This window comes from Desertimonas flava (assembly GCF_003426815.1).
GTDB classification, from domain to species: Bacteria; Actinomycetota; Acidimicrobiia; order Acidimicrobiales; family Ilumatobacteraceae; genus Desertimonas; species Desertimonas flava.
Genome location: NZ_QKYK01000006.1, coordinates 170149 through 225809 on the forward strand (window position 1 = coordinate 170149; position 55661 = coordinate 225809).

Annotated in this window: 56 protein-coding genes (2 of these 56 only partly in view); 17 read left to right on the forward strand and 39 right to left on the reverse strand. The window is 70.0% G+C overall.

Annotated elements, in window-relative coordinates; translation table 11 throughout:
- The 4 genes from DN771_RS09860 to DN771_RS09875 all read right to left on the reverse strand — a co-directional run.
- Positions 1-142 carry the start of an ABC transporter ATP-binding protein gene (locus DN771_RS09860; RefSeq protein ID WP_205528511.1) on the reverse strand. Its footprint begins 611 nt before the window's first position, so 142 of the gene's 753 nt are visible here — the first part of the coding sequence; it begins with the start codon at positions 140-142; the stop codon falls past the left edge of the window.
- Positions 112-1155, reverse strand: a complete 1044-nt coding sequence (locus tag DN771_RS09865) for a branched-chain amino acid ABC transporter permease (RefSeq protein ID WP_116997187.1) — start codon at positions 1153-1155, stop codon at positions 112-114. Before DN771_RS09865 ends, DN771_RS09860 begins: the two co-directional genes overlap by 31 nt.
- A complete protein-coding gene (locus tag DN771_RS09870; protein ID WP_116997188.1) occupies positions 1148-2014 on the reverse strand; it encodes a branched-chain amino acid ABC transporter permease in 867 nt (288 codons plus the stop codon). Before DN771_RS09870 ends, DN771_RS09865 begins: the two co-directional genes overlap by 8 nt.
- A 77-nt stretch (positions 2015-2091) precedes the next feature.
- On the reverse strand, positions 2092-3264 hold the full coding sequence (locus DN771_RS09875; protein WP_162941760.1) for an ABC transporter substrate-binding protein: 1173 nt from the start codon (positions 3262-3264) through the stop codon (positions 2092-2094).
- A 219-nt stretch (positions 3265-3483) separates the two neighbouring features.
- Here DN771_RS09875 and DN771_RS09880 point away from each other — a divergent pair, with 219 nt between their 5' ends.
- Positions 3484-4110 carry a metallophosphoesterase family protein gene (locus DN771_RS09880; RefSeq protein ID WP_116997190.1) on the forward strand — a complete coding sequence of 209 codons (627 nt, stop codon included), beginning with the start codon at positions 3484-3486 and terminating at the stop codon, positions 4108-4110.
- Here DN771_RS09880 and DN771_RS09885 read toward each other — a convergent pair.
- Entirely contained in the window at positions 4088-6193 is a 2106-nt protein-coding gene (locus DN771_RS09885) for a molybdopterin-containing oxidoreductase family protein (protein ID WP_162941761.1), read from the reverse strand. The two genes, DN771_RS09880 and DN771_RS09885, sit on opposite strands and share 23 nt — an antisense overlap.
- Before the next feature lie 113 nt (positions 6194-6306).
- Here DN771_RS09885 and DN771_RS09890 point away from each other — a divergent pair, with 113 nt between their 5' ends.
- Entirely contained in the window at positions 6307-7287 is a 981-nt protein-coding gene (locus tag DN771_RS09890; protein WP_116997192.1) for an ABC transporter substrate-binding protein, read from the forward strand.
- On the opposite strand, the gene DN771_RS09895 is transcribed toward DN771_RS09890, so the two are convergent.
- Positions 7288-8085 (reverse strand): hypothetical protein, encoded by a 798-nt coding sequence (locus DN771_RS09895; protein WP_116997193.1) that lies wholly within the window; start codon positions 8083-8085, stop codon positions 7288-7290.
- 88 nt (positions 8086-8173) lie between these two features.
- On the opposite strand from DN771_RS09895, the gene DN771_RS09900 reads away from it, so the two are divergent.
- The 5 genes from DN771_RS09900 to DN771_RS09920 are packed head-to-tail and all read left to right on the forward strand — an operon-like array spanning position 8174 to position 11548.
- Positions 8174-9076 carry an LLM class flavin-dependent oxidoreductase gene (locus DN771_RS09900; protein ID WP_116997194.1) on the forward strand — a complete coding sequence of 301 codons (903 nt, stop codon included), beginning with the start codon at positions 8174-8176 and terminating at the stop codon, positions 9074-9076.
- Positions 9069-9554: a nuclear transport factor 2 family protein gene (locus DN771_RS09905; protein ID WP_116997195.1), complete on the forward strand. Its 486-nt coding sequence runs from the start codon at positions 9069-9071 to the stop codon at positions 9552-9554. The genes DN771_RS09900 and DN771_RS09905 overlap by 8 nt, the downstream gene beginning before the upstream one ends.
- 55 nt (positions 9555-9609) lie before the next feature.
- Entirely contained in the window at positions 9610-10548 is a 939-nt protein-coding gene (locus DN771_RS09910) for an alpha/beta fold hydrolase (protein ID WP_227462304.1), read from the forward strand.
- Between the two features lie 52 nt (positions 10549-10600).
- Positions 10601-10906, forward strand: coding sequence for a putative quinol monooxygenase (locus DN771_RS09915; RefSeq protein WP_116997196.1), 306 nt, complete (start codon positions 10601-10603; stop codon positions 10904-10906).
- Between the two features lie 18 nt (positions 10907-10924).
- Positions 10925-11548, forward strand: coding sequence for a transcriptional regulator (locus DN771_RS09920; protein ID WP_116997197.1), 624 nt, complete (start codon positions 10925-10927; stop codon positions 11546-11548).
- Between the two features lie 579 nt (positions 11549-12127).
- Here DN771_RS09920 and DN771_RS09925 read toward each other — a convergent pair.
- From DN771_RS09925 to DN771_RS09940, 4 genes are read right to left on the reverse strand one after another with little or no spacing between them, the layout of a single operon-like run.
- Positions 12128-12967 carry an SDR family NAD(P)-dependent oxidoreductase gene (locus tag DN771_RS09925; RefSeq protein WP_116997198.1) on the reverse strand — a complete coding sequence of 280 codons (840 nt, stop codon included), beginning with the start codon at positions 12965-12967 and terminating at the stop codon, positions 12128-12130.
- Positions 12964-14268, reverse strand: a complete 1305-nt coding sequence (locus tag DN771_RS09930) for a cytochrome P450 (RefSeq protein WP_162941762.1) — start codon at positions 14266-14268, stop codon at positions 12964-12966. Before DN771_RS09930 ends, DN771_RS09925 begins: the two co-directional genes overlap by 4 nt.
- 46 nt (positions 14269-14314) lie before the next feature.
- Positions 14315-15280 (reverse strand): TIGR03621 family F420-dependent LLM class oxidoreductase, encoded by a 966-nt coding sequence (locus DN771_RS09935; protein ID WP_116997200.1) that lies wholly within the window; start codon positions 15278-15280, stop codon positions 14315-14317.
- Positions 15277-17019, reverse strand: coding sequence for a PEP-utilizing enzyme (locus tag DN771_RS09940; protein ID WP_116997201.1), 1743 nt, complete (start codon positions 17017-17019; stop codon positions 15277-15279). Before DN771_RS09940 ends, DN771_RS09935 begins: the two co-directional genes overlap by 4 nt.
- 144 nt (positions 17020-17163) lie before the next feature.
- Here DN771_RS09940 and DN771_RS09945 point away from each other — a divergent pair, with 144 nt between their 5' ends.
- Positions 17164-18366: an aromatic ring-hydroxylating oxygenase subunit alpha gene (locus tag DN771_RS09945; RefSeq protein ID WP_116997202.1), complete on the forward strand. Its 1203-nt coding sequence runs from the start codon at positions 17164-17166 to the stop codon at positions 18364-18366.
- 332 nt (positions 18367-18698) lie between these two features.
- Here DN771_RS09945 and DN771_RS09950 read toward each other — a convergent pair whose 3' ends face one another.
- From DN771_RS09950 to DN771_RS29440, 12 genes are all read right to left on the reverse strand, one after another.
- Positions 18699-19505, reverse strand: coding sequence for an ABC transporter ATP-binding protein (locus DN771_RS09950; RefSeq protein WP_116997275.1), 807 nt, complete (start codon positions 19503-19505; stop codon positions 18699-18701).
- A complete protein-coding gene (locus DN771_RS09955; RefSeq protein ID WP_116997203.1) occupies positions 19498-20337 on the reverse strand; it encodes an ABC transporter ATP-binding protein in 840 nt (279 codons plus the stop codon). The genes DN771_RS09950 and DN771_RS09955 overlap by 8 nt, the downstream gene beginning before the upstream one ends.
- 1 nt (position 20338) lies before the next feature.
- Entirely contained in the window at positions 20339-22654 is a 2316-nt protein-coding gene (locus DN771_RS09960) for an ABC transporter permease (protein ID WP_116997204.1), read from the reverse strand.
- A 110-nt stretch (positions 22655-22764) separates the two neighbouring features.
- A complete protein-coding gene (locus DN771_RS09965) occupies positions 22765-24246 on the reverse strand; it encodes an ABC transporter substrate-binding protein (RefSeq protein ID WP_116997205.1) in 1482 nt (493 codons plus the stop codon).
- Between the two features lie 137 nt (positions 24247-24383).
- On the reverse strand, positions 24384-25850 hold the full coding sequence (locus DN771_RS09970; RefSeq protein ID WP_116997206.1) for an ABC transporter substrate-binding protein: 1467 nt from the start codon (positions 25848-25850) through the stop codon (positions 24384-24386).
- 198 nt (positions 25851-26048) lie between these two features.
- Entirely contained in the window at positions 26049-27587 is a 1539-nt protein-coding gene (locus DN771_RS09975) for an AMP-binding protein (protein WP_227462305.1), read from the reverse strand.
- A 7-nt stretch (positions 27588-27594) separates the two neighbouring features.
- Positions 27595-28065 carry a nuclear transport factor 2 family protein gene (locus tag DN771_RS09980; protein ID WP_162941763.1) on the reverse strand — a complete coding sequence of 157 codons (471 nt, stop codon included), beginning with the start codon at positions 28063-28065 and terminating at the stop codon, positions 27595-27597.
- A gap of 5 nt (positions 28066-28070) precedes the next feature.
- Positions 28071-28499, reverse strand: coding sequence for a nuclear transport factor 2 family protein (locus DN771_RS09985; RefSeq protein WP_116997208.1), 429 nt, complete (start codon positions 28497-28499; stop codon positions 28071-28073).
- Positions 28492-29505 carry a phosphotransferase family protein gene (locus DN771_RS09990; RefSeq protein WP_162941764.1) on the reverse strand — a complete coding sequence of 338 codons (1014 nt, stop codon included), beginning with the start codon at positions 29503-29505 and terminating at the stop codon, positions 28492-28494. Before DN771_RS09990 ends, DN771_RS09985 begins: the two co-directional genes overlap by 8 nt.
- Positions 29498-29881, reverse strand: a complete 384-nt coding sequence (locus DN771_RS29430; protein ID WP_162941765.1) for a hypothetical protein — start codon at positions 29879-29881, stop codon at positions 29498-29500. The genes DN771_RS09990 and DN771_RS29430 overlap by 8 nt, the downstream gene beginning before the upstream one ends.
- A complete protein-coding gene (locus tag DN771_RS29435) occupies positions 29878-30888 on the reverse strand; it encodes an NAD-dependent epimerase/dehydratase family protein (protein ID WP_162941766.1) in 1011 nt (336 codons plus the stop codon). Before DN771_RS29435 ends, DN771_RS29430 begins: the two co-directional genes overlap by 4 nt.
- A complete protein-coding gene (locus DN771_RS29440) occupies positions 30885-32051 on the reverse strand; it encodes an Rv3169 family protein (RefSeq protein WP_162941767.1) in 1167 nt (388 codons plus the stop codon). The genes DN771_RS29435 and DN771_RS29440 overlap by 4 nt, the downstream gene beginning before the upstream one ends.
- A gap of 33 nt (positions 32052-32084) precedes the next feature.
- Here DN771_RS29440 and DN771_RS10000 point away from each other — a divergent pair, with 33 nt between their 5' ends.
- Together DN771_RS10000 and DN771_RS10005 are read left to right on the forward strand one after the other, a co-directional pair.
- Positions 32085-32873, forward strand: coding sequence for an SDR family NAD(P)-dependent oxidoreductase (locus DN771_RS10000; RefSeq protein ID WP_205528512.1), 789 nt, complete (start codon positions 32085-32087; stop codon positions 32871-32873).
- 4 nt (positions 32874-32877) lie between these two features.
- A complete protein-coding gene (locus DN771_RS10005; protein WP_116997211.1) occupies positions 32878-34131 on the forward strand; it encodes an aromatic ring-hydroxylating oxygenase subunit alpha in 1254 nt (417 codons plus the stop codon).
- Positions 34132-34202: 71 nt separating this feature from the next.
- Here DN771_RS10005 and DN771_RS10010 read toward each other — a convergent pair whose 3' ends face one another.
- Positions 34203-34652 (reverse strand): nuclear transport factor 2 family protein, encoded by a 450-nt coding sequence (locus tag DN771_RS10010; protein WP_116997212.1) that lies wholly within the window; start codon positions 34650-34652, stop codon positions 34203-34205.
- Positions 34653-34735: 83 nt separating this feature from the next.
- Here DN771_RS10010 and DN771_RS10015 point away from each other — a divergent pair, with 83 nt between their 5' ends.
- Positions 34736-35203 (forward strand): VOC family protein, encoded by a 468-nt coding sequence (locus DN771_RS10015; RefSeq protein ID WP_205528513.1) that lies wholly within the window; start codon positions 34736-34738, stop codon positions 35201-35203.
- 563 nt (positions 35204-35766) lie between these two features.
- Here DN771_RS10015 and DN771_RS10020 read toward each other — a convergent pair.
- The 7 genes from DN771_RS10020 to DN771_RS10050 all read right to left on the reverse strand — a co-directional run bounded on the left by DN771_RS10020 (position 35767) and on the right by DN771_RS10050 (position 41718).
- The gene (locus DN771_RS10020; protein ID WP_116997213.1) at positions 35767-37125 is read right to left on the reverse strand and encodes a carotenoid oxygenase family protein; all 1359 of its coding nucleotides are present in this window, start codon (positions 37123-37125) and stop codon (positions 35767-35769) included.
- Positions 37122-37697, reverse strand: a complete 576-nt coding sequence (locus tag DN771_RS10025; RefSeq protein ID WP_116997214.1) for a VOC family protein — start codon at positions 37695-37697, stop codon at positions 37122-37124. Before DN771_RS10025 ends, DN771_RS10020 begins: the two co-directional genes overlap by 4 nt.
- Positions 37694-38551, reverse strand: coding sequence for an LLM class F420-dependent oxidoreductase (locus DN771_RS10030; RefSeq protein WP_116997215.1), 858 nt, complete (start codon positions 38549-38551; stop codon positions 37694-37696). Before DN771_RS10030 ends, DN771_RS10025 begins: the two co-directional genes overlap by 4 nt.
- A 40-nt stretch (positions 38552-38591) precedes the next feature.
- Positions 38592-39062: a VOC family protein gene (locus DN771_RS10035; RefSeq protein ID WP_116997216.1), complete on the reverse strand. Its 471-nt coding sequence runs from the start codon at positions 39060-39062 to the stop codon at positions 38592-38594.
- Positions 39063-39132: 70 nt separating this feature from the next.
- Positions 39133-40281, reverse strand: a complete 1149-nt coding sequence (locus DN771_RS10040; RefSeq protein WP_116997217.1) for a thiolase family protein — start codon at positions 40279-40281, stop codon at positions 39133-39135.
- A 105-nt stretch (positions 40282-40386) separates the two neighbouring features.
- Positions 40387-40842, reverse strand: a complete 456-nt coding sequence (locus tag DN771_RS10045) for a Zn-ribbon domain-containing OB-fold protein (protein ID WP_116997218.1) — start codon at positions 40840-40842, stop codon at positions 40387-40389.
- Between the two features lie 21 nt (positions 40843-40863).
- A complete protein-coding gene (locus DN771_RS10050) occupies positions 40864-41718 on the reverse strand; it encodes a sugar phosphate isomerase/epimerase family protein (protein ID WP_116997219.1) in 855 nt (284 codons plus the stop codon).
- Positions 41719-41744: 26 nt separating this feature from the next.
- Here DN771_RS10050 and DN771_RS10055 point away from each other — a divergent pair, with 26 nt between their 5' ends.
- Entirely contained in the window at positions 41745-42572 is an 828-nt protein-coding gene (locus DN771_RS10055; protein WP_116997220.1) for a glucose 1-dehydrogenase, read from the forward strand.
- A 23-nt stretch (positions 42573-42595) separates the two neighbouring features.
- Here DN771_RS10055 and DN771_RS10060 read toward each other — a convergent pair whose 3' ends face one another.
- The 5 genes from DN771_RS10060 to DN771_RS10080 all read right to left on the reverse strand — a co-directional run bounded on the left by DN771_RS10060 (position 42596) and on the right by DN771_RS10080 (position 48473).
- Complete coding sequence (locus tag DN771_RS10060) at positions 42596-44239, reverse strand: AMP-binding protein (RefSeq protein ID WP_162941768.1); 1644 nt, start codon at positions 44237-44239, stop codon at positions 42596-42598.
- Between the two features lie 86 nt (positions 44240-44325).
- Complete coding sequence (locus DN771_RS10065; protein ID WP_116997222.1) at positions 44326-45972, reverse strand: FAD-dependent oxidoreductase; 1647 nt, start codon at positions 45970-45972, stop codon at positions 44326-44328.
- A gap of 17 nt (positions 45973-45989) precedes the next feature.
- On the reverse strand, positions 45990-47033 hold the full coding sequence (locus DN771_RS10070; RefSeq protein ID WP_116997223.1) for a zinc-dependent alcohol dehydrogenase: 1044 nt from the start codon (positions 47031-47033) through the stop codon (positions 45990-45992).
- 10 nt (positions 47034-47043) lie between these two features.
- The gene (locus tag DN771_RS10075; RefSeq protein ID WP_162941769.1) at positions 47044-47388 is read right to left on the reverse strand and encodes a putative quinol monooxygenase; all 345 of its coding nucleotides are present in this window, start codon (positions 47386-47388) and stop codon (positions 47044-47046) included.
- Positions 47385-48473: an aromatic ring-hydroxylating oxygenase subunit alpha gene (locus tag DN771_RS10080; protein WP_162941770.1), complete on the reverse strand. Its 1089-nt coding sequence runs from the start codon at positions 48471-48473 to the stop codon at positions 47385-47387. The genes DN771_RS10075 and DN771_RS10080 overlap by 4 nt, the downstream gene beginning before the upstream one ends.
- A 186-nt stretch (positions 48474-48659) precedes the next feature.
- Here DN771_RS10080 and DN771_RS10085 point away from each other — a divergent pair, with 186 nt between their 5' ends.
- Positions 48660-49229 (forward strand): TetR/AcrR family transcriptional regulator, encoded by a 570-nt coding sequence (locus tag DN771_RS10085; protein ID WP_116997225.1) that lies wholly within the window; start codon positions 48660-48662, stop codon positions 49227-49229.
- A 16-nt stretch (positions 49230-49245) separates the two neighbouring features.
- Here the strand turns inward: DN771_RS10085 and DN771_RS10090 are convergent, their stop codons facing one another.
- Positions 49246-49740 (reverse strand): pyridoxamine 5'-phosphate oxidase family protein, encoded by a 495-nt coding sequence (locus tag DN771_RS10090; protein WP_205528514.1) that lies wholly within the window; start codon positions 49738-49740, stop codon positions 49246-49248.
- A 125-nt stretch (positions 49741-49865) separates the two neighbouring features.
- Between DN771_RS10090 and DN771_RS10095 the strand changes: the two genes are divergently transcribed.
- The 4 genes from DN771_RS10095 to DN771_RS10110 are packed head-to-tail and all read left to right on the forward strand — an operon-like array spanning position 49866 to position 53201.
- Entirely contained in the window at positions 49866-51263 is a 1398-nt protein-coding gene (locus DN771_RS10095; RefSeq protein ID WP_116997279.1) for an aromatic ring-hydroxylating oxygenase subunit alpha, read from the forward strand.
- The gene (locus DN771_RS10100) at positions 51260-51484 is read left to right on the forward strand and encodes a hypothetical protein (RefSeq protein ID WP_116997226.1); all 225 of its coding nucleotides are present in this window, start codon (positions 51260-51262) and stop codon (positions 51482-51484) included. The genes DN771_RS10095 and DN771_RS10100 overlap by 4 nt, the downstream gene beginning before the upstream one ends.
- A 5-nt stretch (positions 51485-51489) precedes the next feature.
- Positions 51490-52296, forward strand: coding sequence for a ThuA domain-containing protein (locus tag DN771_RS10105; RefSeq protein WP_116997227.1), 807 nt, complete (start codon positions 51490-51492; stop codon positions 52294-52296).
- Entirely contained in the window at positions 52293-53201 is a 909-nt protein-coding gene (locus tag DN771_RS10110; RefSeq protein ID WP_116997228.1) for a TIGR03619 family F420-dependent LLM class oxidoreductase, read from the forward strand. Before DN771_RS10105 ends, DN771_RS10110 begins: the two co-directional genes overlap by 4 nt.
- Positions 53202-53329: 128 nt before the next feature.
- Here DN771_RS10110 and DN771_RS10115 read toward each other — a convergent pair whose 3' ends face one another.
- The 3 genes in view from DN771_RS10115 to DN771_RS10125 are tightly spaced (at most 20 nt apart) and all read right to left on the reverse strand, a layout consistent with a single transcriptional unit that may run on beyond the window.
- Positions 53330-53845 carry a pyridoxamine 5'-phosphate oxidase family protein gene (locus tag DN771_RS10115; RefSeq protein ID WP_116997229.1) on the reverse strand — a complete coding sequence of 172 codons (516 nt, stop codon included), beginning with the start codon at positions 53843-53845 and terminating at the stop codon, positions 53330-53332.
- The gene (locus tag DN771_RS10120; RefSeq protein ID WP_116997280.1) at positions 53842-54609 is read right to left on the reverse strand and encodes an SDR family NAD(P)-dependent oxidoreductase; all 768 of its coding nucleotides are present in this window, start codon (positions 54607-54609) and stop codon (positions 53842-53844) included. Before DN771_RS10120 ends, DN771_RS10115 begins: the two co-directional genes overlap by 4 nt.
- Before the next feature lie 20 nt (positions 54610-54629).
- Positions 54630-55661 carry the 3' portion of a class I adenylate-forming enzyme family protein gene (locus DN771_RS10125; protein WP_116997230.1) on the reverse strand. 561 nt of this gene lie beyond the right edge of the window, so 1032 of the gene's 1593 nt are visible here — the last part of the coding sequence; its start codon lies off the right edge, out of view — the gene reads right to left on this strand; its stop codon occupies positions 54630-54632.

Sequence of the window (55661 nt, forward strand, 5' to 3'; positions counted from 1 at the left end):
AACCGTTGGGACCGATCAGCGCCAGACGCTCGCCTTCGCTCACGTCGAGGTCGACGTCCTGGAGCGCCCGCACCTGTCCGAAGGACTTGGACAGGCCACGCACCGTGAGCATCACGAGCCCCGCCTGGTGAGCTTGCGCCATCCCGCTTCGATGCCGCCGAGGATGCCGGTCGGCAGGACGATGACCATCACGCACAGCGCCGCGCCGTAGGCGATGAGCACCCTGTTGGGGTCGAGCTTGATGATCTCGGGCAGGTAGTACGCCACGGCGGCGCCGACGACCGGGCCGAGAATCGACTGACGACCGCCGATCACGACGATGAGGATGAGCGTGATCGCCTGGTTGACGCCGAACCCGTGGATGTCGATGTGGGACAGGTAGAAGGCGTAGAACACGCCGGCGATACCTGCGAGGGAGGCTCCGATGGCGAGGCTGAAGATCTTCAGCCACGTGGTCTCGATGCCGATCGAGCGCGCCAGCTCCTCGTTCTCGCGGATGGACACGAACAGCTTGCCGAGGTCCGACCCGCGCAACCAGACGACGCCGAGCGCCATCACGGCCACCACGCCGAGACAGAGGTAGAAGACGCTCGTGCGGCTCGCGAACTCGACGCCGAAGATGTCGATCTGCTTGGGGATCGACATGCCGCTCCCACCGCGGCCCGCCGTCACACTCCAGTTGTTGGCGACCACGGTGACCGCCTCGGCGATGACGAACGTGACGATGACGAAGTAGTGGCCCTTCGTGCGCAGGATCGGCATGGCCATCAGGGCGCCGGCGGCGAACGAGAACACGATCGCCAGACCCAGGCAGCCGAGGAACGGCCAGTCCCAGTACTTGACGAAGATGCCGGTGGTGAAGGCACCGACACCCCAGGCGGTGACGATGGCGACGGTCATCTGGCCGGCGAACGCATAGGGGACGAACAGTCCGTACGCGGCCATCGTCCAGATGAGGCAGATCACCGCGAGGTGGACGTGACGGTTCGACAGCCCCACATGGGGCAGCAGCGTGAGCACCGCCATCGTCACGAGCACGGGGACATAGGCGCGCATGCGACCGACGCGTTTCGCAGACGCCGGAGACGGCGTCGCGGTTTCGGCTCCACGTGCCGGGGCGGTGAGCCTCGTGCCCGACACGGTCGTGTCAGACATGTGCGCCCTCCGAGCCCTTGAACAGACCGGACGGCCGGACGAGCATGATGAGGATCACCAGCACGTAGCCGAAGAAGTCGGTCCACCGCGACGAGATGTAGGCACCGCCGAACGTCTCGGCGAGACCGACGGCAAGGGCGGCGAGGGCGGCTCCCTCGACGCTGCCGAGACCGCCGATGAGTGAGACGACGAACGCCTTGACGACGAATCCGGCACCGAGCGTGACGGTCGCGCCGAACAGGCTCAGCAGGAGGGCTCCGGCGGCGCCGGCCAGGGCCCCGCCGACGAGGAACACCCCCATGATCAAGACCTTGGTGTTGACACCCATCAGCGCCGTCGTCTGCGGGTCCTCGGCGTAGGCCCGCGTCGCCCGACCGACCCTGGTACGGCGCAGCACCAGCATCAGGGCCACCGTCAGCATGGCCGCGACGGCGACCACGACGAGGCGTTGGTAGCTGATCTGCACCCCGCCGACCTCGAGCACGCCGTCGATGGGCACGTCGATGCGATGGAGCGAGTCGCCGTAGCGCTCGACCATCAGGCCCTCGATGACGAAGATCAGGCCGAGCGACAGGATGAAGCCGTTGATCGGATTGGCCGCGGTGAACCGGAAGCCGCCGCGCTCCATGGCCAGGCTCGCCCCACCACCCACCGATGCGGCGATGAGCACGGCGAGGAAGAACGGGATGCCGGAGCTGACGGCCGACCAGGCGGCGAAGGCGCCGACGGTCACGAGCTGGCCGTGGGCGAAGTTGATCAGGTTGGTCAGTCCGTAGACGAGCGTGACCCCGATCGCGATCAGCGCGTACACGCTGCCGTTGACGAGGCCGTTCGCCAGCTGCTGCAAGAAGGTCTGCATGGTCGGGTCTCTCGATCTCCGGAGACGCCGGGGTCGTGGCCGGGCGGGCGCTGCCCGGCCACGATCCCTGGCGACGGTCAGCTCTCGGGCTTGTCGAGCGTCTCGCAGGTCGGGACGCCGGCCTCGACCTTGCAGTAGTCGGCGGTGATCTGGGCGATGTTGAACTCGTTGTAGGAGATCGGTCCCATCGTCGGGCCGTCGAACTCGATCGCGTTGATCGCCGCGGCGATCGCCTCGGTGTCGTCGACCGACCCGGCGTCCTGGAGCGCCTGGACGAGCAGGAAGACGTAGTCGTAGAAGTACAGGGCGCCGCCTTCGTCGACGGAGATCTCCTCACCGAGGACGTTCACCACGTCGTCGAGGTAGGCGAGCTGGCCGTCACGGGGAGCGACGAGCGTGCCGTCCTCCAGCGCCTCCATGATGCCCGGCATGCTCACCACGACCCACGGCTGTTCGATCGGCTCACCGATCGCCGTGCTCGTCGCCGGTCGCAGCGAGCCACCCCATGACATGAACGCGGGGGCCGCGCCGAGCTCGATGGCCTGCTTGGCGATGTTGGCATTGGCCGTCGACGTGCAGCACACGAACACCACCTCGGGCTCGGCATCCTTGACCGTCGTGAGGATCGAGGCGAAGTCCGTCTCGTCGGCCGGGTAGACCTCCTCGGCGACGAGCTCGAGACCGAGCTCCTCGGCGGCCGTGGCGAAGTTCGGGCCCATGAAGGTCCCGATGCCACCGTCGTCGTAGATGGCCGCGACCCGCGTGGCGTCCGGGTAGCCGCGCTCCAGGGCAGCGGCCATGTAGGCGGCGATCGTCGCCTGGTCACCACTGGTGTTGAACAGCGTGGGAGCTCCCCCGTCGAGCAGCATCGGCACGAGGGCGGTCGAACCGGAGAACATGATGGCGCCGCGCGGCACCGCGTACTCGGCCACGGCGGGGGCGGTGACGCTGGTGACGGGTCCGAGGATGATGTTCACGCCCTCGTCCTCGAGCAGCTGGGTGGCCGATGCCGTGGCGACAGCGGGGTCGCTGCGGTCGTCGAGCATGACCAGCTCGAGCTCGTACGTGGTGTCGCCGACGGTGAAGCCGCCCGCCGCGTTGATCTGCTGGACGGCGAGCTCGACGGCGTGGACGCCCCCTTCGGAGAAGGGAGCCACGGTGCCCGAGAGCGAGAAGATCGCGCCGATCTTCAGCGTCTCGGCCTCCGCCGATGCGTGGCCGATGCCGGCCGTCGCGGCCGCCAGCGACACGGCTGCCACCGCCGCGGCACCGAGCAACCGATGGCCCACCCGACGGCGACGAGGCCGCGTCGAACCAGAAGCGCGAGTCATGAGAGTCCCCCTGTGAGGTCGTTGAACCGTGAATGTCGCCCGGGAGAGCGGTTCCCCCGAACATCGTCAAGGCGAGTATTCTAGGGTCGTTAGACATTGTCAAGAAGAAACCTAGGGTCGTGAGAAAAAGGGGGCACCATGAGGTTCGGACTGCTGTCGGATGCCCACGGGAACCACGCCGCCCTACGCCACGCGGCGAGCTGGCTCAGCGATCGGGTGGACGACCTGATCTTCGCCGGCGACGCCTTCTCCGACCACCGGTTCTCCAACGAGACCGTCACGACACTGCGCGAACTCGGCGCCACGTACGTGCTCGGCAATCACGAGCGTTCCCTGCTCTCGCCCGCCGGAGCCCGGGCGCGGGCCGCCGAGCACGTCGAACCCGACCTGCTGGCGTGGGTCGCCGAACGTCCGAGTCGTGCCGAGGTCCTTGGCGACCGGGTGCGCATCCTGGTGGTCCATGCCAGTCCGTGGCCGCCGCTCGACCAGTACCTCAGCCCGTCAGCTGCCTCGCTCGGTCCGGCGGCCGATCTCGACGCCGACGTGCTCGTGGTCGGCCACGCTCATCAGCCCTTCGCCACGCAGATGGGCACGACTCTCGTCGTCAACCCGGGCTCCGTCGGGCGGGCGGACGCGCCCGGCCTCGGCGATCTCCTCACGTTCGCCGTGCTCGACACCACGGGCTCCGGGGACGGCCGTCCGGCGGTGACCCATTACGCGTTCGTCGGACCCGACGGCGAGATCAGTCGACTGGACGAACGCTGACCGCCACGCCGGTCATGTGCTGCTGATTCGACAGCGCTTCGAAGCTGTCGGGACCGTGCGGCATCAAGACGTTGACGTTCACCCCTGGCTTCTCCCGCGCGAGCCGCAGCCCGGGCTGCACGCCCCAGCCGTGCTCCATCGACACGACGCCGGGTCGAACCGCGTCATCGAGCTCGACCGTGACCTCGAGCTCACCCCATGCCGATGCGACCACCGCCCGAGTCCTCTCGGCGAGCCCCCGCTCGGCGGCATCGACGGGGTGCATGGCGAGCCGGTTCTCGGTCCGGTCGCCCCGCTTCATGCCCGGCACGTTGGCGTACCAGGAGTTGTGCATCCGGGAGTCCCGCCGGCTGATCAACCGCAGCTGATCAGGCGGTTCGGCGACCATCGCGGCGAAGATCTCAGCACAACGGCCGAGCGCCGGGCCGAACGCCTCGGGGCAGCAGTCCACCTTGCCGTCGGGGGTCTGGATGCGCTCGGACAGGAACCGGCCGTACTCGAGCCGCTTGCCGAGCGGGAGACCACGGGGGCTGGCCAGGAGCTCCTGGCGGGTGATGCCACCGCCGCTCAGCATGTGGTCGAGCCGCGCCCACTTCGCCTCCTCCGGATCGTCCTCGTCCAAGAGCGACTTCACACCGAGCTCCTGCGCCAGGCGGGCGTAGATCCACCACTCCTCGCGGCGCTCGTGCTGCGGCTCGGCCACCGGAGGGGTGAACTGCACCCACGGGTGGAGCTGCATCGTGTTGCCGGACACGCCGAGGTCGCCGCGTTCGAACTGATCGGTGGCCGGCAGCAGCCAGTCGGCGTACTCGGACGTGGCGTTGGGGTAGATGTCGACGACGACCAGCAGCTCGAGCGCCTCGAACGCCTTGCGCAGCACCTCCTCGCCGGGCAGCGACAGCAGCGGGTTGCCGCTCGTGACGAACAGGGCGCGGACCGGCTCGTCGGCGTCGAGGATGTAGTGCGGAAGCAGCCCGCCAGGGATCTCCCCCGCTCGCATCCGTCCGAAGTCACCGTCGACGAACCCGGCCGCGTAGTCGCTTCGGCCCTTGGCGCCCATGTCGTAGTAGCCGGGGGCGAAGACGTTGCCGCCGGGGCGGTCGAGGTTGCCGGTGACGAACGCGAGCATGTGGACGAGCCAGTACGCCAGCGTGCCCTGGCGTCCCTGGTTGACCCCGGTGGACATGTGCACCGCGGCCGACGGCGCCGCGGCGAAGTCCCGAGCGAGGGCGGCGATGTCGGGCGCCGCCACCCCACAGATCTCGGCGACGCGCTCGGGCGGGTAGTCGGCGATGCACTCGCGGAGCTCGGCGACGTGCTTGCCATGGGACTGCGCGACGCGGTCGAACCCGACGCTGCGGTCGATCTCGTGGAGCATGGCGGCCAGCAGGTACACGTCGGTGTCGGGCCGGATCTGGATCGTCGGACCAGTGCGCTCGTCGGAGGACTCGGTGATGCGCGGGTTCACGAACACGACCCGGCCGCCACGGGCGGCGACCTCCATCAGCCGCTTGTACGGCGCCGGCAGCGACACGAAGCTGGCCTTCGAGGCCCGCCAGTTCGATCCGATCAGCAACAGGAAGTCGGTGTGGTCGACATCGGGGATGGGCTGCAGGTAGCTCGACCCGAACACCGCGTTGCTGCCGGCGTACTTGTTGACGCAGTCCTGCGTGCCGGCGTTGAAGTAGCGCCGCACGCCGAGGCGTCGCAGGGCGTCGGGCACCCCGGTCCCGAGGAGGCTGTTGAAGCCCGATGGGTTCCCGGCATACGTGGCGACTGCGTCGGGGCCGAAGCGATCGACGATCTCACGGACCTTGGCCGCGACGGCCGAGATCGACTCGTCCCACGTCCGTCGGACGAGCTCGCCGTTCACCCGCTGGTAGGGGTGGTCGAGGCGGTCGGGATCGTTGTGGATCTCCGCGCCCGCCAGCCCCTTCGGGCAGGCAAAGCCCTGCGTCACCGGGTGATCACGATCGGGTTCGAGCTTCACCAGCCGGCCCTCCTCGACGGTCGCGATCAGACCGCACGCCGGCTCACACACCCGGCAGAACGTCTCGCGTCGAACGGTGGCTGTCTCCGACATGTTTCCGTCTCCCCTTCCGGCGAACGGCACGTACCCTAGCATCACTAGATAACTGTCGAGTCCGGCGTGACGTAGTTGGACGAGCCATCGACTGGTCGTTAGGGTTGCCGAACATGCGATTCGGACGACTCACACTCATCGCTGCCCTGCTCGGCGCCGCAGCGTGGACGACTCCCGTTGCCGCCTCGGCGCCGCCCACCGACGGCACGGCGGCCGACGCGACGGCAGCGGACTCGTTCACGCCCGTGACGATCGAGCATCGGTACGGCTCCACCGAGATCAGCGAACGCCCGGAGCGCATCGTCTCGCTCGACGGCCAGTGGACCGACACCCTCGTCGCCCTCGGCGCGCTGCCCGTCGGATACCTCGCCGACACCTACTACGACGGCGACGTCTACCCGTGGCTCGGCGACTCGCTCGCCGACAGCGCCCGTCTCGAGTTCACCGATTCGATCTCCTACGAGCAGGTCGCCGCGCTCGAGCCGGATCTCATCGTCATCTCGTGGCGAGCCGAGGATGAGGGGATGTACGACAGCCTGGCTGCGATCGCGCCGACGATCACGTCGCTCTCCGACGCTGTCGTCGACCCGTGGCAGGACATCACCGCCGCCGCCGGTCAGATCCTCGGCGAGGAGGAGCACGCGGCCCAGCTCATCGACGAGGTCGAGCAGCAGATCGCCGGTGTCGCCACCGAGCTCCCCGGCCTCGCCGGCAAGACCTTCGCCTTCGCCAACTACCTGCCGGGCGATCAGATCTATGTCCTCACCGATCCGGCCGACGGGGCGATCGCCTTTTTCCTGGCGCTCGGGCTCGAGCTCCCCGAGAGTCTGGTGGGCGGCGAGGCGCCGGCCGGCGGCCGCTACGAGATCAGCTTCGAGCAGATCAGCCTGCTCGACTCCGACGTGCTGATCATGCTCACCAACGGCGCCGACACCTCCGACATCACGGGGTTCGACCAGCTGCCCGCTGTGCAGGACGACGCCTACATCCTGCTCGACTACGCCGGGGCGACGGCGCTGAACGTGCCCAGCGCACTGTCGCTGTCGTACGGCATCGACGCCGTCATGCCCGCCCTGGAGGCCGCTGCGTCGTGATCAGGCGGCGGCGTCGTCACGCATGACGCCGCCGCTCGTCACATCGACGTTGAGCAGGAGGGCGAAACGGCCGCCGAGCGATTCGAGCCACCACGAGTCGCCGTAGCGCACGGCATCGAACACCAGCGTGACCTCATCACCTGCGGCCGTGGTGCGGACGGCGACGGCGAGCGACTCGTCGGCGCCGAGCACGGCGTTGCGCTCGTCACGCTGTTTGACATCGGGCCCCGTGTAGAGCTCGGCGGCATCGGCGTCGATGTCCTCGAGGGCCACGAACTCGAAGTCGGCCAGTCCGGCCAGCGAGCCGGACGACATCGCGGCCGAGAGCGACTCCGTGAACTCGGCGGCGTCGTCCACCATCTGGCCTTGCGTGCGGTCGAGCTCGGGGTTGAGCAGGGCGAAGTACTGGTTGAGGATCTGGTTGACGACGGTGGCCCGGCGCTGCTCGACGTTGAACGCCGTGTTCAGCGGATCCCCCGACGGCAGCGGGATGCCGATCCCGTACGACTGGTAGAACCGCTGCCACTCGATGGCGGCCTCGAAGTCGTAGTGCTCGACGAACGTCTCGACGGCGAACGCGGCCGTGGCGCCGGCGAGGTCACCTGCGGCCAAGGCCGACAGGTACTCCGTGACGGCGTCCTCCGCCGACGCGGATCCGGGGCCTTCAGCCGTGGGGCCGGCGACGGCGGCGGCGGGCGGCACGTCGGTCGACGCCGAGACGGAGGCGACACCGAGGCCCGTGGCCAATCCGGTAGCGACGAGGACGGAGAGTGTGGCGATGGCGCGGGATCGTGGCATGGGAACGTTCGTAGCACTCGAGTCCCGGAGTTTCCACCGTGAAACGTTCGATCCTCTGCCATATTGACCGATCGGTTACTTTGCCCGTATGCCCGTCCACGGCGTCGAGCTGATCGCCAATCTTCCCGCCACCGCCGATCCCGCCGGCTTCGCCCGCATGGCCGAGGACGCCGGGTTCGACGGCGTGGCGTGCTCCGACCACTACTGGATGAGCGCCGCGTACCCGCATCTGTGGGTGGCGCTGGCCACGATGGCTGCGACGACGAGCCGGGTGAGCGTGCTGCCGTCGTTCGCCAACAACCTGCTCCGGTCGCCGTTCGAGTTCGTCCAGGCGAGCGTCACGCTCCACGGTGCTGCGGGCGGCCGCTACGAGGCCGGGCTCGGCGCCGGCTGGACCGAGCAGGAGCTCGTGGCGACGGGCCAGCGCTACCCCAGCGGACCCGACCGGGCCCGGCGGTACCGCGAAGCGCTCCTGATCGTCCGGGAGCTCCTCACGACCGGGGCCTGCTCCTTCCGCGGCGACCACTACACGTTCGACACTCCTGAGCTCCCGCCGCTCCGGCACCCCGAGATCCCCCTGGTGGCGTCTGTCGGCGGACCGTGGACGATCCGTCACATCACACCGATCGTCGACCGCGTCGAGCTCAAGTTCGGCCGCACGACGCGTGGCGGGCAGCTCGACATGGCGGCTCTGGCGAGCGTCACCATCGATGAGCTCGCGGCCATGGTCGCCGCGGTCCGCGAGGTGCGACCTGACATCGACATCGGGCTGTTCCTCATGATCGCTGCGGGCGACGGCCCGCAGGTCGACGCCGTCGCCGGGCGCTTCGGCTCGAACCTGGTGGGGCGCTTCGCCGGCGAGCCACGCAAGGTGATCGACAACGTCGTCGCCCTGTCCGAGATCGGCATCGGGCGTGTGCAGCTCACGGAGCTGGCGCCGGGATCACTGGCCAACGTGGCCGCAATCCTGCAGGACATCGGCCATGACTGATCGAACGGTCCACCCCGACCGGCTCGACGTGGCCGAGACCGTGTACCGCTACGCCGTCGGCATCGACACCCGTGACTGGATCCTCTACCGCTCGATCTTCGCCGCCGACGTGGAGATCGACTTCGAGTCGTACAACGGAGTCGCCGCGGCCACGATGCCGGCCGACGCCTGGGTCCAGAATCTCGTGCCCGTGTTCACAGGGCTGTCCGCCACGCAGCACGCGATGTCGAACCCGATCACGACAGTCGCCGCGGACGCCGCCACGTGCCGGATGTACATCCAAGCCCACCACGTGCTCGATGCCGACGACCCCGACTCGTGGTTCACGCTCGGCGGCTACTACGACGACCGCCTGGTGCGCGATCCCGGCGCTCCCGCGGGATGGGTGCTCACCGCTGTCCGCCTGACCGTGTTGTGGCGCCGGGGCGACCCCGGGATCATGCCGATCGCTCGACAGCGCGGTCTCGACGCACGCTGAGCGCGCCGTCGCTCCGACCGGTCGGCCTGACATCGACGTCGTCTACGGTCGCAGCGTGTCTCCCCGGCAGATCGTCCGCCCCGACGACGACGAGCTGATCGCGCCCGACGCACCGAACTGGTTCAAGCGGGCGGTGTCGACGCCGTCGAGCGACCACTTCGTCACGTCCGGCGGCGTGGCGATCCACTACCTGGCGTGGGGCGAGCCGGGGCGACGGGGCCTCGTCTTCGTCCACGGCGGTGCGGCCCATGCCCACTGGTGGGCCCACATCGCCTCGCGGTTCGCGTCCACTCACCGCGTGGTCGCCGTCGACCTGTCCGGCCACGGTGACAGCGACTTCCGCGAGGACGGCTACACACTCGAGCGATTCGCGGCCGAGGTGATGGCGGCGGCCTCGGACGCCGGCATCGACGGTCCGCCGGTCGTCATCGGGCACTCCTTCGGTGGGTTCGTCACCACCGTCACCGCCGCCCTACACGCCGACGATGTCGCCGGCGCGATCGTGTGCGATTCACCGATCACTGAACCCGATCCGGAGGTCGGCTCACACCGCTCGCGCCGAGCGTTCGGCAAGGTCCGGGTCTACTCGACCCGGGAGGAGGCGCTCGCCCGATTCCATCCCGAGCCCCGGCAGAAGAACGAGCTCACGTACGTCCTCCGTTACATCGGTCCGTGGTCGTTGCGGCAGGTGGCGGGCGGTTGGAGCTGGAAGTTCGACCACCGGATCTTCGAGGGCTTCGAGAACGGCACGCGTGCACTCGCCCTGCCGTACCTCAGCGAGGTCCGCTGCCGGTACGCCCTACTGCGCTCCGAGCACGGTCTGGTCACACCCGACATCGGCCAGGCGATGTACGAGAAGCTCGGTCGGGTCGCCCCGGTGATCGAGATTCCGCAGGCCGGCCACCACGCGATGCTCGACGAACCGCTGGTGCTGCTCACGGCGATCCGGACGTTGCTCGCCGACTGGGATCACTCGACGCCGCAGGTGCGGTGACCTGGTTCTCCGTGTCGCCCGTCACACATACTGACTGATAGGTTTGGCGTCCATGGCTGATGTTGCTGTGATCGCTCGAGTACCCGCCGCCCCCGGCCAGCGGGCGGAGCTGGCCAAGGCGCTGCAGATGGCGCTCGACAACGTCGAGCAGGAGGCGGGGACCCGCTACTACCTGCTCCACGAAGCTCGCGACGACGAGGACACCTTGTGGATGTACGAGATGTACGAGACGCAGGCCGACCTCGAGTCGCACATGGGGTCGTCGTGGTTCGCCGAGCTCGGCCCGGCGATCGCGCCGTTCCTCGGCGGGCGGCCCGAGCTGACGTTCCTCAAGCCGCTCGGCGGCAAGGGCGCATAGCGACGGACGGTCCGGCCGATGACGTTCGTCTCCGACCCGTCGTTCCACACGCTGCACGTCACCCGGATCCGGGGCCGGGCGCCGATCGATTCGGTGCGCGCCGCCACCGGGCGCCACGATGCGCTGCAGTTGCTCCAACAGCTCGCGGCGGTGGGCCACGTCGAGTACCACACCGGTCGAGCCGCCGGCTGGGGCGCGACCCCGCACGGGCGCGAGGCCCACGCGGCCCTGCTCGCCGCCGAGCGCGCCGCGGCCGCCGCGGACGCCCATGTGCGCCAGGCATACGACGCCTTCGTCGCCGTCAACCACGAGCTGATCGCCGCGTGCAGTGCGCACCAGATGCGTGACGACGGCACGCTGAACGACCATCGTGACAAGGCGTACGAGGCGAAGGTCCTCGACCGCCTCGACGCGGTGCACGAGCAGGCGCGGCCGATCTGCGCCGCGCTGTCGTCGGCGATGGGGCGGTTCGGCAACTACGGCACGCGGCTCGGGCGGGCGCTCGACGGCGTTCGCGCCGGAGCGCACGAGTGGTTCACCAGCCTCGTCATCGACAGCTATCACACCGTGTGGTTCGAGCTCCACGAGGATCTCCTGCAGACCCTCGGCCTCGACCGCGCCACCGAGACCGCCGACCACTGACGCGCCGCCCGCCTGACGGGATGTGCCAGGCACATCCCGTCAGATCGAGACGCGGCGACACTCCTGTGCTGCTCTCGTCGCGATTTCGGGCGCTCGTGTCGCGTTCGTGGGTTCTGAACGGTGGAAGTGCGTACGGGGTGGGCCTCCGGGAGCGCGCTGGGTCGGCACTTCGACCGGGGCCGTCGCGCCTCGCCGCAGGTCGGTCCACTTCGCCGGTGACGGCTGCTGCTCCGACGGCGAGGTGATCGACGTCAGTGGCCGGGTGGACGCTGGACGACGTCGAGAATCTGGGGCTCGATCGTGCCATTCGGTGATCCAGGGCTGGATCGATACGAAAACCGTCACGATCCAGCCCCCGAAACATCCCCGACGAGCCGCGCCGACCTCGAGACCCCGCAGGCGGTGACGCAGAGTGCGGCAACCGCAACCGGCGACCCAAACCGCCCCGTCTCACCGACAAGCTGCCGGCGCCCGACGACCGACGTCGGCACTCCAGCCTCAGGAGCAGACAATCGTGCCGCAGCACAGCGATTCCTGTACTGCTGAGGTTGCAGAAACGCAACGAGAGACGGCTGAGAATCAGGATTGGGGAACGCGAGCCTTGTACGGCGGAGGGAGGAGGCCGCGTTCGTCGCGGACGTCGAACTCGACGCCGAGGTCCTCGATCCACTGGATCGAGCCGGACCTCGCCATCAGGTCGGGGGCAGTGACGAGGGCGCCGATGGCGCGACCGACGCCGAGCGGCGTCTGGGCGTCGTCGAGGTTGGAGCCCCGCTCGTCGGCCCACGCCCTGATGAACTCGGTGGCCACGCTGCCGGGGTAGACGGTGCAGCAGGCGATGCCCTTCGGCTCGAGCTCGATCGCCATGTCGGCACCGAGCCGGTCGAGGCCGGCCTTGCCCGCTCCGTAGGACGCGCTGAAGTGGTACGACTGCCCGCCCGGCGAGGACACGTTGACGATCGCCCCTCCCGGACCGGCGGCGAACAGCAACGGCGCGGCGTGCCACGACGCCACGTAGTGGGCGCGCAAACCGATCCCCACCTGGTCGTCCCAGATCGACACGGGATGGTCCCAGAAGCCGCCACCCCAAGCAGGGGGGTCGGGGATCTTGTAGACGTTGTTCACCAGCACGTCGAGGCGCCCGTGGTCGGCGGCGACGCGTGTGAAGAGGGCGGCGATCTGCTCGTCGTCGCCGTGGTCGGTGGCAACCGGGATGCCGGCGCCGCCGGCCTCGGTGACCAGCCGTGCCGACGTGTCGATCGTCAGCTCGCCGTCGCCGGTCGAGCGCCCGGTGACGTACACGGTGGCGCCGAGCTCGCCGAGGGCGATCGCCGTGCCGCGGCCGATGCCGCGGCTCGATCCGGTGACCACGGCGACCTTGCCGGCCAGCGGCCGGGTGGTCTCGTCTGACGTCGTCATTGCACTGCCTCCTGGGCGGGGGTGAACTCCAGATCCAGCGACGTGAGGCCGCGGAGCATGAAGCTGGGGAAGTACTCGAAGCGGTTCGACGCCGGCAGCGTGATCGTGTCGAGGCGGCGCGAGAGCTCCTCGAGCGCGACCTTGCCTTCGAGCCGGGACAGGGCGGCGCCGAGACAGAAGTGCACGCCCTTGCCGAACGCCAGATGTTCCTTGAGGTTGGCCCGGTCGGGATCGAACGCGTCGGGATCGTCGTAGAGCGACTCGTCCCGGTTGGCCGAGCAGTATGCCACGACGAGCCGCGACCCGGCAGGAATGTCGACGCCTCCGAGCGTGACGTCGCGGGTGACGATGCGGAACATCCCCTGGGTCGGGGTGGACAGCCGCAGCGTCTCCTCGACGACCGCCTCCACCCGGGACGGGTCAGCCTTGACGCGGCGCCATTCCTCGGGGTGCTCGGCGAGCAGACGGATCATCTCCGTCAGCATCTTCGTCGTCGTCTCGTTGCCGGCGACGAGCAGCTGCTGGAGGATGCTCAGCATCTCGGGCATGTCGAGCCCGCGTTCGTCGGTGACGCCGTCAGCGCTCCCCGCCCCGCCGTCGTCGGCGGCGACGCGGGCGTTGAGCAGATTGGTGAGCAGGTCGTCCTGGGGCTCGCGGCGTCGTTGTTCCAACTGGTCGGCGAAGTAGCGCTGGAAGTCGTTGACCCCCCGCTCGGCCTCGATGCGCCCGTCGATGTCGAGGGCCGTGCCGATCCCGGCGATCGAGTCGTCGGACCACTTCTTGAAGTCGGCGAGCCGCTCGTCGGGCACGTTCAGCGCGGTCGCGATCACGCGCACGGGGAGGGGGACGGCGAAGTCCGTCACGAACTCGATGCGCCCGCGCCCGATCCACGAATCGATGAGCATGCATGTGATCGACCTGATCGCCGGCTCGAGCGCGGCGATCGCCTTCGGCGTGAAGGCCTTGGTGACCAGTCGCCGGTAACGGGTGTGGTCGGGCGGGTCGGCGGTGAGCATCGTCGGCACCCGCGGGTAGCCCTCGGCCATCACCCCGGCCATCCGCAGCCGCTCGTCCTCGGGCAGGGGCATCGACGTCTGGCCGAACTGGTTGGAGTACGTCACCGGGTCGCGGACCACCTCGAGCACGAGGTCGTGCCGGGTCACCATGAACATGCCGAGCCCCAGCACCTCGTGCACGGGCGCCTTGGCCCGCATCGCCGCGTAGTGCGGGAAGGGACACTGCAGTGTGGCCGGATCGAAGGGGTTGAACGAGCGCAGGTCGACGGTCGCGCCGGTGGTCATCGTGATCTCCAAGGGTGCGGAACGGACGTGGGTGGCCTCGTCATCGTCATCGGCCGGCGAGACGCTCGACCACGGGGGCGAACGACGCGGCGACCGCCGAGCCGACGGTGACGTAGTTGATGCCGAACTCGGCGCGGCGCTGCTCGAGCTGCTCGCAGATCGCGTCCACCGACCCGATCAGGGCGTGGGGATGGCGTCCGAGCTCGTCCGCCTCGAGGCCCAGCATCGGCGCCATGTTGGCGAGGGTCGCCGCCCGGTCGTCGGTGACGACGGTGAAGTAGCCACCGATCTCGATCTCCAGGTCGTCGAAACGCTCGCCGGCGCCGGCCCGTATCCAGTCGATCTTGCGCTTCGTCTCGGCCGCCGTGCTCGACCCGACACCCGCCGGGCCTATCTTGCCCGACGAGTTGTCGAAGTTGAGGCTGACGATGTCGGCCTCAGCACCGGCGAGCCCGAGCACGCGACGCGCTCCCCCACCGATCATCAGGGGCGGCCGGCCGGCCGGGGGCTTCGGGACCCCCTCGAAGCCGACGGCATGGACGTATTCGCCGGTCACGTCGACGATGCCCTCGTCGAAGCAGGCCCGCAGGACGGCGATCGTCTCGACGAGACGATCGATGCGCACGCCGGGCGGGTCGAACGGCACGCCCATCGCCTCGTACTCGCCACCGAGCCATCCGGCGCCGATGCCGATCTCGAGCCGTCCGCCTGCGAAGAAGTCGATCGTCGCCAGCTCCTTGGCGAGGATCACCGGGTTCCGATAGTCGGCGCAGAGCACACGGCATCCCACGCGGATGGTCTCGGTCGCCTCGGCGGCGACCGTCATCGCCGGGATGGCGGCGACCACTTGGACCGGGTGGTTGGTGGCGGCGAGCGCCGGCCCCGGCCCGATCACGTGATCGGCGAGGTGGAAGGCCGAGTAGCCGAGGGCCTCCGCTCGCTGCGCCTGTTCACGCCAGTCGGCGGCCGACATCGCGGTGTAGCTCTGCACACCGAAACGGAACGGCTTCATTTCGGAACCTCCAAGATGGTGACGGTGCCGTGGTCGGCGTCGACCGACACGAGGGCACCGTCGGGAATGCGCTCGGTGGCACCGGTGGCCGAGACCACGCAAGGCAGGCCGAGCTCGCGGCTGACGATGATGGCGTGACTGATCTGGCCACCGACGTCGACGACGACGGCGCCGACGGCCATGAACAGCGGCGTCCACGCCGGATCGGTGAGCGGGGCGACGAGCACGTCGCCGGGCCCGAGATCACCGGGCGCCGAGGGATCGGTGATCACGCGGGCACGGCCCGTGAACGTGCCGGGTGAACCCGAGACACCGTGGAGCACGTCGCCCACGGCGGCCGGCACGGCATCGGACTCGCCTCGGCGGGCCCACGACGTCAGCGGCGGCACGACGCCGTCGCGGATGAAGAAGGGTGGCACGAGGTCCCACAGCTCGCGCCACGCCCGGTAGCGGTCGGCGACGGTGTCCGTGAATGACGCCGGGTCGGCGACGAACTGCTCGACCTCGGTGTCGAGGAGCATGAACACGTGCTTGGGGTCGAGCAGGTGACCGGCCTCGAAGTGCCGGCGCCCGAGTTCGCGGAACACCATGCGCCCTTCGTGCACGACGCGGATGATGTTCGTCTTGGTCCGCTCCCGCGCCGCCAGCTGGTGCGCCGCCACGAGGGCGGCTTCGAACTGGCCGGCCAGCTCCTCGCCCAGCGGGGAGACCTTGGCCCGCACCTCGGCGGCGGTCGCCTCACGCTCGGCGGCCAGACGCGCGTGGCGAGCCCGTGGCGACTCGCCGTCGTCCTGGAAGCGGATCCGGTCGAGGGCGGCGAGGACGATCTCCGGCCGGGTCTCCCAGGTCTCCGAGCTGATCTCCCACTCGTTCGGACCCCGTGACCCGTACTCGCCGATGAACTGACCGAAGTGCTCGAGGAAGTCGCCGGCCGCCGCATCGTCGGACCCCGCGAGGCGCTCGAGGAGGCCGTCGACGCCCTCGTCGAAGGCGGCGGTCAGCACGGGCGACTCCCGCACCCTGCGGGAGAGGTCCCAGAGGACGTAACCCGGCTCGGCCGAGTCGACGTCACCGATGCCGGCGACGAGCTTCATCGGGATGGTCGGGTCGCCGATGGCGGCACCGACGGCGGCGAGGATTCCCGGCCCGATCGCCGAGCTGCTCGAGGTGACGGTGTGGCTCTCGAACAGCTTCTGCAGCATCGGTTGAGTGGACCGGGCGTGGATCACCAGCTCCTCGTCGGTCAGCGTCGTCAGGTCCGGGCGCCGCTTCCGCAGCGAGATCGTCTCCTCACGCTCGTCGTCCCACTCCGGCCACGACGTTGTGGTCATCACCCAGCCCAGGTGCTCGGCCATCTTGGCGGTGAGGTCGGGGCGCTCGTCGAGCGGGTGGGGGACGTGGGGAGGGACGTCGGGATGGTCGCCGAAGAACGCCACGTCGAGCTGCTCGACGGTGACGACAGGGCTCCGCACACCCTGCATGCGCACGTTCGAGAGGTTGATGTACATGTAGCCGCCGAAGAAGCCGACCGCTTCGGGCAGCTCGGGATCGAACTCGTCCAGGTCGCATGCCCCGACCCGTACATACCCGTCCCGCCAGCCGGGCACGATGCCGTGGTCCCAGGTGAACTGCTGACCGAGCGGCGAGGCCGGGGTGGGGAGCACCTCGCCGGAGTTCGCTCTCGTGAAATGATTCCACCGTCCGGTCGTCGGCCAATCCGTGATCCAGCGGTCTTCCATCGGTCCCCCTTGCCAATCCGTACGGGTGCGAGCGTCATCCCCAAGCGACCCGTCCGCTCCGAGTGACCCGTAAAACTAACTGATGGATTAGTATGTTGTCACGGTCGCCGGGGGCTGGCGCCGTGACGAGGAGGACGCGCAGGGATGATTCCGGAGACTCGACCGAACGACTGGGACGAGATCGTCGCCAGGCTGCTCGTGCACCTCGATGCGGGGACGACGGACTCGGCGGACGGCGTTCACGCCGTCGACGTGAGCGACTACCTCGATGCCGATCGGTGGGCTCGCGAAATGGATCGCATCTTCCGCCACTCGCCGGTGGTCGTCGCCCTCACGGCCCACCTTCCCGAACCCGGCTCGTACCGGTCGATCGACCTGGCCGGGATCCCCGTGCTGTCGGTGCGCCAGGCCGACGGGAGCGTCCGGGCGTTCATCAACGCCTGCCGTCACCGTGGCGCCCAGATCGTCGCCCACGGCACCGGCAAGGCCCGCCGGTTCACCTGCCCGTACCACGCGTGGAGCTACGACGGCAGCGGTGCCCTGCTCGGCGTGGCCGGTCGTCCCACGTTCGGCGACATCGCCGACAACCATCAGCAGCTCACCGAGCTGCCGTGCGCCGAGCGTTCCGGGTTCGTCTTCGCCGTGCTCGACCCCGCCGTCTCGTTCGACGTCGACGAGTGGCTCGCCGGGTACGGCCCGATCCTCGACGCCCTCGGGCTCGACGACGTCGAGCTGCTCGACGAGCGCGAGCTCATCGGCCCCAACTGGAAGGTCGCCTACGACGGGTACGTCGACGGCTACCACCTCGACATCCTCCACAAGGACACCCTCGGCAAGGACGTGATGGGCAACATCATGACGTGCGACGCCTGGGGACCGCACCAGCGCGTGGCCTTCGCCCGGCGCAACCTCCACGAGCTGCGCGACATCCCGCGTGAGGAGTGGCAACCGGGTGGCCACATGGGCCTCGTGCACACCGTGTTCCCCCACGTCTCGGTCGCCGGCAACGGCGGCACGGGCATGATGGTGAGCCAGCTGATCCCGGGCCCGACGCCCGATCGCTCGCGCACGATCCAGACGCACGTCGTCACTCGCAACGCCACCGAGGAGGAGCGGGCAGCGACGGCGCAGCGCGCCGACTTCCTCGAGTGGGTGGTCAACGAGGAGGACTACAAGACCGGGCTCGGCATCCAGGCGGCCCTGGCCTCGGGCGCCAACACCGAGTTCCTGTTCGGCCGCAACGAGCCGGGGAACCAGCGGTTCCATCAATGGGTCGACCGCCTGCTCGCCGAGCCGTTCGCCACCTCCCTCGCCCCACCCCGCCGCAACCTCGCCGCCGCAGACTGAGTTTCGTCCTCGGCGAGCTTCGTCGCTTCGCTCCTCGCTCGCCTGCGGCGAGGTTTGGTTGAGCTCGCTGCGCTCGCACGAAGAGCTGGCTGAGATGGTGCCAGGCACTATCTCACCGCGCCAGCTTCGTCGGCGCGGGATGAGTTGCGGTCGCCCCCGGTTCAACGCGCGGACGCCGAAGGGGGAGGTTCGGAGGGGGATTCCCCCTCCGATGCGGCGACCAGCGGAGCTTGCTCCGCCGCCGCCTCTTTCGGTTCTTCAGCGCGAGCGAAGCGAGCTCGTATCAACTCGCCGCAGGCGGCGAGCGAAGCGATGCCGCCGAGGACGAAACATCAACTCGCCGCAGGCGGCGAGGAGCGAAGCGACGATGCCGCCGAGGACGAAACCAGAGCGGCGGCCGATTCCTCCTCGTCGTCGAGGGCCACGTCGCCGAGATAGCTCGACTCGAGCAGGTCGCGGTTGGCTGACAACTCGGCGGCGGTGCCCTCCATGACCAGAGAGCCGTGGTTGAGCACGTAGGCGCGGTCGGCCACCTCGAGGGCCATGTGGACGTGCTGCTCGACGATGAGCACGCCGCACCCGGTCTCGTCGGCGATGCGGCGTACGATGGGCAGCAATCGCTCGACGATGATCGGCGCCAGGCCGAGGCTCATCTCGTCGACGAGGAGGCACTTGGGCTGCGAGACGAGGGCCCGCGCCATCGCCAGCATCTGCTGCTCGCCGCCCGACAGCAGACCGGCGGCCCGACCACCGAGCGGGGCGAGTGCCGGCAACAGCTCCATCGCCCGGTCGTAGGCCCGCTTGCGCGAGGCCCGGTCCCCGTGCAGGCCGAGACGAATGTTCTCGTCCACGGTGAGGTCGAAGAACAGCGACCGGTCCTCGGCGACGTGGGCGAGTCCCCGCCGGGCGACACGGTACGGCGCGAGGCCGGCGATCGACTGGCCGATCACCTCGACGGTGCCCTCGATCGGTTCGAGCAGTGCCGACATCGTCAGCAGCGTTGTGGTCTTGCCCGCCCCGTTGGGGCCGAGCAATGCCACCACCTCGCCGGCGTCGATGTGGAGATCGAGGTCGCGCACGACGGGGATGCCGTCGTACCCGGCGTGCAGGCCCTTGACGTCGATCAGTCGTTCAGACATCGCCACCCTCCTGGGCGTCCGGCGCAGCAGCCGGCGTCAGCGCCGCCACGAGATTGGTGCCTTCCTTCGCCTGCGCCTCGCCGGCCGTCTCGCCGAGGTAGGCCCCGATCACCGCCGGGTTGCGGCGGATCTGCGCCGGTGTCCCCTCGGCGATGATCTTGCCGAAGTCGAGCACGTAGATGTAGTCGCACACGTTGAGCACGAGACCCATGTCGTGGTCGATGAGGAAGATCGACGTGCCGTCGTCGAGGAAGTGACGCAGGTGGACACCGAGCTTCCGGCTCTCGGCAGTGTCGAGGCCGGCCGCCGGTTCGTCGAGCAGCAGCAGCTTCGGCGACGCGGCGAGCGCTCGGGCGACGCCGACGAGCTTGCGTTGACCGTGCGACAGGTCGCTCGGCAGGCGGTGGGAGTACTCCACCAGGTCGAGCGCGGCCAACGCCCGATCGACCTGATCGGCCCAGGCCGATCGTCCCCGGTGCAGCCTGACGATGTCGAGCAGGAACGAGTACCAGCGCGGCCGTTCGGCGGCGACGAGCAGGTTGTCCCGCACGGTCAGATCCTCGAAGAGCTCCAGCGACTGGAACGTGCGGGTCAGCCCGAGGCTCGCCCGCTGGTCGGCCGACAGGTCGTTCACCTGGGCCCCGTCGAACTCGATCGATCCGCTCGACACCGAGGTGAACCCCGTGATGGCGTCGATGAACGTGGTCTTGCCGGCGCCGTTGGGGCCGATGAGGCCGACCAGCCGGCCCGGCTCGACGACGATGCTGACCTGGTCGTTGGCGGCCAGGCCGCCGTAACGGACGGTGAGATCGTGGGTCTCGAGCAGCGCCATGTCAGGCCACCTCCAGTGTCCGCACCGACTTGTCCGCCGAGTCCACCGCTGGTGGATGCGCCGGCTCGCCGCGCCGGGCACGGATGATCTGCATCACGATCGAACGGATGAACAGGGCGAGGAATGCCCCGAGCAGCGGCATCCAGAACTTGCTGTAGCTGTCGACGCGGGCCGGCCACACGAGATAGCCGAGCCCGGCGCCCACCAGGGCAACCGGGCCGAGCCGTTTGCCGACCGCGGCCCACTCGGCCGCTCGTGCCCTGACGAGCCATCGACCGAAGTGCTGGAAGATGCTCTGGAAGAACGGGGCGATGCCCTCGGGATGGATGATCGCCGTGAACACGAGGCTGGCTCCGCCCACGACGGCGGTGTACCGCTCCAGGTTGGCGCCGTGGAAGAAGTAGTTGCTCACCACGGTGACGAGCCCAGCCGGAGCCAGCAGGCCGCCGATGATCGCCCCGTTGATCGACGTGATGCCGCCGAGGTAGGCGAAGGCGAGGAACACGATGCTCGACTGGTACACGAAGTTCGCCGACGAGACGTCGTTCTGCTTGAAGCCGAGCATCACCCCGCCGATGCCGGCGAGCCCGGCGGCGATGGCGAACGCCAGCAGCTTCGTCCGCGACACGTTGATGCCCGCTGCTGCGGCCGCCCGCTCGTTCGCCCGGACGGCCAGGAAGCGGCGGCCGGTGCCGTTGCGGCGCAGGTTGGCCACGGCGAGGATGCAGAGCACGAGGACGACGAGGAGGAAGATCGTGAACGCCGGGCGGTCGAGCTGCCCCTTGTCACCCGTCGAGGCCAGCTTGAGACCGAACAGCGACGCCGGGTGCACCTTGGCCGGCGCACCGGCACTGAGATCGGTCAACGACTCGTTCTCGAGGTAGAGCGTCTGCAGCGAGATCGCGAACGCCAGCGTCACCACCGCCAGCTGGACGCCGCGTATTCGCACCGCCGGCAAGCCGAGGAGCACCCCGACCACGATCGCCGCCACCACGCCGAGTGGGGCGGCGAGGAACCACGGCAGCCCGGGCCCGGACACCGGGAACGGGTTGGTGCTCGTGGTCGAGCCGTCGGCCATCATCCGCGCCATGAAGAAGGCGGCGACGCCGGCCAGCGACATCTGGGCGAGCGAGATCTGCCCCACGTACCCGGTCACCACGACCATCGACAGCATGATGATGCTGGCGACCAGCGACGTGGTCAGGGCGAGGGCGAACACGGTCCGCGAGCCGGCGTCCTGGAACATGAACGCAGCGGCGACGACCACCGTTCCCCACACGAGCACGTGCGGCAGGATGCGGACCGGGCGCGGCGACAGCGGCAGGCGCTTCTCCTCCACGGTGCCGCGGACCGGCAGGCTCTTGCCCCGGATGAAGAGCACGGCGACGATGACGAGCAGCGGCAGGACCTCGCGGATACCGGTGCGGAAGAACGACGGGAACCAACTCTTCGACGACCAGAACTGGAGCAGCCCCTGGACCGCCCCGAGGAGCAGGCCGGCGACGGTGGCCACGGTGATCGACCGGAGCCCGCCGAGGAGGGCGGCGCCGAGGGCACCGACGACGAGGGCGCTGAGGCCGATCGGCGTGAGCGAGCCCTGCAGCGGTCCGGCGATGACGGCCGAGAAGACGCCGATCACGGCAGCGATGACCCAGTTGACCGCGGCGAGCATCTGCGGTGAGTAGCCGAGGAGCACGGCACCCTTTTCGTTGCCGGCCGCGGCGCGGGTGGCCAGCCCGAAGCGGGTGAAACGGAACAGGGCGGCGAGCCCGAGACCGATCGCCAGCGAGATCCCGGCGGCAATGAGCGTGTTCTCCGGGACAGCCGAGCCGAGGCCGAGGAAGTTGCGGATCGGCTTCTGCGGGATGATGCTCTGGGGCTGCCGGCCGGTGCCGCCGAAGTTGAGCTGGGCGACGCCCTGCACGTAGAGCAGCACGCCTACCGATCCGATGACCTTGCCGAGCGGAGCGGCGTTGCGCAGCGGGCGGAACACCAGGAAGTGGACGAGGAGTCCGATCATCGCCCCCATCGCCAGGGCGAGGAGCAGGCTGAGCCAGACGTTCACCCCGTCGTCGGAGAGCTTGATGGCGACGGGGACGTTGAGCCACTTCGTCGGCAGGAAGTCCACCCAGGGCAGCCGCAGGTAGCCGTTCCGCCGCGCCTCGTCGAACGTGAACACCCCGTACATCGCCATCGCGCCCTGGGCGAAGTTGATGACGCCCGAGCCGCGATACACGACCACGAGACCGGCGCCGAGGGTGGCGTAGATCGATCCCAGGCCGAGGCCGAGGATCAGGAACAGGATGGCTTGGTTCATTCGTGGCTCCCCCTGGCGAGTGCGGTCGTGGCCCTGTCAGCTGCCGGCGTTGCCGCCGGTCCGATCCGGCGCGCCGCCGCCGCGGCGCACCGGACCGTCAATCGGATGGATCAGCCCGGCCCTGGACGCAACTCGGTTCCGGCGACCAGGTCGATGCCCGAGAACGTCGGCCGCACGGGCACGAAGGTCTCGCCGTCCCACTGGTTGGCCGTCACCAGGGCGTTGCAGACCGCGACGTACGGCTCGGGCGCCTGGGCGCACGAGAGGGGTGTGGAGCCGAAGGCGTGCGTGTTGTCGGTGGCCGCCAGGGCCGCCTCGTACGACTCGGGCGTGAGCTCCTCGCCGCTTGCGGCCAGCGTGCTGGCGACGGACCACAACGTGATCATCGACGTGAAGCCGGTCGCCCCGAAGCCCTTGGTGATGTCGGCTTCGGGCATCTCGTAGCGGGCGGCGGCGCCCTGGTACGTCTCGGCCTCGAGACGGGCCAGCGGGTCCTCGAGCGTCGCCGGATCGACGATCACCGAGTTGCCCGATCCGATGAAGTACACGCCTTCGGCGAGCGGGCCGGCAGCCTCCATCGCCTCGAAGTCGGTGCACGCTCCGGACAGCACGAGCGGGATGTCCTGGGGCGTCCAGCCGAGGCGGCCGAGTCCGTCGACGAGGTTCCAGCAGTCGGCGCCCTGTCCCGAGAACAGGATGGCATCCGGCTCGAAGCCGAGGATCTCGGTGACCATCGGCGTGACGTCGGGCGTGGCCGGCTTGATCGGCACGCCGAGGTACTCGAGGTCGGGGATCGATCCGGCCCGCTCGCTGGAGCCTTCGATCGTCCCGTTGAGCACGTCGAGCGGCTTGGCCTCGAGGTCGTAGAAGCACACGACGCCAGGGGGTGTGTCCGCCCACGGCACGCCGATCCGTGTCGCTCCGAGGTCGGTCGTGGCGAACTCCACCAGACCCGTGTGCACGCCGAGGCAGCCACCGCCGCCACCGATGGCGTACGTCCCGGGCGAGGTGAAGTCGGCGATGGTGACCGGCGACATCACGACGGCGGGAACGCCGGCCGCCTCGAAGATCGGCAGGTGGTTGCCGAAGAAGTTGATCGTCGACGCGACCAGGAACGGCGACTTCGTCAGCAGTTCGTTGGCACAGCGCTGCGAGTCGTCCGGCGAGATCGCCGTGCGGCACACCTCGAGCTGGATCGGGCGACCGGGCACCCCGTTCTGGATGTCGGAGCCCCACCCGCCGAGCTCGGCGTTGATGAAGTCGACGGCCGCCTGGGCCGCCGTCGAGAACTCGGGAAAGCTGCCGTTGGGATCACCCTCGGGGTTCTGCAACCCGATGACGATCGGCTCGCCCTCCGCCGCCAAGGGGCTCTCGGTGGCGCACTGCAGATCCGACATCATCCGCCCGGCACCGGTGCCGTGCGCTTCGTCGAGGCTGGCGTCGATCTCCGGACATCCCGCCGAACCGCCGGCTCCGCCCGTGCCGTCCGGTGGAGAGGTCGCGCCGGCCGTCTGGCCCGCAGCGACCACCATCGTGCCGGCGATCATCACCGCCCGCACACGGCGTGACGTCTTGCTCGAAGCTGATCTCATCGATTCCCCCTGTCTGGACTACTCGTTGCAGTCTCCCCGAGTGTGGCAGCGTACTAACTGATCAGTCAATTTGTCCGAGTGAGACCGGCTAATGCGAGCAGTGGCCCGGGACCACCGACGGTCCCGGGCCACGACGATCACGGCCCGGGCCGCAGTTCGGTGCCGGCGATGAGGTCGGCGCCCGAGAAGTGCTCCCGCACCGGAACGAGGCTCTCGCCGTCCCATTGGGCAACCGTCGACAGCGTGTTGCACACGGCCACGTACGGCGGCGGGGCCGCCGCGCACGACAGCGGCGTGGACCCGAACATGTGGTCATTCTCCGTGGCGCCGACGTAGGTCGCGAAGGACTCGGCCGTGAGCTCCTCGCCGCCCTGCACCACGCGGCTGGCCAGCTCCCAGACACCGATCATGCTGTTGAAGTTGCTCACACCGAAGCCCTTGAACATGTCGGTCTCGGAGAGGCCGTACTCCAGCGCCTTGGTCTGGAACGTCTCGGCCTCGAAGCGCTCCCGCGGATCCTCGATCGTGTCTGGCGGGTTCGTCACCGAGCCTCCCGCCGTGACGAAGTAGATGCCGTTGGCCAGATCGCCGGCAGCCCTCATGGCGTCGAAGTCGATGCAGGCGCCGGACAGGACCAGCGGGATGGCGTCGGGGGTCCAGCCGAGCCGGCCGAGCCCGTCGACCAGGTTCCAGCAGTCGGCACCCTGCGCCGAGAAGATGATCGCGTCGGGCTCGAACCCGAGGATCTCGGTCACCTGGGGCGTCACGTCGGGCGTGGCCGGCTTGATCGGCACGCCGAGGTACTCGAGGTCGGGCAGCGTCCCGGCGCGCTCCGAATCTCCGGGCACGGCGCCGGAGAGCACGTCGAGCGGCTTGGCCTCGAGGTCGTAGTAGCACACCACGCCTGGGGGCGTGTCGGCCCACGGCACGCCGACGCGCAGGGCGCCGAGATCGCTCGTCGCGTATTCGACCAGCGCCGTGTGCTGCCCGAGGCAACCACCGCCACCGGCGATGGCGTAGGCGGACGGCGACGTGAAGTCGGCGATCGTCACCGGTGACGTGATCACCGCCGGGATCCCGGCTGCCTCGAAGATCGGCAGGTGGTTCCCGAAGAAGTTGATCGTCGACACGATGAGCTCGGGGCTCTTGGCGACCAGTTCGTTGGCGCACCGCTGCGAATCGTCCGGCGAGATCGCCGTGCGACAGATCTCGAGCTGGATCGGCCGTCCCGGCACCCCGTTCTGGATGTCGGCGCCCCAGCCGCCGAGCTCGGCGTTGATGTAGTCGACCGCGGCCTGAGCGGCGAGCGACGACTCCGGGAAGCTGCCGTTGGGATCACCCTCAGGGTTCTGGAAGCCGATGATGACCGGATCGCCCTCGGCGGCGAGCGGGCTGTCGAGCGTGCACTGGATGTCGGACATGAACCGCCCGGCGCCGAGGCCGCCGGCCTCGTCGAGCGTCGCGTCGATCTCCGGACAGGCACCGGTCGCGGTGGTCGCCGGCCGCGCCGCGCCGCCGATCGCCGGCACGCCGGCCACGACCGCTGCGGCGGCGATGCCGAGTGCGGTGCGCCGCAGCACCGATCCCCTGATTCCTCGAACCATGACGTGATCCCCCTTCGTGTCGCATGCCCGGTTGCCGGGCGATGTCCCCCAAGCCGACGCACCCGGGACGACGCGTAGGAAGAGGTGGGCACGCCCGCCCACGTTCGCTCCGGCGCTCGTGAGACCCCCCGGCCTCAGGTGCTTCCCGCAGTTTGCCAGGAACCAACTGACCGGTCAATTAGCTTCGTCGCGGCCGGATCACGCCGGGTGTTGACTCCAGTACGGGGCCCGCAGCCGGCGCTTGTTGAGCTTGCCCATCGTGTTGCGCCCGAGGTCGTCGACCAGCTCGATCGTCCGCGGGCACTTGTAGTGGCTGAGCCGCTCGCGGCAGAACGCCACCAGCTCCGCCGGGTCCGGAGGCGACGCCGGATCGGCCGGGACGACGAGACCGCGCAGCTCCTCCCCCATCTCGGCGTGGGGCACGCCGATGCAGGCGACGTCGGCAACGCCGGCGTGTTGGAGGAGCACCTTCTCGGCCTCGGCGGGATAGATGTTGGCGCCGCCCGACACGACCATGTCGGAGAAGCGGTCGGTGATGTACACGAAGCCCTCGTCGTCCACGTAGCCGATCTCACCCAGCGTGAAGACACCTTCTGCGATGTGCGCGGCCGCCGTCTTCTCGGGATCGTTCGGGTAGACCACACCGCGCCCGGTCAGGTCACGGAAGTAGAGCCGGCCCTCGGTTCCCGCCGGAACCTCGCGATCGTCGTCGTCGAGCACCAGCACCTCGAACGGCGGCAGCGGCCTACCCACCGAACCGGGATGGCCCAGCCAGTCGACGCTGTTGATGCTGCACGTCGTCCCCACCTCGCTGGCACCGTAGGCGTCGACGAAGATCGGCCCCCACCAGTCGATCATCGCCCGCTTCACGTCGACCGGGCACGATGCGCCGGTGTGGGCGACGTATTGCATCGACGACACGTCGTAACGCCCCCGGACGTCGTCGGGGAGGGCGAGCAGGCGGACGAAGTGCGTGGGCACCATCACCGCGCTCTCCGTGCGGTGCTCCTCGATGGTCGCCAGCGTCCGCTCGGCGTCGAAACGCCCGAGGATCACCGACGGCACGCCGGCGACGAGCAGACGCATGCCCGAGAGCGGCCCGGTGTGGTACATCGGTCCGACCACGAGATGGGTGCCGTAGCGGGCGAAGGCGTTGCCGCGCAGCGCCTCGAGATGCTCGGCGACGGTTCCGCCGCCGGCGAACATCGTCGGTGGCAGCTCGGTCCCCTTCGGAACGCCAGTCGTGCCCGACGTGTACAGCAGGTTCGGGAGCGGCGCGATGCCGTCGTCGGGCTCGTCGTCGGGCGCCGCGGCGAGCCACTCGGACCACGGGATCGTGCCGGCCACGGCGGCATCGAGGCCCCACGCCACGACCGTGTCGACGCCGGCGGCGCGGGCCGCAGCGAGTCCACGCTCGACGGTCTCGGGACCCACGAAGAGCACCCTCGTCTCGGAATCCCGCAGGATGTATGCCGTCTCGTCGGCGGTGAGGTGGAAGTTGACGGGAACCGTGGACGCCCCTCCGATCAAGCCGCCGAGATGGGCGAGCGCTGTCTCGCTGGCGTTCTCGGCGAACACGGCGACGCGCCGCCGCGGCCCGAGGTCGACGGCACCGAGGCCATTGGCGACGCGGTCCAGCACGGCGCCGACCTGCGCCCAGGTCATCGACCCGCTCGGGTCGGTCAGGGCGAACTCGTCGGGTCGCTCCTCGGCGAGCCGGGACGCGAAGGCCGGCACGCCGACCTCAGGCGCCTCGGGCCGCGAGCCCGTCGGCGGTGTTGGAGAACTCGGCGCTCAGGTCGGGCGGTCCGATGTAGTGCACCTGCAGGCGGCGGCGGGAGAAGCGCCAGCCGTCCGCCGTGCGGACGTAACCGTCCTCGTAGTGGGCGAGGAGGATCTCGTTGGCGCCGGTCGCCCGCCGGAAGCGCTCGTCGATGTACCAGCGGCCCGTGGCCGTGCCGTCGTCGTCACCAACCTCGACATCGCCGTTGTGGACCATCTGCACGACGGCAGCCATGCCGGCCATCGCCGACGTCCACAGCCCGACGATCGCGGCGCGGCCTTCCACCTGTCGGCCCGGACCGAGCTCCCAGGTCGCGTCGGTCGCCCAGCAGGATCCCCAACGGTCGGCGTCGCGATGCACGACTGCGTCGGCGTATCGGTGCACGAGACGGGAGATCGCCACGAAGTCGTCGGCGGGGACCGGCGTCGCCATCGCCGTCACCGCGTCCCCAGCGAGGCGGCGGGCGCACCCGCGTCGTGGTAGTCGACCTCCCGCATCACCCGGCCGTCGACGATGCGCAGCCAGCTCATCCCGTCACTCTTCCAGCGGCGGCCGATGTTGTCGGCACCGAAGCGGGCCGCGGTCGCCTCGGTGACGGACGCGCTCATCACCCACGTGAGAGCGACGCCGTCGCTACTCATCCAGAACTGGTCGGGGACGAGCGTGAGGTCGGGAAAGCGTTCGAGACCGTAGGCGAAGAACTCGCGGATGGCCGGCCAGCCTTCGTGGGTGCCACCGACGATGTCGTGGAGCACGGCGTCCTCGTGGAGATAGGCGGCAGGCGCGTCGGCGTCGCCACTGCTCCATGCGGCGAACAGGTCGGTGGCGAGCTGGATGGCTCGCTGATCGTCGGTGCCGTCAGGCATGGGATCTCCCTTGGTGTCGGTCCCCTTCGGGGACGCGTGATGGCGGGCTGGGCCGGCTGCCGACGATGTCGACGAGCCGGCGGAGGAACACCTGGTGGAGGGCGGTGCCGATGATCGCCATGTTCGGCGTCGGGTTGCGCCCGTTCTCGAACAGCGCGAGGCACGTCCGGTTGGCGCACGCCCCCTTGAAGAGGTTGAACGCTTCCCAGTACCGCCACCGCTCGGGCTCCAGATCGACGCCGGCGTGCTCGGCGAAGAGGGCGAGCCATCGCTCGGACGGCATCGTGCGGGCGCCGCGCATCGTCAGGCAGAACGACCAATCCTCGGCCGGGTCGCCGAGGTGGCAGAACTCGAAGTCGGTGAGGACCACCTCCGGCCGACCGGCGCCGCGGTCGACACGGACGAAGTTCCCCGGCCCGGCGTCTCCGTGCACGACTGACAGCCGCTCCAGTGGCGGGGCGTTTCGGGTGAGCCACGCCGCCGCCTCCTCCAAGAGCGGGATCGGCTCGCCGGTCGCCGCGCGGTACGTCGCCCGCCACCGCTCCACCTGGGCGGGCGTCGCATCGTCGGGCCGATCGGGCACGAGGTCGAAGCCGAAGTCGTGATCGGTGCCGAGCGTGTGGAGTCCGTGCAGGGTCGCGACGAACGATGCCGCCGTCTCGTCGTCGACCCGGCGCTCGTCGCTCCCATCGAGCGCTGTCCCAGCCCGCTCCGCGAGGTCCTCCATCACGAAGAACGGCCGGCCGGTGACCGTTCCGGTGGGCTCGTCGGCGACGATCGCGGCGACCGGTGCGCCCCGGGCTCGCAGCGCCGCCATGACGCGCGCCTCCTCGGCGCCCGACGTGCCGAACACGCCGCCCTGTTCCATGCGCACCACGGCGCGCCGACCGTCGTCGAACTGGAGCCGCAGCATCGCCCGTGAGTGCCCGGTGCCGATCCGCTCGATGCGTGCGGGCGGCCGGTACCCGAGCGTCTCGGCGCACCACTCCACCAACGCGTCATGCATCGGGGAATCGTCCTCGGAAGGCATCGAGCAAGCACATCGTCTCGGCCAGCTCGTCGTCGAGCTGGGCCACGAGCACCGCGCGGACGGTGTCGCGCCGCCGCGCCGCCGCCTCATCACCCCCATCGGCGGCGACGAGCAGCTCGGCCGCTCGCTCGTAGGGGGACGCGTCGACGACGTCGTCGACGCCGAGCGCGGCGGCGAGCTCGGCACGGCGCCGCGGCTCGGGATCGTCACCCCTCTGCTCGGCGTACCGCAGGAGCCCGGCGAGCTGGGCGATCGTGGTGCGGGCCCAGTCGTCGGCCCCGGCCTCGTGGACGGCACGGAGCGTGGGGACCACGCTTGCGGCGATCGCCTCGTCGGTGCAGCGGCCGATCATCGCAGGGTGGCGGCGGCCGCCGCCTCGGCGTCGAAGTCCCACGTCGCCCGCCACACCGGGTCGCTCAGCGGCCCGTCGAGCTCGGCCCACCCCTGGGCGAGGAACCACTCGTAGGTGTCGGCGTGGCCGGTCCGCAGGTCGCGGTGGGTCCCGGGGCCGAGCAGACGATCGAGACGTGCGGTGCCGAGCACGGCGTGGTGCCGCCGGTCGAAGAGGTGCCCGTAGAGGCCGGGCGGCAGGCCATCGAGCGCGGCGTCGGGCACGTCGACGATGTCCGGTTGGGCGCCGACGACGGCGGCCAGGGTGTCGACGTAGCGCCGCGTCGTCACCGCTTCGGCCGTGACGTTGACGATCTCGCCGCGGGCGGCCTCCACCGCGGCGAGGCCGATCATCGAGTGGCAGAGGTCGTCGACGTGCCCGTACGACGCCGTGACCAGGCCGCCGTGCGGCAGCAGGATCGGACGCCCCTGGACGAGGCGCAGGAACATCGGCGTCTCCATGTCGAAGATGTTGTTGCGCGGCCCGTAGATGGCCGCCGGCCGCACGATCGTGATCGGGAACCCGGTGCGTTCGTGCCGGGTCAGCATCGCCCGCTCGGCGACCGCCTTGAAGCCGCCGTAGGTGCGCGGGCCACTGTCGTCCGTGGGGAGGTCCTCGGTCCACGGAACGATGCCCACGAGTGACTGGTCGTACGCCATGATCGAGCTGACGTACACGTAGCTCTCGGTCGTGCCGTCGACGAGGTCGAGCAGCCCGTCGATGTCGCCACCACCGGCCACCATGACGAAACCGGAGACGTCGTACACGGCGTCCCAGGCCCGGCCGGCGAGGGGGGCCCGCATCGAGTCGGGATCGGTCCGGTCGGCGACGATCCGTTGCACCTCAGGCGGGAGGTCGGTGCCGGTGCGGCCCCGGTTGAGCACGGCGACCTCCTCGCCGGCCGCCAGCAGAGCGTCCACGAGGCGCCGTCCGACGAACACCGAGCCGCCGAGCACGAGCGAGCTCACGACCTCACCCCCGGATACGGACCGAGCACCACGCACTCGAGATGACCGGTCCCCGTGTCGGTGGGATCGTCGAGATTGGTGCAACGACCCCATGCCTCGGCGTAGTGGCGGCGATCGAGGCGGACACCCTTGGGCTCGTCGATGACGATCCCGCGATCGATCGACCACGTCTCGTGCTCCTCGTGAAAGTCGCCGCGGTAGACGCCGCGGCCGAGTCCGTCGTCGAAGCCGGCGAAGTAGCCGCCGCCCTGGAGATACACGGGGTACGAGATCGGCTCGACGGCGTATCGCTCGACGACGCCGTCGGGGCGCGTGAGGTGCACCTCGCCGCGCTCGAGCCGCGGGATCGCCCGGCCGTCGTCGCCGGTGCGCCAGACGACGTCGTGATGCACGTCGGTGTAGGCGAACGGTTGGCGCTCGTCCCCGTAGGGGTACATGCACTGACTCTCGAACTTGGTCGGCCGGCCCTCGCCGCCGGGATGGTGGAACTGCCAGAACACGGCGCGGTCGGGAAGCCGGAACACGCACCACTGGCGCAAGCCGGGAGGGGCCGGGGCCTCCAGCGGCGGGGCGATGGCGGCGGCACGCGGACCGCCGGTGTGGTTGCCGATTCCCCACGAATGATCCCGCACCCCGGTCCATCCCTCCACCTCGACCCGCTCGCCGCCCGCCTCGAACCAGCCGTGCACGAGCGAGCACTGGTCGTAGTTCGACCGATCGCTCGCGAGCCGGCCGTTGACGAACACCTGCACGTGGTCCTCGTTGTACGGCGGGCACCACCCGTCGAACGTCAGGTCGTAGGCCAGGCCGCTCGCATTGCGGTCGCAGCTCACCCGGATCGTGCGGAGACCCTCGACGATCTCGACGCTCACCGGGCCGCAGTCGAGGTCGTCGATCCGCGGCCGGAGGCGACGGGACCACCGGGCGTTGAACTGCCGGCCGAAACCCTCGCCGTCCCCCGTCGAGACGCACGTGAACGCGTCGAGCACGTCGTTGTTCGGGTGCAGCCGGAAGCCGGAGAACCACGCCCAGCGTCCTGTGTCCTCGCCGGTGGTGAAGTAGTAGCCGTCACTCCAGTGGGGGGAGCCGTCGACGACCACGTCGAACGTCTGACCCAGCTGGTGGCGTGGCAGCTCGTCGAGCCTGGTGAGGCGGCGGGGCACGGCTCTGTACCATACTGAGCGATCAATATGTCCATGACACCGGAACTCGATCAGCGCAGCCTCGCCGACCTGTTCTCACTCTCAGGACGGGTCGCCGTCGTCACCGGGGGCGCCAGGGGGATCGGGGCGGCCACCGTCAAGCGGCTGGTCGAGGCCGGCGCCACGGTCTACGCCGCCGACCTCGACGAGGGGGCCGCCCGTCAGCTCGCCGACGCGTTCGACGGTTCGGTGACGGGGGCACCGGTCGACATCGCCGACAGCGCGTCGCTGGCATCGCTCGCCGACCGGGCGGTCGCCGAGCATGGCCGGCTCGACATCTGGGTGAACAACGCAGGCATCTACCCGACCACCGGACCGGCCATCGACGCCGCCGACGACTTCGTCGACCGCCTGCTCACGGTCAACGTGCGCGGCACGTTCGCCGGAGCTCGAGAGGCGGCGCGCCGGATGACCACGGGCGGCGTCATCGTCAACGTCGTCTCCACGACCGGGTTCCGGGCCGCCCCGGGCATCAGCGCCTACGTGACGTCGAAGCACGCCGTCGTGGGTCTCACCAAGAACCTTGCCCTCGAGTTCGCGCCGCTCGGCATCCGCGTCGTCGGCGTCGCTCCGGGGGTGATCGACACGCCTGGTGTCCAGGCCCAGCTCGCCCCGCTCAAGGCGGCCGGGCTCGATGTCGAGGCGACGATGACCCGCACACTGCTCGGCCGGGCCGGTCAGCCCGACGACGTGGCCAGGGTGATCACGTTCCTCTCCTCCGATCTCGCCGCGTGGGTCACCGGCGAGATCGTCGCCGTCGACGCCGGAAGCCTCGCGGGGTGATGTCATGGACAAGGAACTGATCGACCGTCTCCGCGAGGAGATGCGCTACGAGTTCGCGCGGACCGGTCCGCCCGAGGGCTTCCCGGCGTTCCACGACATCCCCGCCGAGCGCTACACGAGCGACGAGTTCTACGAGCTCGAACGCGAACACCTCTGGCGCAGGGTCTGGGTGCTCGCCGGACGCCAGGAGGAGCTCCCGAACCCCGGCGACTACCGCACGTTCGACGACCTCGGCATCCCGGTGCTGCTCGTGCGGGGCAAGGACGGCGAGCTGCGGGCCTTCTACAACACGTGCCAGCACCGCGGCGCGCCGGTGGTGCGAGCCGAGTGCGGCACCGCGCGGACGCTGCGCTGTCAGTACCACTCCTGGACCTACGACATCACCGACGGCGAGCTGATCGCGGTCCCCGACGAGCGCGACTTCGTCGGGCTCGACCGCACCCAGCGTTGCCTACCGCAACTGCGTTGCGAGGTCTGGGACGGCTGGGTGTTCGTCAACCAGGATCCCGACGCTCCCCCGCTCCTCGACTGGCTGGCACCGATCCCCGAACAACTCGCCGAGCTCGACGGCCCTCGGCTGCGGACCGTCGCCCGCCGGAGCGAGGTGGTGCCGTGCAACTGGAAGGTGACCGCCGAGGCGTTCCTCGAGGTCTACCACTTCCGCCACATCCACCAGCGCGACGGCGACAGCCACCTCGACAACCGTGGCGCGACGATGGGGCTGCTGCCCAACGGGGCGTCGCGGATGATCACGCCGTTCTCGCGCCGCTCGTGGCAGGCCGCCGGGATGAGCGACTGGGACGACTGGCGCCATCTCGTCACGCCGGGGTTCGACGACATCGAGACGGTGAGCGACATCGTGCGCTGCACGAGCTCGGCGTACTCGATCTTCCCCAACCTGATCACGCCGATCGCCGCCTACGGCTTCCCGTTCATCCTGTTCTGGCCGATAGACCGGCGCACGACGCGGATCGAGTGGATCCACTACGCACCGATCGAATTCGACCCCGCCGACGGCTTGCCGCCCCACTGGGGGCGGCGCATGGAGGCGTTCGACCAGATCATGGGCGAGGACTTCGCCAACATGGCGCCGATGCAACGCTCGCTCGAGTCGCCGGCGTTCCGCGGCGTGCCGATCAACTACCAGGAACGGCGCATCTGGCACTTCAACGAGCAGGTCGACCGCATGATCGGCGTGGAGCGGGTCCCGGAACGGTTGCGGATGGCGCCGCTCATGGCGCCCTACGTCGGCGACTGACGATGCCCGCAGCCTCACCGTCACGGTTGGCGCCAGGGACCAACCGTCACGCGGCCCACTGGTTGGTGGGGTCAGCGGCCCGAGCGCATCACGGCGGGGTTGCCGGTCCCCCACAAGATCGTCAGGGCCCGGTGGGCGATGCGCCACCCGCCATCGGTGCGGACGAGCTGGTCGTCGTATTTGCCGCCGACGAGATAGGTGTCGGTCCCGAGCACGTGCTGCGCCTGGAGGTAGCACCGGCACGTCGCCGTGTCGCCGTCGACGCGCACCTGATGGGTGGCGACCAGATGCTGGCTGCTGTCGAGGTGCTCGAGGGCCGTGCGGACCCGCTCCTTGATCGCCTCGCGCCCCTCCAGCGCCCACACCAGGTCGGCGGTCGCGTCGGGCAGGAAGACCTCGTCGAGGTCGTCCCACGACCTCGTGTCGAGCGCCCACGAGTAGGTGGCGGTGAGGTCGATGATCTGCTGGTGGTCGGTCACGGTGTCCCCGATCGTGTCGTGTGTGCTGTTGGTGTCGGTCATGGTCTGAGCCTCCGAGCGGGCAGCGTCGTACGGTGCTGACGCCACGCCGGTCCGGGTCGGCGGCGGGTCCTCTCGGAAACCCGGTGCAGATCGCCTATGGCGTCGTCGACGTGCGTGCCGCGGCGGCTCGTCGAGCAGCCGCCACCGGGGCCGGGCCGTTCGTCGTGGCCGACCACATCGGGGTCACCTCGTCGCGCGTCCACGGCCACCCCGCACCGTTCGACCACTCGTCGGCCTACGGCCAGTGGGGGCCGTTGATGGTCGAGCTCGTCGAGGAGCACACCCCGCCGATCGTGGCCCCGGGCAACGTGCACCACGTGGCGTTCATGGTCGAGTCGCTTCCGGCGGCGATGTCGTGGTGTGTCGATCAGGGGTGGCCCGAGGCGTTGTGGGCGGCGACGGCGACCGGCCAGGAGTTCGCGTTCATGGACGCCCGTGCCGACCTCGGTCATCTCGTCGAGCTGTACGAGCCGTCCGATCGCCTGGTGGCCTTCTACGCCACCGTCGCCGCCCTCGCCGACGCCTGGGACGGCTCCCACCCCGTCCGCTGACCCGAATCCTCGATTCTCAGGCGTCATTGGTCGCGAAATCGGGCTCTCCTGTCGCGTTCGTGGGTTCTGAACGGTGCAAGTGCGTCCGGGGTGGGCCTCCGGAGCGCGCTGGGTTGGCACTTCGTCCTGGGCCGTCGCGCCTCTCTCGTCTTCTGCTGGCCGCAGGTCGGTCCGCTTCGCCGGTGACGGCTGCTGCTCCGACGGCGAGGTGATCGACGTCGGTGGCCGGGCGGAAGGTGGACACCGTCGAGAATCTGGGGCTCGATCGTGCCATTCGGTGATCGGGGGCGGGATCGTGACGAAAACCGTCACGATCCCGCCCCCGAAACATCCCCTACGAGCCGCGCCGGCGTCGAGACCCCGAGGTATGTGACGGAGAGTGCGGCAACCGCAACCGGCGACCCAAACCGCCCGTCGCACCGACAAGGTGCCGGCGACCGACGACGGCACCCCAGCCTCACGAGCAGACCATCGTCCCGAAGCCAAGCGAACACACCCGTACCCGACCCACAGGCCCGACAGGAGCGCCCGAAAACGCGACGTATGACGCCTGAGAATCATCTTCAGAGGGTCGCGAGGTCGGAGTCGGGGATCCAGCTGCCGTGGAAGCCGTAAGGCACCCGGCGCGGGAGGTGGACGGTGGCGACGGGGTCGGCAGCAGGGTCGGTGGCATCGAGGATGACGAGGTCGGAGGCGCCGCGCACGTCGTCGTACACGATGCCCATCGCCCAGCCGGCGTCTTCGCCGCTGGTGTCGTCCTCGGGGACGAACACGAACTCGCCGGGGTGCGCCGAGGGTCCGAGATCGAACGTGTCCGACCGCCCGCTGTCGAGGTCGTACTTCACCACCACGCCGGCTTCCTCGAGGACGCTGACCTCGTCGCCGCTGGCCCGTGACCGGCGCGGGGCGATCGCCCAGCCGTAGCGATGGCGCAAGCCGACGAGGCGCTCGTCGACGCGCGGGAACGCGTGCTGTACGTCGTCGAGCGGCTCCTCGCGCACCGAGCCGGTGTCGAGGTCGAACGTCCACCGGTGCAGCAACGACGGCGTGAAATCGTCCATCGAGCCACGCCACATCGTCTCGTGACGGCCGACGTCGCACGTGACCGTCGTCCCGTCGCTGTAGGCGTTGAAGGGGTGGAACACGTAGCAGGGGTCGACGTCGAACCAGCGGACGTCGACGTCGGTGCCGAACCGCGGGACGATGCCGATGCGGGCGCCGGCGTCGTCGTCCCAGCCGATCGGCGGCTCCCCGCGCATCGCCTTCTCGAGGTCGAACACCACGGGCAGGTCCATGAAGATCGCGTGGTCACGCGTGATCATGAAGTCGTGCATCATCACCGGTCGCGGGATGGTGATCGGGGAGGAATGGACGAGGGCCCCGGCGGCGTCGAGCACGTGGTACGTGAGATACGGCCCGAGCACGCCGTAGCCGAAGAAGTGCAGTTCGCCGGTCTCTGGGCAGAGCTTGGGGTGGGCGGTGAACGCCGTCGTGAGCGCTCCGCCGAAGTCGTCGCAGCCGACGGTGTCGAGCTCGGGTGACAGCTCGTACGGAAGATGTCCCTCCTCCAGCGCCCAGATGCGCCCGGCGTGGGCGAGCACGTGGGTGTTCGCCGCGCTCGCCGTCGGGTCCATCATCGTCGCCGGGTCGGTGGCGTCGAGCGACTGCTCGAACTTCGTCGTGCGGACCCACCGGTTGCGGTACCACGACGCCCGGCCGCCCTCCAGGCGGATGCCGTGCACCATGCCGTCGCCGAAGAACCAATGGCCGACGTCGCCGACCGGGTTGGACCCGTTGCGGAGGTACCGGCCGGCGAGCGAGGGTGGGATCGAGCCGGTCACCTCCAGGTCGGTGACGGTGAGCTCGTCCTCCACCGGCGCGAAGTTGCCGGACAGGAACCACGGTGTGCGTGTCTCGGTCATGACGTCCCCCTGTGTCGTGTCGACGTGTTGTTCCCACCGCCGTCGCGGCGCCGGAGCACCGGCGGATCGACGCCAGGACGGTATCTCTCGTGGGCCCGGCGCCAGGTCGCGAACGTCCCGAGGATGTGTGGCGGATCACCGTGGATCTCGGTGAACCCACCCGTCACCTCGCGGGTGTCGAAGTAGGCGGCGTCGACGTCGTCGGCGTGCAGCCGGCAGGCCGGCTCGAATCCGAGGGCGACGAGGCGGTCGTACTCGGCCTCGAAGTCGTGGACGAGCATGGCGACGTGGTGGTAGCCCTCCTCGCCGGCGGCGTACATGTCCCGATAGATCGACGGGGTGTCGTCGTGCTGGACGATGAACTGGATCATCGTGTCGCCGAGGTAGCCGAAGGCGTACGAGACGTCGGCCTCGTGCGACGTGCCGCGGTAGTCGAACGTGTCGGTGCGATGGTGTTCGGTCACGGCGAACGGTCCGGCGCCGAACAGGGTCGTCCAGCGGGCGATGGCGACGTCGAGATCGTTGACCAGGTAGGCGACCTGGAACCAGCCGGCGGTACGGAGGTCGCTCATGCGGCGAACCTTTCTGCGAGTGGGGCCCAGTCGTCGAGGACCGGCAGCACGACATCGGCGTCCGCGTACGGCAAGGTGAGCACGGCTCGGTTGACGCCTTCGGCAGCGAGCTGTTCGAGGCCGGCCACGTCGGTCGTCGCGCCGAACACGCTGATCGTGATCGACGCCGGATCGCGCCCGGCCGCCTCGGCGGCCGCCCACAGCGGGGCGGCGCGCTCGATGATCGACGGCCGGGCCGAGATCGGCATCCAGCCGTCGCCGTACTCGGCGATCGCGCCGAACAGCTTGGGCCCCCAGGAGCCGCCGAGATGGATCGGGGGGTGGGGCCGCTGCACGGGCTTGGGGAGCGCCCACGCCGGCTCGATGTGCACGTGCTCGCCGGAGAACGAGGCCTCGTCCTGCGTCCAGAGCGCCTGCATCGCCAGCACCTTCTCCCGCACCATCTCGCGGCGTCGGGGCCACGGGTAGCCGTGGTTCTCCTGCTCCTCGCGATTCCAGCCGAAACCGATGCCGAACTCGACCCGCCCACCGGTGAGGTGGTCGAGCGACGCCACCTGCTTGGCGGTCCAGATCGGATCCCGCTGACCGAGCAGCGTGACGCTCGTACCGAGGCGGAGCGTGGTCGTCACCGCTCCCGCCATCGCCAGGGCGTTGAACTGGTCGTGCATCCGCCAGTAGTCGTCGGGCAGCGGCGCCCCGTCGAGCGACCCCGGCCACGGCGAGCGCCGGCTGGCCGGGATGTGGCTGTGCTCGGGATACCACAGGGACTCGAAACCGCGGGCCTCGACCTCGCGCGCGAGGCGGGCCGGGTGGATCGTCCGGTCGAGGCACAAGGAGGTGATCCCGATGCGCACGGTGCTCCCGTCCAGCGCGTCCGGTCCCGCGAAGCGCCGCTCAGCCCAGCTCGCCGCCGGCGAACCAGCGGCTGAACATCGGCTCCACCGCGCTCCACACCAACTCGACGAGCAGCCCGCTGGGCGGCTGCACGTAGGTGAAGACGCCGTAGCCGTCCTCCGGTGCCTGTTGGGCCAGCTGCAGCGTCCACCCGGCCGCGAGAAGATGCTCGGTCTCGCCGCGGACGTCGTCGCTCCACAGCCCGACGTGGTGGATCCCGGGATGCTCGCGCCCGTCCCAGATCGACCCGGGCGGCCCTTCGAGCAGTTCGATGTGCTGGGCCTCTCCGGCCGAGTACGTGAAGCGCAGCGGGAGTGTGGTGGTCCCTGTGCCGGGCAGCCACACCGTCTGCTCACGTTCCTGGGGCGTGCACCACTCGACGCCGAGCGCCGGGCCGAGCTCGGCCATCGCCGCGTCGAGATCGGGGACGCGGACCCCCTGGTGGTAGCAACGGCCGTAGTCGATCCCCATCGGACCCCCTCGTAGCAATGGCGTATCGGTGGCGAAGATGCCGGAGACGCGCGCGCCGGCCGGCGCGACGTCAGCGGCTGAGAATGGTGACGCCTGAGATGCCCGGAGCGCCGTAGACGTGCGTGTAGGCGACCCGCGGATTACCCGGCACCTGACGGTCGCCGGCGTCCCCACGCAGCTGGAGGACGTTCTCGTAGACCTGCCGCAGGCCGGACGCGCCGATCGGCTCGCCGTTGGCGAGGCAGCCACCGTCGGTGTTGACCGGGAAGCGGCCGCCGATCTCGGTGTCGCCGGCCTGGATCATCGCCTCCTGCTCGCCGTGTTCGCAGAAGCCGTTCTCGGCCATGTGCATCACCTCGGCCCCCGCCTCGGTGTCCTGCAGCTGGGCGAGGTCGATGTCCTCGGGCCCGATGCCGGCCATCTCGAACGCCGCCGTCGACGCGTCGACGGTGGGTCCGGCGTTGTGCTCGAGGGCGATCGACGGGGCGAGCACCTCGAAGCTGCCGAAGCGCCGCGAGCGGACCACGGCCGACTTCAGGAAGATCGGGCGGTCGGTGTACCTGTGGGCCTGGTCGGCGCGGGCGAGGACGACCGCCACGCCGCCCTCGCCCGGCGAGCAGAACATGTACTGGGTGAGCGGGTACGACAGCATCGCCGAGTCGAGGATCTCCTCCTCGGACAGCGGCTTGCGGCGCCACGCCATCGGGTTCAGCGATCCGTTGCGGAACGCCTTGGCCGACACCTTGGCCAGCGTCGACTGGCTGATGCCGTACTCGTGCATGTAGCGGTTGATCTTCATGCCGAAGAACTGCGTGGTGAGCGCCAGTCCGGACGCCCCGTACCAGTCACCCAGGCCCGAGCCCCGCGTGTTGACCCGGAACGCGCCCCGCTCGTGCTTGTCGAAGCCGATGGCGATGCCGACGTCGAACACGCCCGACTTGATCGTGTTGTAGGCACCGAACAGCGCCGAGCCGCCGGTGGCGCAGCCGTTGGCGACGTTGATGAACATCAGCCCGGTGAGGCCGAGGTGCGACACCATCGTGTCGGCGTTGCCGGCCGCGGCCGATCCACCGTACGCGAACTGCATGTCCTCCCAGCCGACCCCGGCGTCGGCGAGGGCCCGGCGCACGGCGATCGTCCCCTGCTCCATGCCGGTCACGCCATCGTGACGCCCGAACTCGTGCATCCCGATCCCCACGATCGCAACGTCATCACTCATTGCGTTCCCTACAGGCGAGTCGCCGAGGCTCAGTGGCCACGCAGGCCGCGCGCACGGCCGCTCGAACTTCGGGACGCTCGCTTCGCTCGCTGAACTCCGGACAGTTCATGACGTGACCTCCTCGGGGGTGGGTGGCGCGACCGGCGCGAAGGCGAACGTCACGATCTCGTTGCCCTCCTCGTCGGTGCCGATCGGGTCGAGCACGAGCTCCATCTCCATCCCGACGCTCAGCTGGCTGGGGTCGGCAACGGTGAGCCGGGACTCCACCTTCACCTGTCCAGGCAGCTCGACGTAGCCCACGCCGAACGGGCGGAACGTCGCCGGGTCGTCGTTGCCGATGAACGGCGGCGACTTGGGCGGGAAGCCCTGGATCGTCCACGTCCACAACGTGCCGCGCGGCGACAGTTCGACGGTCTCGGTGTCGGACCCGGTGCACTTCGGGCAGCCGCCCTGCGCCGGGAACATGTGGTTGCCGCAGGTAGTGCACCGGCTGCCGAGGAGCCGGGGCTCGTCGCTCGGCCACGTGAAGATGCCCTCGGCCACGGGCACTCGGGTTGCCATGCCGAGAAACTAACTGATCGGTCAATTCGGCGGCAAGGCGGACGCGTGCAGCGCGGCACGCATACCGTCGGCGATGCGCCGCACGTGGGGCGCGGGATCGGCCCACCCTGCCGCGCTGCACACCTCGAGCGACCACGACACCGTCGAGCCGGCCTCCCGCAGCGCGCCGACGAAGCCGGCGACGTCGAACTCGCCGTCGCCCGGAGCCAGCCGGTTCCGGAGGCAGTCGGTGTAGTAATCGGGATCGACCGGTCGCCGCGGACCATCGCTCATCTGCACGCCCATGATGAGCTCGGCGGGCAGGTCGCGGATCGCCCCGAGATCGTTGGCCCCGCGCTCGTGGTGCCAGATGTCCACGCACACACCGCCGTTGGGCCGATCGGCCGCTTCGACGATCGCCCGGGCGTCGCCGACGGTGACCACGTCGGTGAACGGGAGGAACTCCAGGCCGACGACCAACCCGTGATCGGCCGCACGGTCGCACAGGGCGCCGAACGCCCGCCCGGCGTCGGCGACGGAACGACCCGACGGCCCGATGCACTGGAGGTAGCGGCTACCGAACTCGTCGGCCATCCGCCACGCGATGGCCTCGACCTCCGCCGCGGCGCCCCCTCCGGCCCCGTCGGCGCCGAGGCCCGGGACCACCTCGATCTCGGCGAGGACGAGTTCGTGCTCGTCGAGCAACTCCCGGAGACGCCCCGGTGCATCGCCGGACTCCTCCAGGGCTCGATAGTGCCCGGTGTAGAGGCCGATGCCGGCGAAGCCGTTGGCGGCGGCGAGGCGGATGCGCTCGTCGATCGGGTGTTGGCGGCCGAGGCTGAAGTGGCTCAGCACGAGATCGTCGGGGCCCAACTGATAAGCACTGCGCCGGACCATTCCGGGAGTTTCACACAGGGGGCAAGATGGCGGGGCGGTTGGACGGCAAGGTCGCGGTCGTGACGGGCGGGGCCAGCGGGATCGGCGAGGGAACCGTGCGCCGGTTCGTCGAGGAAGGCGCGTCGGTGGTCGTCGGCGACATCCAGGACGGGCCGGGTGAGGCGCTCGTCGCCGGGCTCGGAGCGGCGACGCGCTTCGTGCACACCGATGTGACGTCGGAAGACGACATCGCCGCCCTCGTCGACACGGCCGCGTCCGAGTTCGGACGGCTCGACGTGATGTTCAACAACGCCGGGATCCTCGGCGTGATCGGCCCGATCGCCGAGACCCCGACCGACGGATGGGACCACACCGTCGCCGTGCTGATGCGGAGCGTGTTCCTCGGCATCAAGCACGCCGCCAGGGTGATGGAGCCCCAGGGCTCGGGCGCGATCATCTCCACGTCGAGCACGGCGGGCATCCTCGGCGGTCTCGGGCCGCACTGCTACACGGCGTGCAAGCACGCCGTGATCGGTCTCACCAAGTCCGCCGCCTCCGAGCTGGCGGCCAGCGGCATCCGCGTCAACGCCATCTCGCCGGGCAGCACGGTGACGGCGATGACATCGCAGGTGATCACCGGCGACCACACCGCCACCGAGCGAACCACCGAGGCGATCGCCGCCGGGTCGGCCCTGGGCAAGGCGGGGCTGCCGATCGACATCGCCAACGCCGCGCTGTTCCTCGCCAGCGACGAGTCCGGCTACGTCACGGGCCACACGCTCGTGGTCGACGCCGGCCAGACCACGATGGCCGGAATCGCCCGCTTCCACAAGCAGGCGTCCGGGGTGGTCTACGAGGCCGGCCGCCGGAGCTGAGCCGACGGAGAGTCGTCCGTCCGTCAGGCGTCGATGCCGAGCGCGGCCAGGGCGGCGGCGCGCGCCGCGCGATAGTCGCTCTTCCCCGTCGGGCTGCGCTGGAGCACGTCGACGCGCACGATGTGACGCGGCGCCTTGTAGCCGGCGAGCCGATCGTGCACGTGGGCGACGAGATCGGAATCGGTGACGGCGGCATCGGGATCGAGTTGCACCACCGCCGTGACGGCATCGCCGAACGTGCTGTCGGGGACACCGACGACGTTGCAGTCGACCACGGCCGGATGGGTCTTCAGCGTCTCTTCGACCTCCTCGGGGTAGACCTTCTCGCCCCCGGTGTTGATGCACACCGAGCCCCGGCCGACGAACGTGACGGTGCCGTCGGAGGCGACGGTGGCGTAGTCGCCGGGGATCACGTAGCGCTCGCCGTCGATCTCGCGGAACACCGACGCGGTCTTCGCCGGGTCGTTGAAGTAGCCGATCGGTCCAGAGCCTCGGTAGGCGAGTACGCCGATCCGGCCGTCGCCCGGCGGGATGATCGAGCCGTCGTCGTCGAGGAGCACCGCCCGCTCGGCGATCGTGAACTGCGCCGTCGCCGCCGGTTCCTGGCCGGGAAGGGTCACGCTGGTCGCGAACGGCCCACCCTCGCTGGCTCCGAGCATGTCGAGCAGCACCATCTGGCCGCGCCGGCGGAGCGCCGCCTTGGTCTCGGCACCCCACGTGATGCCGGCACTCGAGATCATCCGCACGCTCGACAGGTCGACCGGATCGCCCGCCGCGTCACGCTCGTCGAGTTCGGCCACCATCGGCCGGGCGAACGAGTCGCCGACGATGGCGATGTCGGTGACGCCCTCGGACTCCACGAGCTGCCACAGCTCGCGGGCGTCGAATCGGCGCGAGGTGAGCAGCACGACCGACCCGCCGCGGAGAAGCGCCGCCATGGCGAGGAACAGTGCGGTGCCGTGGATGAGCGGCGGCGCCGAGAGCATCACCGGAGACGCACCGGAGCCGCGGAGCGCGGCCGCCGCCTCGGCGACGCCCTCCGCCGTCTCCGGCGTCGGCAGTCCGGCCGCCGCGTAGGCGGGGAACGACAGCGTCTGGAACAGGTCGCCGTGCCGCCACACGACCCCTTTCGGGTAGCCGGTGGTGCCGCCCGTGTACAGGATCAGGTGATCGTCGCCGCTCCGCTCGATCGGCTCGGCCGGCTCCGTTCCGGCGACGAGTCCGGCGTAGCGCTCGGCGTGGCCCAGCACGCCGGGCAGGTCCCCGTCGCCGACGGCGACGAGGCGCGCCGGAAGACCACCGGTGCTCGCCAGCTCGGCGATCACACCGGCCAGCTCGGTGTCGAAGACGAGGACCTCGGCCGCCGAGTCGGACAGGACGTGGCGCACCTCGTCGCCGCGGTAGCGGTAGTTGACGTTGATCGGCACCACCCGCGCCTTGAACGCCCCGACCGCCAGCTCGATGTACTCGGGGACGTTGAACAGGTACAGCGCGACCCGCGCCCCGGGTTCGAGGCGCCAGGATCGGAAGACTGCTGCCAGGCGTGCGGTCGTCTCGTCGAACTCGCCCCAGGTGATGCGCCGATCGCCGTGGACGATCGCCTCGGCCGACGGATCCAGCGCGGCGATCGCCTCGTAGAGGTCCGCCCAGTTCGGATGCAGTGCCATGCCCCATATTGACCGATCGGTTGGGCGGTTCTGAACGGGAGCGGCCGACATCGGACGCGCCCGGATCCGGACGATCCCGCCCGCGGCTACGCCGCCGCCGCGGCGGCGGCCCGACCGGCGAGGTAGCCGAACACCATGCCCGGCCCGAGCGTCCCGCCACCGCCGCCGTATGTCATGCCCATCGCCGACGCCATCACGTTGCCGGCGGCGTAGAGGCCACGGATCGGCGCCCCGTCGACGTCGAGGACTTGCGCGCTCGCATCGGTCCGCGGCCCACCCTTCGTGCCGAGGGCGCCGGGCCGCACACGGACGGCGTGGAACGGCGCCGTGTCGATCGGGCCGAGCGTCGCCTGGGGCGTCCCCTTGAAGGCCGGATCGCCCCACCAGTTGTCGTGAGCGCTGGCCCCGCGGCCGAAGTCGGGGTCGCACCCTGCCGCCGAGAACTCGTTCCACCGCCGCACGGTCGTGTCGAGCGCCCCGTCGGGCATGCCCAAGCGGCGGCCGAGCTCGGCCAGCGTGTCGGCGGACTCGGCGCCGAACGGGACGCCGCCTCCCGGACGGACGTTGGCGAAGCCGTACCGATCGAGGTGCTCCTGGTCGAACACCAACCAGGCCGGGAGGTTGGCGTAGTCGAACGTGGTCGGGTCGAAATCGTGGAACGCGGCGCCCGACGCGTTGTAGTTGGCCGCTTCGTTGCTGAATCGGCGTCCCTGCCGGTTCACCATGATCAGCCGGGGCCGGGTCCGCTGGCTCATGATCAGGTACGGGAACGTCGTCTCCGGCTCGTCGGGGTCGGGCACGTCGACGGTCGGCACCCACCACGCCTCGCGCATGTTGCCGAGGGCGGCCCCGACACGCATCGCCATGCGCAAGCCGTCGCCCGTGTTCGTCGGCACCGACACCGCGCGCTCGAGCGGCCCGCGCAGGAACGCCTTGACGAGATCGTCGGCCCATTCGAACCCGCCGGTCGCCAGCACGACGCCGCCCCGGGCGCCGAGATCGCGCGGCCCGGCCGGCCCCTCGACCCGGACCCCGACGACGTCGTCGCCCTCGGTGATCAGGCGCGTGGCCCGCGTGGCGACGACCGGCTCGACGCCGCGGTCGAGACACCCGCGCAGCAGGCGCCCGACCAGGCTCTGGCCGAGTCCGCGCTCGTCGTGCTCCCGGCGGCGCTGCATCTCGGCCGGGGGCACCGGCGTCAAGGTCGGCGAGCCGAGCGGGGTCTCACCCATCCGCAGGTGGGTCTCGGGCATCTGCCGGCCGACCGTGACCTGGTCGGCCCACGGACCGAGCTCATCGAACGGGTAGAGCAGGCACTCGAGCGAGCGGCCGCCGTGCGGCCTTCCGCCCGGGTGCTCGGGGTGGTAGTCGGGGAACCCGACACACGGGGTGAACTCGACGGGCGTGTCCGCCTCGAGCCAGGACACCATCTCCGGGCCGGTGTCGACGTAGGCGGCGGCGAGGGCCGGGTCGATCATGCCGTGGGACAGCGAATCGAGGTAACGCAGGGCCTCCTCGCGACTGTCGTCGGCACCGATCGCCTCCATGTGCGGATTGCAGGGGATCCACACCATCCCGCCCGACCACGCTGACGCGCCGCCGACGCGGTCGGACTTCTCGAACAGGCCCACGGAAGCTCCGGCGTGGGCCGCCGCGAGCGCCGCCGTGAGTCCCGCTGCGCCGGTGCCCAACACGATCACGTCGAACGTCGCTGCCACGCGCGCCTCGTCCATTCCGCTGCCTCCGTCCGTCAGGATCGCAGATGGGGGTCGACCAGCACCTTCACGTGATCCGTCGCCCCGCCGGCGAGCTCGGCCAGGACGCCCCCGAGCGCGTCGAGTCCCACGGTGCCCGTGTGGAGCGGCTCGGTGACGATGCGACCGTCGGCGATCATCCCCATCGCCATGACGAACTCCTCGTGGAAGTAGGCGAGCGCCGTGGTGAACACGATCTCCTTGATCAGCCACGTGTGCGGGCTGATCGTCGCGTCGCCGTCGGCGAGCCCGATGAGGCAGACCGAGCCGCCGCGCCGGGTGAGATCGACCGCTGCCTGGATCGCCGACGGACGCCCGACGCACTCGTACACGATGTCGGCGCCGAGCCCGCGGGTTCGCTCGGCGATCAGGTCGCTCGCAGCCGCGCCGGGGCCGACGACCTCGGACGCCCCGAGCGAGGCGGCGAGCGCGGCGCGACCCGAATTCGGTTCGACGACGATGACGCGACCGGCGCCAGCGGCACGCACCCATTGCAGCGTTGCCAGGCCGATCGGGCCGGCGCCCTGGACCACCGCCGTGTCGCCGAGGCGCAGCCGGCTCGACCGCACCGCATGGAAGGCGACGGTGAACGGCTCGACCTGCGCGGCCTGCAGGTCGGTCAATCCGGGATCGGTCGGCACGACCTTCGTCGCGGCCACGGCGAGCCGCGGGGCGAATCCGCCGTGGGGTGGCGAGGCTGCGTCGCGCCCGATCGCCGACAGGAAGGCCGTCTGGCACCGTTCGGCCTGGCCGGCGCGGCAGGCCACGCACGCGCCGCACGCCGGCGCGGTGGCGACGACGACGCGCTGGCCCTCGCTCAGGGACCTCACGCCCGGGCCGATCGCCGAGAGCGTTCCGGTCCATTCGTGACCGCAGATCGCCGGGTTGTACGGCTGACCGGACTGGAAGGCGTGGACGTCGGTGCCGCAGATGCCGCAGTAGGCGATGTCGACCACGACGCCCCCCTCGACCGGCACCGGGTCGGGGAACTCGCGAAGCTCGAGCGTCTGCGTCCCGGTGATGAGACCGGCGCGGATCATCCGTCGCTCCTCACGCCGGGAAGCCGGCGACCGGTCGCCGGTCCTCGCCGTAGACCGGGCTCTCGGCGTCGATGCGGAGCTTGCGGCTCACCGCCGAAGCCAGGCCGGCGCCGTTGAGCATCTCGCGCATCCGGTGATAGTTCGGATGATCGAAGTGGGCGCGGAGCGTCGCCTCGTCGGCCCACAGCTCGTATACCTGGATCAGGTCGGCCTCGACGGGATCGGCGGCGAAGCAGTACACCAGGCAGCCGGCCTCCTCGTCACGGGTGGCCTGCTGCACGGGCGCCGTGGCGGCGACCAGCGCGTCACGACCCGACGGGTCGGCGACGCGGATCGCCGCTTCGACGACGATCACCCGCCGTCCTTGATCCGCTCGTCCATCTGGGCGTGGTAGTGGGCGAGCTTGCACTCGCGCTCGGAGAGGATGTGCCGGGTGTATCCCGACGACCGCTTGGTGCGGGCGAGCTGGTCGTAGATCGAGATGTCCTCGCCCACCACCACCTTGAGCGCCTCCCAGTGGGCCATCGTGGACTTGAGGTACTTGGCGTACTCGGGGTCGTCGTGATCGCCGGGGTAGATGATCTCCCAGCAGAGGAACTTCGTCCGGTCGACGTCGATCGGGATCGGGTTGAAGACCTGGATGTGCGGCGGGTTGCAGTTGAACACCGTGTTGGGGAACACGACGTAGTGACAGATCGCGTACTTGTGGTGGTCCCAGTTCTCCGCCAGCCGGTCGAGCGTGTCGGTTCGCGGGACGAAGCACATGTAGTTCTGCCCGACGATGTGGAACGAGGTCTGGCGGAACGTCTTGCTGGCCTCGGCCCCCACGTGATGCAGCTGCGTCACGTGATACACCTCGTTGAAGCCGTCGACGATCGCTTTGTAGCTGACCGGCACGTCGTACTCGACGATCTCGTGGAGCACCATGCCCTCCATGTCGAAGCGGCCGAGGTCGGCGGCGATCTCTGGTCCGATCCAATCGAGCAGCGCCGGTGCCCGTTCCGGCCCATCGAGATTGATCCACACCCAACCGCCCCACTCGTCGACGGCGACGGCCGGGGCTCGCACCCCGGCGAGGTGCGACTCGTCGAAGTCCTCGCGCTCGGGGACGCCGACCAGCTTCCCGGTCGTGTCGTACACCCATCCGTGATACGGACACGTGAAGCGGCGGGCGCCGCACCCGGTGAGCTCGCCGACGAGCGCGGGGCCGCGGTGCTGGCACACGTTGTGGAAGGCCGACAGCGAGCCGTCGGGTTGCCGGCTGATCACCACCGTTTCGCCGTGGCCCTCGAACGTGATCCAGTCGCCGGGGTTCGGCACCTGCTCCCGGCGCCCGGCGAGGATCCAGCTGCGTCCGAGCACCCGCTCGCGCTCGAGCTCGAATCGGACGGGGTCGGTGTAGACGTCGCGAGACATCGTGCTCGCCCCGTACTCCGGCACCTGCCGGACCGTCGGTCCGAGGCGGACCGGAACATCCCCCCGTGTCGGCACGTGAACCATGACTGCGACCCCCCTGGTCTTCGTCCCGACCGCGTCGGCCGGTCGCTCCCCCACGAGCGGGATACTGGACAGTTGATATATATCAGCTGACATATCTCCGGTCAACGCCTTGCTACCCTCGGCGGCATGCCCAAGGTGGTGGACGTCGACCAGCGCCGCGGCGAGATCGTCGACGCGACGATGCGCCTGATCGCGCGGGGCGGGCTCGGGGCGGCGACGATGCGCGACATCGCCGCCGAAGCCGGATGGACGACGGGCGTCGTCAACCACTACTTCGCCGACAAGCGGGAACTGTTGCGCCAGACGCTCCAGCAGTCGATCCGGCGGAGGGTGGCATCCCGAAGCCACACCGAGGACACGCCACCCGCGCAGCGGCTGCGCGACGAGCTCGCCGCCGCCCTCCCGCTGGACGAGGAAGGGCGGATGCACTGGCTGGTGACCGCGGCGTTCCTGTCGCAGGCGGCGGGCGACGCCGAGCTGGCCACCGTGCAACGGGATGCCTACCGGGCGTTCCGCGCCAACGTCGCCGCCCTGGTCGAGGCGACCGACGGGGTCGACGCCGCCACCGCCCGCGAGCGTGCCGAGCAGCTCATCGCGTCGATCGACGGGGTGGCGATGCAGGCGATGTTCGATCCGGAGTCGTGGCCGCCGCAGCGTCAGCTCGCCCTGCTCGACGCCGCGCTCGGCGCCGATTGAGCGGCGCGGCACCCACTCAACCGTTGACGCCGGGAGACCGCGCCCACATCAGCGCGCCGTCGAAGCTCAAGGTGTAGTCGGGTGTGAACTCGATGATCACGCGGTGCGGCGAATCGAGGAAGTTGCGGAACACCTCGGCCGCCGCCGGGTCGGGCCGCAGGTAGCTGGCGAACTCCGGATAGAACCAGTCCTTGGTCTCCCGGTCGTCGTGGATGACGCAGGACCCCTTGTAGCTGACGGTCTTGGCCGGCCCCATCGACGATCCGGTGCTGTTGATGCAGACGGCGGCCCGCGGGAACCGGCGCAGCGCGCTGATCCGCGCCCGGCGCTCCGCCGCGGTCAGCCACAGCTTCCCGTCCTTGGGCAGGTACGCCATGATCACGCCGAACGCCTCGCCATCGCGGTTGGTCCACATGAAGGTGCACTCCTTGGCGGTGGCGACGAGCTGCTGCTCGAGCTCCGCGGAGAGGCCGCACTCGGTCAGGTCCTCGTAGTCCTCGTGATCCGCCATGTCGTCTCCTTCGATGCAAGCAAGCGAGCGCCAGCGAGCGAGCGTCCACACGCGGCCTGCGTGGCCGGGGAACGCAATTGTGGCACGTCTGGACGGAAACTAATCAACCGGTCAATACTGTGACGATGACCGCCACCGAGACCGGGGCCCGCTCGCCCGGCATCACCTATCAGCAGCTGCTGGACGGCGACACTCACCCGGTTCCGGATGTGCTGCGGCTCGAGTCGCCGCGCTTCCTCGGTGACCACGACGTCCCTCGCACGCGCTACACGTCGCGGTCGTACCACCGGCTGGAGGTGGAGCGGCTCTGGCGACGCGTCTGGCAGTTCGCGTGCCGCGAGGAGCACATCCCCGAACCCGGCGATCACATCGTCTACGAGATCGCCGAGCTGTCGTTCATCGTGATGCGGACCACGGACGGCTCGATCAAGGCGTTCCCGAACGCCTGCCTCCACCGCGGCCGCCGCCTCAAGGATCACGAAGGGCACTGCTCGGAGATCCGCTGCGCGTTCCACGGCTTCGCCTGGACCCTCGACGGGGCGCTCGCCGACGTGCCCGCGGGCTGGGACTTCCCACACGTGGAGAGCCGCGCCGACGGTTTCCGTCTTCCCGAATGCCGCGTCGGCACCTGGGCCGGGTTCGTATTCGTCAACCCCGATCCCGACGCCGCCCCGTTCGAGGAGTTCATCAGCGGGCTCGCCGAACACTTCGACATCTGGGATCTCGGCAACCGCTACGTCGAGGCCCACGTGGCCAAGGTGATCGAGGCCAACTGGAAGATCGCCCAGGAGGCGTTCTGCGAGGCGTTCCACGTCAACGCCACGCACCCGCAGATCCTCCCCTACCTCGGCGACACCAACTCGCAGGTCGACGTGTGGGACAACTTCGCGCGGGTCATCACGCCGGGCGGCACCCCGAGCCCACTGCTCGGCTGGGAGCCGTCGCAGGACGAGATGATGCGGGCGATGCTCGACATCCGCGTCGACCAGGATCTCCCGGTGTCGCTGTCCGACGGCCAGACGGCTCGCGCTGCCGGCGCCGCGGCGGCGCGTGAGCGGTGGCGGCCGATCGTCGGTGACGCCGTCGACGGGATGAGCGACGCCGAGATGATGGACAGCCTCGACTACACGCTCTTCCCGAACTTTCATCCGTGGGGGGCGTTCAACCGCATCGTGTACCGGTTCCGCCCCAACGGCGACGATCACCGCAGCTCGATCATGGAGGTGTTCTTCCTGTCGCCGTTCACCGGGGAGCGCCCGGCGCCGGCGCCGATGCACGTGCTCGGCGTCGACGAGCCGTGGACCAACGCCGCCGAGCTCGGCATGCTGGCCAAGGTGTTCGATCAGGACACGTTCAACATGTGCAACGTGCAGCGCGGGCTCGAGGCGACGTTCAAGCCGGGCATCACGCTGGCCAACTACCAAGAGTCGAAGGTGCGCTGGTTGCACGAGATGCTCACCGAGTGGGTCGGCGAGGACGCCGACGAGATCGCCGCGCTGACACCGGTGGAGGTGCGCAGGTGAACGGCATCGTGCACCCGTTCACCAAGGCGCTCTACGAGCAGGACGGCGAGGGCCACATCCGCGTCACCGACGGGGATCGCCAGGGGGTCTTCACCATCACCGGTCGCTGGCTCAGCGGCGATCTGCGCGAGTGCGACCCCCAGCTGTGTGGCTGGGTCGGCGGCCCGCAGATCGGCAATCACCGCGTGACCCCGGCGCCCGCCCACACGACGGGCCGGTGAGGGCGGTGGGCGACCGTCCCGTCGACACGCTGGTCGTCACGGGGGGCCACCCGTTCGAGGCCGAGCCCTTCTTCGCCGTCTTCGACTCGCTCGACTCGATCACCTGGACATCGGCCACCGAACCCGGCGACGGCCACGACGTCGTCGTGTTCTACGACATGCCGGGGCTGCGGTTCACTCGCGGTGATCCACCGGTCGAGGTCGTCGAGCCGACGCCCGATCAGCGCGCGGCGATCGCACGACTCTGCGAGCGCGGGACCGGCCTCGTCTTCCTCCACCACGCCGTGGCCGGCTGGCCGGCGTGGCCGGCCTACGCCGAGCTCGTCGGCGGACGGTTCCACTACCAACCGGCCACGTTGTGCGGGACGGAGTACCCAGACAGCGGCTACCGGTTCGACGTCGAGCACACCGTCGAGGTGCTCGACCCGGCCCATCCGGTCTGCGCCGGGCTCGGACCGTCGTTCTCGCTCACCGACGAGCTCTACTGCGCTCCGGTGTTCGAGGACCGCGTCGTCCCGTTGATGCGGACGTCGTTCCCCACCGGTGACCCGGCGCAGTTCTTCTCCGCCGACCAGGCGATCCGTGGCGTCCGCAACCGCAACGACGGCTGGTCGCACCCTCCGGGGTCGAACCTCGTCGCGTGGGCGAAGGCCGCGGGACGCAGCCCGGTCGTCTACCTCCAGTTCGGTGACGGTCCCGTCACGTACGCCGATCCGTCGTATCGGCGGGCGCTCGCCAACGCCATCGCGTGGGTGGCGTCCCCCGACGCCCGCGAGTGGGCGGCGGCACGACACGAGGAGGTTCCGAGATGACCGGTGTCGGCCTCTGCCTGCCCCAGCTCGGCGACGGGTTGTCACCGACGCTGCTTCGCGAGTTCTGCCACCGGGCCGAGGAGCACGGCTTCACCAGCCTGTGGGTGCAGGACCACTTCATGTGGCCCCTCCAGCCCCGGCGTGGCTACGCGGGGCGTCCCGACGCGCCGATCCCCCGCCAGTACCAGAGCGTCCTCTCCCCGACCGAGCTGCTCGCCGCGGTCGCCGGTTGGACGTCGGCCGCGCGCGTCGGCACATCGATCCTCGTGGCCGGCAACCACTGGCCGGCCCAGCTCGCCGGACGGCTGGCCACGATCGACGTGTTGTCGGGCGGCCGCCTGTCGGTCGGGCTGGGCGTCGGCTGGTCCGACGAGGAGCACGAGGCCTCTGGCACCGACATCGCCACCCGCGGTAAGCGGATGGACGACTTCGTGCCCGCTTTGCTCGCCTGCTGGGGTGACGATCCGGTCAGCTTCGACAGCCCCTCGTTCACACTCAGCGAGTGCGTGGTGCGGCCGAAGCCGGTGCAGCAGCCCCGCCCGCCGCTGCTGTCGGGCATGTGGAGCCCGGCCGGCCTGGAGCGCACCCGGCTGCTCTTCGACGGCTGGAACCCGGCCGGCCTCACGGTGGACGCCGCCGCCGTGGCGTTGGGGACGATGAACGCCGACCGTCCCGTCGGGATGGCCCCGCTGACGATGCACCACCGCAGCTTCGTGCAGTTCCCGCACGCGCCGACACCGACCGACGATCCCGTCGAGCGGCTGTGCGCCGAAGCGGCTGCGGCCGCGGTTCAGGGCTTCGACGACTTCATCATCGAACACAACTTCTGGTCCGGCGTCGCCGACCCGGCGGGCTGGCTGGACGTGCCCGCCACCTTCGCCCCCGTCGTCGCCGCCGCGAGATAGTGCCGCGAGGGTGTGCGGAGAGGTTCTTCGTGAACCCTGGACGCGTGACGGATGGTGCCAGGCACCTCCCGTAACGGCAGCGACATACACCTCTCCGCGCGGCTCCCAGGCACATCCCGTCAGGGACCTCAGGCGGTCGTGCGGGACTCGATCCACTCGGCGGTCGCCGCGCGCATCTTGGCCCCGTCGTAGCCGATGCGCTCGGTCGGCTCGACGCGAAGGATCACGCGCCGCGGCGAGTCGAGGAACGACTGGAAGGCCTTCGCCCGGGCCGGATCGTCGGGATTGATCGCCCGGGAGAGCTCCGGGTAGAACCAGTCCTTGGTCTCCTGGTCGTCGTGGAGCGTGCACGTGCCCTTCCACGTGACCGTCTTGTTCCGCGGCAACGGCGACCCGGTGGACGTCACGACGACGCACACACGCGGATCGCGGCGGACGGCCGAGATCCGGGCCCGCTGCGACGACGCCGTCAGCCAGAAGCAGCCCTTGCGCCAGACGTACGACATGATCACGCCGACCGGCCAGCCCTCCTTGTTCGACCAGATGAACGTGCACTCGTTGTGGGCGAGCAGCAGCTGCTCCTCGACGTCGTCGTCGAGGCCGTACACGGTGACGTCCTCGTAGTTCTCGGGATGGTCGGTCATGACGGTGTCCTTTCGGGGGGAAGAAACTGGCCGGTCGAGGCCGTGATGCCGCCGTCCACCGGGACGACGGCGCCGGTGACGAAACTGGCGTCCGGAGACAGCAGGAAGGCGATGACGGCGGCGACCTCCTCGGGGCGGCCCCAGCGCTGCAGCGGCACGTGGCGGCGCAGCGCCTCCTTGCGTTCGGGGAACCGCTCGACGTGGGCGGTCATGCCGGTCTCGGTGGGACCGGGGCAGACGGCGTTGACGGTGATGGCGTCGGCGGCGAGGTCGATGGCCGCGCCGCGTACGAGGTTGATCACCGCCGCCTTGGAGGCGTTGTAGGCCCACATCCCCGGGTCGGCGCCGATGCCCGACGTCGACGCCGTGGCCACGATGCGGCCGCCGCCAGCGGCGCGCAGCGCGGGCACGGCGGCGCGGATGCCGAGCAGCACACCGCGGAGATTGACCTCCACGGTGCGGTCGAAGTCGGCCAGCGGCATCTCGACGAGATCGCCGCGGCTCGGCACACCGGCGTTCAACGCCACCGCGTCGAGGCGGCCGAAGCAATCGACGGCGGTGGCGACCGCTGCGCCGTTGTCCGACTCGCTGGCCACGTCGCCGGTGAGACCGATGACGCGGTCGTCGCCGTCGGCCCACTCCGGTGCCACCAGGTCGACGGCGACCACGCGGGCACCGCCGGCGACGAGCTGCTGGGCGAGCGCTCGACCGATGCCCGACGCGGCGCCGGTCACCACGGCGACCCGTCCCTCGTGACCGCTCACGACGGCACCGCCGGTGGAGCTCAAGAGTCGTCCTCGCCAGCGAGCGAGCGAGCGCCGGCGAGCGAGCGGTCGGCCGCGGCCTGCGTGGCCGGGGAACGCTGCAACTCGGCCTGCGTGGCCGGGGAACGCTGCAGATCGGCGAGGACGTCACGCCGGCGGATCTTCCCTGACATGGTCTTGGGCAACTCGTCGGCGAAGAGCACCCGTTTGGGCACCTTGTAAGCGGCCAGCCCCCGGCGCGCCTCGGCGAGCACGGCGTCCGCGGTCAGCTCGGGTGACCCGGCGATGACGGCCACCACCTCCTCGCCCCACGTGTCGTGGGGTACGCCGACGACGGCCACCTCACGCACCCCGTCCACTCCGAACAGCACGCTCTCCACCTCGGCGGGGTACACGTTGAGGCCTCCCGAGATGATCAGGTCCTTCTTGCGGTCGACGATCGTGAAGTACCCCTCGTCGTCGCGGGAGGCCAGGTCGCCCGTGTGCAACCAGCCGTCGACGAGCGTTCGGGCCGTCTCGTCGGGATCGTTCCAGTACCCGGCGAAGACCACGGGCCCGCGCAGCACGAGTTCGCCCACCTCGCCGGGAGCGCACTCGCCGCCGGAATCGTCGACCACCTTGCCCTCCGAGTAGAGGAGGCTGACGCCGCACGAGCCGAGCTTGCGCTCGATGTCCTCCGGCGGCAGGTAGAGACCGAGACCGTTGCCCTCCGTCAGGGCGTAGGCCTGGGCGAACGGAACACCGCGCGCCTGCCACGCCTCGATCAACGGCAGGGGCACCGGGGCGGCACCGATGAACCCGAGCCGGAGCGACGAGAGATCGGTGTCGGCGAACCGGGGGTGATCGAGCATCGCCTTCCACATCGTCGGCACGCCGGCGACGAACGGGATGCGGTAACGCTCGATGGCGGCGAGCGTCCGCCCGGGGTCGAAGGCCCGCTCGAGCACCATCGTGACGCCGCAGTGGACGGCGGGCATCGTCGCCGACATCGTGCCGCCGGTGAAGGCGAGCGGGAAGTGGCAGATGTGCACGTCGCCGGGAGCGTGGCGCAC

What these genes read in the sequence shown, in the direction of transcription:
- DN771_RS10035 (WP_116997216.1), bottom strand. Translation starts at nt 39,062, where the DNA reads ATGGGGATCGACTACGGCCGTTGCTACCACCAGGGGGTCCGCGTCCCC.
- DN771_RS10070 (WP_116997223.1), bottom strand. Translation starts at nt 47,033, where the DNA reads ATGATCCGCGCCGGTCTCATCACCGGGACGCAGACGCTCGAGCTTCGC.
- DN771_RS09970 (WP_116997206.1), bottom strand. Translation starts at nt 25,850, where the DNA reads ATGGTTCGAGGAATCAGGGGATCGGTGCTGCGGCGCACCGCACTCGGC.
- DN771_RS09880 (WP_116997190.1), top strand. Translation starts at nt 3,484, where the DNA reads ATGAGGTTCGGACTGCTGTCGGATGCCCACGGGAACCACGCCGCCCTA.
- DN771_RS10115 (WP_116997229.1), bottom strand. Translation starts at nt 53,845, where the DNA reads ATGACCGACCATCCCGAGAACTACGAGGACGTCACCGTGTACGGCCTC.
- DN771_RS09945 (WP_116997202.1), top strand. Translation starts at nt 17,164, where the DNA reads ATGATTCCGGAGACTCGACCGAACGACTGGGACGAGATCGTCGCCAGG.
- DN771_RS10005 (WP_116997211.1), top strand. Translation starts at nt 32,878, where the DNA reads ATGGACAAGGAACTGATCGACCGTCTCCGCGAGGAGATGCGCTACGAG.
- DN771_RS10090 (WP_205528514.1), bottom strand. Translation starts at nt 49,740, where the DNA reads ATGGCGGATCACGAGGACTACGAGGACCTGACCGAGTGCGGCCTCTCC.
- DN771_RS09895 (WP_116997193.1), bottom strand. Translation starts at nt 8,085, where the DNA reads ATGCCACGATCCCGCGCCATCGCCACACTCTCCGTCCTCGTCGCTACC.
- DN771_RS09870 (WP_116997188.1), bottom strand. Translation starts at nt 2,014, where the DNA reads ATGCAGACCTTCTTGCAGCAGCTGGCGAACGGCCTCGTCAACGGCAGC.
- DN771_RS10050 (WP_116997219.1), bottom strand. Translation starts at nt 41,718, where the DNA reads ATGGTCCGGCGCAGTGCTTATCAGTTGGGCCCCGACGATCTCGTGCTG.
- DN771_RS10055 (WP_116997220.1), top strand. Translation starts at nt 41,745, where the DNA reads ATGGCGGGGCGGTTGGACGGCAAGGTCGCGGTCGTGACGGGCGGGGCC.
- DN771_RS09950 (WP_116997275.1), bottom strand. Translation starts at nt 19,505, where the DNA reads ATGTCTGAACGACTGATCGACGTCAAGGGCCTGCACGCCGGGTACGAC.
- DN771_RS09935 (WP_116997200.1), bottom strand. Translation starts at nt 15,280, where the DNA reads ATGAAGCCGTTCCGTTTCGGTGTGCAGAGCTACACCGCGATGTCGGCC.
- DN771_RS29430 (WP_162941765.1), bottom strand. Translation starts at nt 29,881, where the DNA reads ATGATCGGCCGCTGCACCGACGAGGCGATCGCCGCAAGCGTGGTCCCC.
- DN771_RS10000 (WP_205528512.1), top strand. Translation starts at nt 32,085, where the DNA reads ATGACACCGGAACTCGATCAGCGCAGCCTCGCCGACCTGTTCTCACTC.
- DN771_RS10040 (WP_116997217.1), bottom strand. Translation starts at nt 40,281, where the DNA reads ATGAGTGATGACGTTGCGATCGTGGGGATCGGGATGCACGAGTTCGGG.
- DN771_RS10020 (WP_116997213.1), bottom strand. Translation starts at nt 37,125, where the DNA reads ATGACCGAGACACGCACACCGTGGTTCCTGTCCGGCAACTTCGCGCCG.
- DN771_RS09930 (WP_162941762.1), bottom strand. Translation starts at nt 14,268, where the DNA reads ATGACCACCGGCGCGACCGTCGACCTGCGCTCGTTCAACCCCTTCGAT.
- DN771_RS09965 (WP_116997205.1), bottom strand. Translation starts at nt 24,246, where the DNA reads ATGAGATCAGCTTCGAGCAAGACGTCACGCCGTGTGCGGGCGGTGATG.
- DN771_RS09865 (WP_116997187.1), bottom strand. Translation starts at nt 1,155, where the DNA reads ATGTCTGACACGACCGTGTCGGGCACGAGGCTCACCGCCCCGGCACGT.
- DN771_RS10085 (WP_116997225.1), top strand. Translation starts at nt 48,660, where the DNA reads ATGCCCAAGGTGGTGGACGTCGACCAGCGCCGCGGCGAGATCGTCGAC.
- DN771_RS09940 (WP_116997201.1), bottom strand. Translation starts at nt 17,019, where the DNA reads ATGGAAGACCGCTGGATCACGGATTGGCCGACGACCGGACGGTGGAAT.
- DN771_RS09920 (WP_116997197.1), top strand. Translation starts at nt 10,925, where the DNA reads ATGACGTTCGTCTCCGACCCGTCGTTCCACACGCTGCACGTCACCCGG.
- DN771_RS09890 (WP_116997192.1), top strand. Translation starts at nt 6,307, where the DNA reads ATGCGATTCGGACGACTCACACTCATCGCTGCCCTGCTCGGCGCCGCA.
- DN771_RS09960 (WP_116997204.1), bottom strand. Translation starts at nt 22,654, where the DNA reads ATGAACCAAGCCATCCTGTTCCTGATCCTCGGCCTCGGCCTGGGATCG.
- DN771_RS09885 (WP_162941761.1), bottom strand. Translation starts at nt 6,193, where the DNA reads ATGTCGGAGACAGCCACCGTTCGACGCGAGACGTTCTGCCGGGTGTGT.
- DN771_RS09905 (WP_116997195.1), top strand. Translation starts at nt 9,069, where the DNA reads ATGACTGATCGAACGGTCCACCCCGACCGGCTCGACGTGGCCGAGACC.
- DN771_RS09955 (WP_116997203.1), bottom strand. Translation starts at nt 20,337, where the DNA reads ATGGCGCTGCTCGAGACCCACGATCTCACCGTCCGTTACGGCGGCCTG.
- DN771_RS10060 (WP_162941768.1), bottom strand. Translation starts at nt 44,239, where the DNA reads ATGGCACTGCATCCGAACTGGGCGGACCTCTACGAGGCGATCGCCGCG.
- DN771_RS09985 (WP_116997208.1), bottom strand. Translation starts at nt 28,499, where the DNA reads ATGCCTGACGGCACCGACGATCAGCGAGCCATCCAGCTCGCCACCGAC.
- DN771_RS10045 (WP_116997218.1), bottom strand. Translation starts at nt 40,842, where the DNA reads ATGGCAACCCGAGTGCCCGTGGCCGAGGGCATCTTCACGTGGCCGAGC.
- DN771_RS09915 (WP_116997196.1), top strand. Translation starts at nt 10,601, where the DNA reads ATGGCTGATGTTGCTGTGATCGCTCGAGTACCCGCCGCCCCCGGCCAG.
- DN771_RS09900 (WP_116997194.1), top strand. Translation starts at nt 8,174, where the DNA reads ATGCCCGTCCACGGCGTCGAGCTGATCGCCAATCTTCCCGCCACCGCC.
- DN771_RS09925 (WP_116997198.1), bottom strand. Translation starts at nt 12,967, where the DNA reads ATGACGACGTCAGACGAGACCACCCGGCCGCTGGCCGGCAAGGTCGCC.
- DN771_RS09980 (WP_162941763.1), bottom strand. Translation starts at nt 28,065, where the DNA reads ATGGCGACGCCGGTCCCCGCCGACGACTTCGTGGCGATCTCCCGTCTC.
- DN771_RS10065 (WP_116997222.1), bottom strand. Translation starts at nt 45,972, where the DNA reads ATGGACGAGGCGCGCGTGGCAGCGACGTTCGACGTGATCGTGTTGGGC.
- DN771_RS10095 (WP_116997279.1), top strand. Translation starts at nt 49,866, where the DNA reads ATGACCGCCACCGAGACCGGGGCCCGCTCGCCCGGCATCACCTATCAG.
- DN771_RS10110 (WP_116997228.1), top strand. Translation starts at nt 52,293, where the DNA reads ATGACCGGTGTCGGCCTCTGCCTGCCCCAGCTCGGCGACGGGTTGTCA.
- DN771_RS10025 (WP_116997214.1), bottom strand. Translation starts at nt 37,697, where the DNA reads ATGAGCGACCTCCGTACCGCCGGCTGGTTCCAGGTCGCCTACCTGGTC.
- DN771_RS10010 (WP_116997212.1), bottom strand. Translation starts at nt 34,652, where the DNA reads ATGACCGACACCAACAGCACACACGACACGATCGGGGACACCGTGACC.
- DN771_RS09990 (WP_162941764.1), bottom strand. Translation starts at nt 29,505, where the DNA reads ATGCATGACGCGTTGGTGGAGTGGTGCGCCGAGACGCTCGGGTACCGG.